The organism is Salinimicrobium catena, from assembly GCF_900102915.1.
Lineage (GTDB): Bacteria > Bacteroidota > Bacteroidia > Flavobacteriales > Flavobacteriaceae > Salinimicrobium > Salinimicrobium catena.
This window is the reverse complement of sequence record NZ_FNGG01000010.1, coordinates 1-55,443: the sequence shown is the minus strand read 5'-3', so window position 1 is coordinate 55,443 and position 55,443 is coordinate 1. Positions and strand designations below refer to the sequence as shown.

61 protein-coding genes, 1 tRNA gene and 2 pseudogenes are annotated in these 55,443 nt (G+C 43.3%); 19 read left to right on the top strand and 45 right to left on the bottom strand.

Going from position 1 to position 55,443, the window contains the following annotated elements; genetic code table 11:
* Positions 1–120: 120 nt before the first annotated feature.
* The 4 genes from BLS64_RS13685 to BLS64_RS13675 form a co-directional block, all read right to left on the bottom strand.
* On the bottom strand, positions 121–645 hold the full coding sequence (locus tag BLS64_RS13685; RefSeq protein WP_317039642.1) for a VOC family protein: 525 nt from the start codon (positions 643–645) through the stop codon (positions 121–123).
* Between the two features lie 88 nt (positions 646–733).
* Entirely contained in the window at positions 734–1,105 is a 372-nt protein-coding gene (locus BLS64_RS13680) for a hypothetical protein (protein WP_093114165.1), read from the bottom strand.
* Between the two features lie 27 nt (positions 1,106–1,132).
* Positions 1,133–1,261 carry a hypothetical protein gene (locus tag BLS64_RS15410; protein ID WP_256325199.1) on the bottom strand — a complete coding sequence of 43 codons (129 nt, stop codon included), beginning with the start codon at positions 1,259–1,261 and terminating at the stop codon, positions 1,133–1,135.
* Complete coding sequence (locus tag BLS64_RS13675) at positions 1,245–1,676, bottom strand: hypothetical protein (RefSeq protein WP_093114166.1); 432 nt, start codon at positions 1,674–1,676, stop codon at positions 1,245–1,247. Before BLS64_RS13675 ends, BLS64_RS15410 begins: the two co-directional genes overlap by 17 nt.
* 339 nt (positions 1,677–2,015) lie before the next feature.
* Here BLS64_RS13675 and BLS64_RS13665 point away from each other — a divergent pair, with 339 nt between their 5' ends.
* Positions 2,016–2,783 carry a TrkA C-terminal domain-containing protein gene (locus BLS64_RS13665; RefSeq protein WP_093114169.1) on the top strand — a complete coding sequence of 256 codons (768 nt, stop codon included), beginning with the start codon at positions 2,016–2,018 and terminating at the stop codon, positions 2,781–2,783.
* Positions 2,784–3,011: 228 nt separating this feature from the next.
* Here the strand turns inward: BLS64_RS13665 and BLS64_RS13660 are convergent.
* A tRNA-Met gene (locus tag BLS64_RS13660) sits at positions 3,012–3,085 on the bottom strand.
* Positions 3,086–3,261: 176 nt separating this feature from the next.
* On the opposite strand from BLS64_RS13660, the gene BLS64_RS13655 reads away from it, so the two are divergent.
* Together BLS64_RS13655 and BLS64_RS13650 are read left to right on the top strand one after the other, a co-directional pair.
* Positions 3,262–3,648 (top strand): START-like domain-containing protein, encoded by a 387-nt coding sequence (locus BLS64_RS13655; RefSeq protein WP_093114170.1) that lies wholly within the window; start codon positions 3,262–3,264, stop codon positions 3,646–3,648.
* Positions 3,649–3,700: 52 nt separating this feature from the next.
* Entirely contained in the window at positions 3,701–4,546 is an 846-nt protein-coding gene (locus BLS64_RS13650) for an aminotransferase class IV (protein WP_093114171.1), read from the top strand.
* On the opposite strand, the gene BLS64_RS13645 is transcribed toward BLS64_RS13650, so the two are convergent.
* From BLS64_RS13645 to BLS64_RS13625, 5 genes are all read right to left on the bottom strand, one after another.
* The gene (locus BLS64_RS13645; protein ID WP_093114242.1) at positions 4,543–5,103 is read right to left on the bottom strand and encodes a YqgE/AlgH family protein; all 561 of its coding nucleotides are present in this window, start codon (positions 5,101–5,103) and stop codon (positions 4,543–4,545) included. The two genes, BLS64_RS13650 and BLS64_RS13645, sit on opposite strands and share 4 nt — an antisense overlap.
* Before the next feature lie 142 nt (positions 5,104–5,245).
* The gene (locus BLS64_RS13640; protein WP_305367226.1) at positions 5,246–5,521 is read right to left on the bottom strand and encodes an HU family DNA-binding protein; all 276 of its coding nucleotides are present in this window, start codon (positions 5,519–5,521) and stop codon (positions 5,246–5,248) included.
* A gap of 181 nt (positions 5,522–5,702) precedes the next feature.
* A complete protein-coding gene (gene fmt, locus BLS64_RS13635) occupies positions 5,703–6,650 on the bottom strand; it encodes a methionyl-tRNA formyltransferase (protein ID WP_093114174.1) in 948 nt (315 codons plus the stop codon).
* Positions 6,647–8,551: a RecQ family ATP-dependent DNA helicase gene (locus tag BLS64_RS13630; protein ID WP_093114176.1), complete on the bottom strand. Its 1,905-nt coding sequence runs from the start codon at positions 8,549–8,551 to the stop codon at positions 6,647–6,649. Before BLS64_RS13630 ends, fmt begins: the two co-directional genes overlap by 4 nt.
* Positions 8,544–9,080 carry an AAA family ATPase gene (locus BLS64_RS13625; RefSeq protein WP_093114244.1) on the bottom strand — a complete coding sequence of 179 codons (537 nt, stop codon included), beginning with the start codon at positions 9,078–9,080 and terminating at the stop codon, positions 8,544–8,546. Before BLS64_RS13625 ends, BLS64_RS13630 begins: the two co-directional genes overlap by 8 nt.
* Positions 9,081–9,162: 82 nt before the next feature.
* Here BLS64_RS13625 and BLS64_RS13620 point away from each other — a divergent pair, with 82 nt between their 5' ends.
* The 3 genes from BLS64_RS13620 to murA all read left to right on the top strand — a co-directional run bounded on the left by BLS64_RS13620 (position 9,163) and on the right by murA (position 11,537).
* Positions 9,163–9,456: a DUF493 family protein gene (locus BLS64_RS13620; RefSeq protein WP_093114177.1), complete on the top strand. Its 294-nt coding sequence runs from the start codon at positions 9,163–9,165 to the stop codon at positions 9,454–9,456.
* Between the two features lie 112 nt (positions 9,457–9,568).
* Positions 9,569–10,207, top strand: a complete 639-nt coding sequence (locus tag BLS64_RS13615) for a DUF4290 domain-containing protein (RefSeq protein WP_093114178.1) — start codon at positions 9,569–9,571, stop codon at positions 10,205–10,207.
* 16 nt (positions 10,208–10,223) lie between these two features.
* Positions 10,224–11,537, top strand: coding sequence for a UDP-N-acetylglucosamine 1-carboxyvinyltransferase (gene murA, locus BLS64_RS13610; protein WP_093114180.1), 1,314 nt, complete (start codon positions 10,224–10,226; stop codon positions 11,535–11,537).
* Between the two features lie 73 nt (positions 11,538–11,610).
* On the opposite strand, the gene BLS64_RS13605 is transcribed toward murA, so the two are convergent.
* The 4 genes from BLS64_RS13605 to xerD form a co-directional block, all read right to left on the bottom strand.
* On the bottom strand, positions 11,611–11,910 hold the full coding sequence (locus BLS64_RS13605; RefSeq protein ID WP_093114245.1) for an HPF/RaiA family ribosome-associated protein: 300 nt from the start codon (positions 11,908–11,910) through the stop codon (positions 11,611–11,613).
* Between the two features lie 112 nt (positions 11,911–12,022).
* Positions 12,023–12,484, bottom strand: a complete 462-nt coding sequence (locus BLS64_RS13600; protein ID WP_143019330.1) for a hypothetical protein — start codon at positions 12,482–12,484, stop codon at positions 12,023–12,025.
* A 10-nt stretch (positions 12,485–12,494) separates the two neighbouring features.
* A complete protein-coding gene (locus BLS64_RS13595; RefSeq protein WP_093114183.1) occupies positions 12,495–13,442 on the bottom strand; it encodes an aldo/keto reductase in 948 nt (315 codons plus the stop codon).
* Between the two features lie 81 nt (positions 13,443–13,523).
* Positions 13,524–14,420 carry a site-specific tyrosine recombinase XerD gene (gene xerD / locus BLS64_RS13590; protein ID WP_093114184.1) on the bottom strand — a complete coding sequence of 299 codons (897 nt, stop codon included), beginning with the start codon at positions 14,418–14,420 and terminating at the stop codon, positions 13,524–13,526.
* Positions 14,421–14,533: 113 nt separating this feature from the next.
* Between xerD and BLS64_RS13585 the strand changes: the two genes are divergently transcribed.
* The 4 genes from BLS64_RS13585 (at position 14,534) to BLS64_RS13570 (ending at position 16,968) form a co-directional block, all read left to right on the top strand.
* Entirely contained in the window at positions 14,534–15,121 is a 588-nt protein-coding gene (locus tag BLS64_RS13585) for a porin family protein (protein WP_093114186.1), read from the top strand.
* A 193-nt stretch (positions 15,122–15,314) separates the two neighbouring features.
* Entirely contained in the window at positions 15,315–15,785 is a 471-nt protein-coding gene (locus BLS64_RS13580) for a hypothetical protein (RefSeq protein WP_093114187.1), read from the top strand.
* Between the two features lie 68 nt (positions 15,786–15,853).
* Positions 15,854–16,267 carry a type II 3-dehydroquinate dehydratase gene (gene aroQ / locus BLS64_RS13575; protein ID WP_093114247.1) on the top strand — a complete coding sequence of 138 codons (414 nt, stop codon included), beginning with the start codon at positions 15,854–15,856 and terminating at the stop codon, positions 16,265–16,267.
* Positions 16,268–16,416: 149 nt separating this feature from the next.
* Complete coding sequence (locus BLS64_RS13570) at positions 16,417–16,968, top strand: porin family protein (protein ID WP_093114249.1); 552 nt, start codon at positions 16,417–16,419, stop codon at positions 16,966–16,968.
* 51 nt (positions 16,969–17,019) lie between these two features.
* Here the strand turns inward: BLS64_RS13570 and BLS64_RS13565 are convergent, their stop codons facing one another.
* The 4 genes from BLS64_RS13565 to BLS64_RS13550 form a co-directional block, all read right to left on the bottom strand.
* A complete protein-coding gene (locus tag BLS64_RS13565) occupies positions 17,020–18,234 on the bottom strand; it encodes a hypothetical protein (RefSeq protein WP_093114188.1) in 1,215 nt (404 codons plus the stop codon).
* A gap of 99 nt (positions 18,235–18,333) precedes the next feature.
* Positions 18,334–20,337: an excinuclease ABC subunit UvrB gene (gene uvrB / locus BLS64_RS13560; RefSeq protein WP_093114190.1), complete on the bottom strand. Its 2,004-nt coding sequence runs from the start codon at positions 20,335–20,337 to the stop codon at positions 18,334–18,336.
* Positions 20,338–20,441: 104 nt separating this feature from the next.
* Positions 20,442–21,278: an ABC transporter permease gene (locus tag BLS64_RS13555; RefSeq protein ID WP_093114191.1), complete on the bottom strand. Its 837-nt coding sequence runs from the start codon at positions 21,276–21,278 to the stop codon at positions 20,442–20,444.
* Entirely contained in the window at positions 21,278–22,180 is a 903-nt protein-coding gene (locus tag BLS64_RS13550; protein ID WP_093114250.1) for an ABC transporter ATP-binding protein, read from the bottom strand. The genes BLS64_RS13555 and BLS64_RS13550 overlap by 1 nt, the downstream gene beginning before the upstream one ends.
* 92 nt (positions 22,181–22,272) lie before the next feature.
* On the opposite strand from BLS64_RS13550, the gene BLS64_RS13545 reads away from it, so the two are divergent.
* On the top strand, positions 22,273–23,334 hold the full coding sequence (locus tag BLS64_RS13545) for a hypothetical protein (protein ID WP_093114193.1): 1,062 nt from the start codon (positions 22,273–22,275) through the stop codon (positions 23,332–23,334).
* Positions 23,335–23,449: 115 nt separating this feature from the next.
* On the opposite strand, the gene BLS64_RS13540 is transcribed toward BLS64_RS13545, so the two are convergent.
* The 9 genes from BLS64_RS13540 to BLS64_RS13500 all read right to left on the bottom strand — a co-directional run bounded on the left by BLS64_RS13540 (position 23,450) and on the right by BLS64_RS13500 (position 31,761).
* Positions 23,450–24,508, bottom strand: coding sequence for a nucleoid-associated protein (locus BLS64_RS13540; protein WP_093114194.1), 1,059 nt, complete (start codon positions 24,506–24,508; stop codon positions 23,450–23,452).
* A gap of 100 nt (positions 24,509–24,608) precedes the next feature.
* The gene (locus BLS64_RS13535) at positions 24,609–25,118 is read right to left on the bottom strand and encodes an IS1096 element passenger TnpR family protein (RefSeq protein ID WP_093114196.1); all 510 of its coding nucleotides are present in this window, start codon (positions 25,116–25,118) and stop codon (positions 24,609–24,611) included.
* A gap of 50 nt (positions 25,119–25,168) precedes the next feature.
* Positions 25,169–26,182 (bottom strand): COX15/CtaA family protein, encoded by a 1,014-nt coding sequence (locus BLS64_RS13530; RefSeq protein ID WP_093114197.1) that lies wholly within the window; start codon positions 26,180–26,182, stop codon positions 25,169–25,171.
* Between the two features lie 45 nt (positions 26,183–26,227).
* Positions 26,228–27,643: a CCA tRNA nucleotidyltransferase gene (locus BLS64_RS13525; RefSeq protein WP_093114199.1), complete on the bottom strand. Its 1,416-nt coding sequence runs from the start codon at positions 27,641–27,643 to the stop codon at positions 26,228–26,230.
* Positions 27,644–27,693: 50 nt separating this feature from the next.
* A complete protein-coding gene (locus BLS64_RS13520; RefSeq protein WP_093114200.1) occupies positions 27,694–28,068 on the bottom strand; it encodes a GxxExxY protein in 375 nt (124 codons plus the stop codon).
* Positions 28,069–28,109: 41 nt separating this feature from the next.
* Positions 28,110–28,676 carry an L-threonylcarbamoyladenylate synthase gene (locus BLS64_RS13515; protein WP_093114201.1) on the bottom strand — a complete coding sequence of 189 codons (567 nt, stop codon included), beginning with the start codon at positions 28,674–28,676 and terminating at the stop codon, positions 28,110–28,112.
* A complete protein-coding gene (locus tag BLS64_RS13510) occupies positions 28,666–29,775 on the bottom strand; it encodes a glycosyltransferase family 4 protein (protein ID WP_093114203.1) in 1,110 nt (369 codons plus the stop codon). The genes BLS64_RS13515 and BLS64_RS13510 overlap by 11 nt, the downstream gene beginning before the upstream one ends.
* On the bottom strand, positions 29,772–30,701 hold the full coding sequence (locus tag BLS64_RS13505) for a glycosyltransferase family 2 protein (RefSeq protein WP_093114204.1): 930 nt from the start codon (positions 30,699–30,701) through the stop codon (positions 29,772–29,774). Before BLS64_RS13505 ends, BLS64_RS13510 begins: the two co-directional genes overlap by 4 nt.
* The gene (locus BLS64_RS13500; RefSeq protein WP_093114206.1) at positions 30,688–31,761 is read right to left on the bottom strand and encodes a glycosyltransferase family 4 protein; all 1,074 of its coding nucleotides are present in this window, start codon (positions 31,759–31,761) and stop codon (positions 30,688–30,690) included. The genes BLS64_RS13505 and BLS64_RS13500 overlap by 14 nt, the downstream gene beginning before the upstream one ends.
* Positions 31,762–31,902: 141 nt before the next feature.
* On the opposite strand from BLS64_RS13500, the gene BLS64_RS13495 reads away from it, so the two are divergent.
* Positions 31,903–32,550, top strand: a complete 648-nt coding sequence (locus BLS64_RS13495; protein WP_093114207.1) for a class I SAM-dependent methyltransferase — start codon at positions 31,903–31,905, stop codon at positions 32,548–32,550.
* Positions 32,551–32,552: 2 nt separating this feature from the next.
* Positions 32,553–33,311 carry a lipopolysaccharide kinase InaA family protein gene (locus BLS64_RS13490; RefSeq protein WP_093114208.1) on the top strand — a complete coding sequence of 253 codons (759 nt, stop codon included), beginning with the start codon at positions 32,553–32,555 and terminating at the stop codon, positions 33,309–33,311.
* Between the two features lie 13 nt (positions 33,312–33,324).
* Here the strand turns inward: BLS64_RS13490 and BLS64_RS13485 are convergent, their stop codons facing one another.
* The 4 genes from BLS64_RS13485 to BLS64_RS13470 all read right to left on the bottom strand — a co-directional run bounded on the left by BLS64_RS13485 (position 33,325) and on the right by BLS64_RS13470 (position 37,042).
* Positions 33,325–34,380 (bottom strand): CDP-glycerol glycerophosphotransferase family protein, encoded by a 1,056-nt coding sequence (locus tag BLS64_RS13485; protein WP_093114210.1) that lies wholly within the window; start codon positions 34,378–34,380, stop codon positions 33,325–33,327.
* 1 nt (position 34,381) lies between these two features.
* Positions 34,382–35,062: a phosphocholine cytidylyltransferase family protein gene (locus tag BLS64_RS13480; RefSeq protein WP_093114211.1), complete on the bottom strand. Its 681-nt coding sequence runs from the start codon at positions 35,060–35,062 to the stop codon at positions 34,382–34,384.
* 4 nt (positions 35,063–35,066) lie between these two features.
* Positions 35,067–36,149 carry a glycosyltransferase family 9 protein gene (locus BLS64_RS13475; protein ID WP_093114213.1) on the bottom strand — a complete coding sequence of 361 codons (1,083 nt, stop codon included), beginning with the start codon at positions 36,147–36,149 and terminating at the stop codon, positions 35,067–35,069.
* Between the two features lie 77 nt (positions 36,150–36,226).
* The gene (locus BLS64_RS13470) at positions 36,227–37,042 is read right to left on the bottom strand and encodes a 2,3,4,5-tetrahydropyridine-2,6-dicarboxylate N-succinyltransferase (protein ID WP_093114214.1); all 816 of its coding nucleotides are present in this window, start codon (positions 37,040–37,042) and stop codon (positions 36,227–36,229) included.
* Positions 37,043–37,127: 85 nt separating this feature from the next.
* Between BLS64_RS13470 and ruvX the strand changes: the two genes are divergently transcribed.
* The 5 genes and pseudogenes from ruvX (at position 37,128) to mazG (ending at position 39,953) form a co-directional block, all read left to right on the top strand.
* Positions 37,128–37,535, top strand: a complete 408-nt coding sequence (gene ruvX / locus BLS64_RS13465; RefSeq protein WP_093114216.1) for a Holliday junction resolvase RuvX — start codon at positions 37,128–37,130, stop codon at positions 37,533–37,535.
* Positions 37,536–37,566: 31 nt separating this feature from the next.
* Positions 37,567–37,919 (top strand): annotated as a pseudogene (locus BLS64_RS15480) (four helix bundle protein).
* Between the two features lie 48 nt (positions 37,920–37,967).
* On the top strand, positions 37,968–38,558 hold the full coding sequence (gene def / locus BLS64_RS13455) for a peptide deformylase (protein ID WP_093114218.1): 591 nt from the start codon (positions 37,968–37,970) through the stop codon (positions 38,556–38,558).
* A gap of 61 nt (positions 38,559–38,619) precedes the next feature.
* Positions 38,620–39,039 (top strand): DUF5606 family protein, encoded by a 420-nt coding sequence (locus BLS64_RS13450; protein WP_093114220.1) that lies wholly within the window; start codon positions 38,620–38,622, stop codon positions 39,037–39,039.
* A 119-nt stretch (positions 39,040–39,158) separates the two neighbouring features.
* Positions 39,159–39,953 carry a nucleoside triphosphate pyrophosphohydrolase gene (gene mazG / locus BLS64_RS13445; RefSeq protein ID WP_093114221.1) on the top strand — a complete coding sequence of 265 codons (795 nt, stop codon included), beginning with the start codon at positions 39,159–39,161 and terminating at the stop codon, positions 39,951–39,953.
* Between the two features lie 59 nt (positions 39,954–40,012).
* On the opposite strand, the gene BLS64_RS13440 is transcribed toward mazG, so the two are convergent.
* From BLS64_RS13440 to BLS64_RS13375, 14 genes and pseudogenes are all read right to left on the bottom strand, one after another.
* Positions 40,013–42,100 (bottom strand): DUF349 domain-containing protein, encoded by a 2,088-nt coding sequence (locus BLS64_RS13440; RefSeq protein ID WP_093114223.1) that lies wholly within the window; start codon positions 42,098–42,100, stop codon positions 40,013–40,015.
* 104 nt (positions 42,101–42,204) lie between these two features.
* The gene (locus BLS64_RS13435) at positions 42,205–42,933 is read right to left on the bottom strand and encodes a shikimate dehydrogenase family protein (RefSeq protein WP_093114224.1); all 729 of its coding nucleotides are present in this window, start codon (positions 42,931–42,933) and stop codon (positions 42,205–42,207) included.
* Positions 42,926–43,948 carry a DUF368 domain-containing protein gene (locus tag BLS64_RS13430; protein WP_093114226.1) on the bottom strand — a complete coding sequence of 341 codons (1,023 nt, stop codon included), beginning with the start codon at positions 43,946–43,948 and terminating at the stop codon, positions 42,926–42,928. The genes BLS64_RS13435 and BLS64_RS13430 overlap by 8 nt, the downstream gene beginning before the upstream one ends.
* The gene (locus BLS64_RS13425; protein ID WP_093114227.1) at positions 43,926–44,876 is read right to left on the bottom strand and encodes a DUF368 domain-containing protein; all 951 of its coding nucleotides are present in this window, start codon (positions 44,874–44,876) and stop codon (positions 43,926–43,928) included. Before BLS64_RS13425 ends, BLS64_RS13430 begins: the two co-directional genes overlap by 23 nt.
* Positions 44,877–44,909: 33 nt before the next feature.
* Positions 44,910–46,310 (bottom strand): tetratricopeptide repeat protein, encoded by a 1,401-nt coding sequence (locus tag BLS64_RS13420; protein WP_093114229.1) that lies wholly within the window; start codon positions 46,308–46,310, stop codon positions 44,910–44,912.
* An 88-nt stretch (positions 46,311–46,398) separates the two neighbouring features.
* Positions 46,399–47,598: an aspartate aminotransferase family protein gene (locus tag BLS64_RS13415; RefSeq protein ID WP_093114231.1), complete on the bottom strand. Its 1,200-nt coding sequence runs from the start codon at positions 47,596–47,598 to the stop codon at positions 46,399–46,401.
* A 3-nt stretch (positions 47,599–47,601) separates the two neighbouring features.
* The gene (locus BLS64_RS13410; protein ID WP_093114232.1) at positions 47,602–49,464 is read right to left on the bottom strand and encodes an OstA-like protein; all 1,863 of its coding nucleotides are present in this window, start codon (positions 49,462–49,464) and stop codon (positions 47,602–47,604) included.
* A 156-nt stretch (positions 49,465–49,620) separates the two neighbouring features.
* Positions 49,621–50,055 (bottom strand): SRPBCC family protein, encoded by a 435-nt coding sequence (locus tag BLS64_RS13405; protein WP_093114234.1) that lies wholly within the window; start codon positions 50,053–50,055, stop codon positions 49,621–49,623.
* 9 nt (positions 50,056–50,064) lie between these two features.
* Positions 50,065–50,607 carry a GNAT family N-acetyltransferase gene (locus BLS64_RS13400; RefSeq protein ID WP_093114236.1) on the bottom strand — a complete coding sequence of 181 codons (543 nt, stop codon included), beginning with the start codon at positions 50,605–50,607 and terminating at the stop codon, positions 50,065–50,067.
* A gap of 110 nt (positions 50,608–50,717) precedes the next feature.
* Positions 50,718–51,167, bottom strand: a complete 450-nt coding sequence (locus BLS64_RS13395; protein WP_093114238.1) for a GNAT family N-acetyltransferase — start codon at positions 51,165–51,167, stop codon at positions 50,718–50,720.
* A gap of 188 nt (positions 51,168–51,355) precedes the next feature.
* On the bottom strand, positions 51,356–51,685 hold the full coding sequence (locus BLS64_RS13390; RefSeq protein ID WP_093114239.1) for a helix-turn-helix domain-containing protein: 330 nt from the start codon (positions 51,683–51,685) through the stop codon (positions 51,356–51,358).
* A 5-nt stretch (positions 51,686–51,690) separates the two neighbouring features.
* Positions 51,691–52,026, bottom strand: a pseudogene (locus BLS64_RS13385) (type II toxin-antitoxin system RelE/ParE family toxin).
* Between the two features lie 318 nt (positions 52,027–52,344).
* Positions 52,345–52,896 carry a dihydrofolate reductase family protein gene (locus BLS64_RS13380; protein ID WP_093114252.1) on the bottom strand — a complete coding sequence of 184 codons (552 nt, stop codon included), beginning with the start codon at positions 52,894–52,896 and terminating at the stop codon, positions 52,345–52,347.
* A 187-nt stretch (positions 52,897–53,083) separates the two neighbouring features.
* Complete coding sequence (locus BLS64_RS13375; protein ID WP_093114253.1) at positions 53,084–54,034, bottom strand: Fic family protein; 951 nt, start codon at positions 54,032–54,034, stop codon at positions 53,084–53,086.
* A 409-nt stretch (positions 54,035–54,443) separates the two neighbouring features.
* Between BLS64_RS13375 and BLS64_RS13370 the strand changes: the two genes are divergently transcribed.
* Positions 54,444–55,409, top strand: coding sequence for an IS110 family RNA-guided transposase (locus tag BLS64_RS13370; RefSeq protein ID WP_093112978.1), 966 nt, complete (start codon positions 54,444–54,446; stop codon positions 55,407–55,409).
* The last annotated feature ends 34 nt before the right edge of the window (positions 55,410–55,443 follow it).

Here is a 55,443-nt window from a genome sequence, read left to right as displayed (position 1 = left end):
ATAGAAGAAGAGAAGGTGGGTCTTGAAAATTCCCATTTTCAGGATAGTTACTCTGGAAAACCTTCAGAAAAGACCAAAAAAAGGCCCCTTCCTGAGGGGCTTTCTTAGTAGCTCTAAAGCTTACTTCGTGGTCTTCCCGCCCATGGCGGTGAAGACACTGTCTACCGGCTCCCAAAGTTCTATCTTGTTGCCTTCGGCATCCATGATGTGGACGAACTTGCCGTAGTCGAATTCCTCGATGCTGTCAAGGATGGTGACTCCGTTCGCCTTCAGCTTTTCAAGAAGGCCTTCAATGTTCTGCACCCGGTAATTGATCATGAATTCCTTTTTTGAAGGGGCGAAGTATTCGCTGCCGTCTTTAAAAGGGCTCCACTGCAGGTAATTTATCTCGTCGGGACGATGCGCGTTCCTGAACTCAAAACTGGAACCCCACTGGTTGGTTTCCAGCCCCAGGTTTTTCGAGTACCATTCCTTAGTTTTCTCAGGGTTCTCTGAGAAAAAAAAGATACCGCCAATCCCTGTCACTTTAGGGGTGGTGTCTTTGGCGGTTTCGGGTGTTTCTTTTTCCTCCATATTGGTTTGATCTGATCTGCAGCTTCCCAGCAGCAGGGCCAGGAAGAGAAGAGAGAAAGTGGTTAGCTTCATCTTATAAGAATTGTGAAAGGTTTTCCTTCCGAAGATTAAAGCTATGAAATTTTCTTTTATAAAAGGAGGGGGTAATTCTGCAGCGAAACTATTCGTCAGCCTCTGCCTCGAGAAGTTCCAGGTATCTTTCGTACTGCGGACCGGTAAGTATGTCTCTCATGTCCCTGGTTTCCTGAAGTTTTAAGGCGACCAGCTGTTTTATTTTTGTCTCCTGCGGAATGTCGGTTTTCAACACTTCTTCCCTTTTCAAGGCGAATTCAATGTATTTACGCTCCATAAGGGCAGCTTGCTTGGCCCTTAAAGAAAGTTCATCTTCCCAGCGGGCTACTTCGCGGCCTACCTGCATTTCCAAATCGCGGGTAGGTTCGGGTTGTCCCACGGCTTGAGAAAAAGCCATTGACCCGGTAAAAAGGGTGAACAAAGTGAAGAATATCAGCTTAAGCTTTTTTGTTGGTTTCATGATCTGTTGGTTTTAGTTGGTTAATAATCAGTTCAAATTTTCCCAGAGCGCTGCCAGGAAATAGGGCAGGCGGGATAGCAAAAAGGCACCCGCCGCAGCCATGATCAATAGAATAAGGATCTGCCTTGCCCAGGTGCTGCTAAGAATTCGGTACATTGTTTCTTTCATCTTCTTTCGTTCCATTTTGTGTGAATTCTAATGATGCCCGGGGGGCATAACCACAAATTCCGTTGTAACAAACCAGGTAAAAATCGCCCATTTTATCAATTTTAAGGACGGGGGTTTCCTTTTGCACTTCAAGCACGATCTTGCTGGTGTGGTTAGGTTCCAGTCTTATCTGCAATTTCTCAAGCGCCAAAAGTTCATTGGGTCCCAATTTGTACTTTTTGACCGGCTCTTTCACGCTTTTTAAGGCTTCCAGCTTTTTGTTCACCTGAGCCACGGAATCTTTAAGCACTGCGATCTGCTGTTCAAGCGAGGCTTTTTTAGCCTCAAGTTTTTGTGTTTCAGTTTCCTGAGAGATCGCCGGAATTGTTCCTAAAAAAATTGCAAATAGTAATAGTTTTCTCATGTATTGGTTTTAATTCTAAATTCAACAAAAACCTTTCCAAATCTGCAGCAAAATGGGCTTTTCCGAAGCAGCAGGAAAACTCTGCCCGAAAATTCCGGGAGTAAAGCGAAGATTTCAAGGCAGGTGAGAGGAAAACTTCCGCAGAAGATCCCTCGGAAAAAGGCTTTCTTAATGGAAGAATTTTTGAGTCGCTTATAAATTTAATCGAGCTGTCTTGCTGCCCTGGTTTTTCATCTGGGATTGGAATGGAGTTTTTAATTTAAGGCAGTTTGCATATGGTTTCTTAAATTTATGGTCAGGTCGACAGGATCTTGTTTTCGTTTAAACCCAATATAAGTCATGGTTTCTGTAATTTCTCTTTTAATAGTGATCGCCCTTTCTATGCTGGTGATAAGAATTGGTGCAGTTGCTTTGCTTATGACAGGGCTTTCAGAAGAGGTGGCCAAATTCCAATCTCTTTCAGCATTTTCAGGAACCGGTTTTACTACTACAGAGTCAGAAAGCATTCTCAATGTGCCTATCAGGCGCAAGATCATAACCCTGCTCATAAGGCTTGGTTCCGTAGGGGTGGTTACCTCTATTTCCACCTTACTGCTTTCTTTCGTAGGGGCGGGACAGGCAACTTCAGAACGGCTGATCGTGCTATTGATCGGGGTGGGGGGACTCTACTTTCTTTCAAGAAACAAAGCATTCAACCGGGTGCTGACACCAATGATAGAGAAAATTCTCTCCCGTTATACTTCTTTAGATCTGCGAGACTATGTTTCTCTTTTACATCTTAAAGAGGATTATCGAATTGCCGAGATCGATATACGCGAACATGCCTGGTTAGCAGATAAGACCATTGAAGAGCTTGACCTGGTGGAGGAAGGGGTTTTGGTGTTAGGGGTGAAGAGAACAGGAGAGGAGTATGTGGGAGTGCCTCCTGCAGATCTTCGTCTGAAGGCAAAAGACCTGTTGATTATTTACGGGAAGAAAAATCGCCTGGACGAGTTGTCCAAAAGAGAGTCAGGTAATGAGGAGGCCCATGATGAGGCAAAGGCACAGAATAAGATCGATCAACAGGGGCAGAGGAGACAAACGGAAAGAATGAACAAGGAGGAGTGATTTACCCAGAGATCCCTTGATTTTTATTTGTTTACCTGCTTCAGGCTCAAAACCTTCCGCAGGTCACTTCAGAAAGGGGCATATAAAAACCTAAAGGGGCTGGAAACTGTAGCGAGAACGAACCCCGATAGCTATCAGGGGAACTCGTGACCTAAAGATCTCATCTTCAACCCGAGGTCACTTATTTTTAGGCATAAAAAAACCCCTTCCAAAAAAGGGGTTTTAGAGTAGCGAGAACGAGATTTGAACTCGTGACCTCCGGGTTATGAATCCGACGCTCTAACCAACTGAGCTACCTCGCCAATTGCGCCTGAAATCGCAGCCTGCACAGCATTTGATTTCTTTTGGCGGGTGCAAATATATAAACATTTTACCTTGTGGCAAACTATCTTTTTTAAAAAAATAATTTTTGATCTTTTGCTGTGGTTTGCAATTAAGTAATTAATAATTATATTGCCCAAAACTAATAAACCAAAGAATGGACGATAAGATAAAGTATGAGATGGAATTCCCTATACAGGCGTCTCCTTCCTTACTGTATAATTATATAGCCACTCCTTCGGGATTGAGCGAATGGTATGCCGATAATGTGAACTCCCGCGGTGAAATGTTCACCTTTATCTGGGAAGGCAGTGAAGAGAAAGCTAAGCTCATAAGTAAAAAGAACGGAGAGCGGGTGAAATTCAGATGGTTGAGCGACGAGGAAACACCTTATTTTTTTGAACTTCGCATACAGGTGGACGATATTACCAAAGACGTTTCCATCATGGTGACCGACTTTGCCGAAGAGGATGAAGTGGAAGAAGGAAAAATGTTGTGGGAGAATATGATCTCAGACCTGAAACAAGTCCTTGGATCGGTTTAAAAATCTTGACAGAAATAGTACCTTTGCCCGTTCTAAACAACGGGCTTTTTTTATGACTAATTTGGACGGAAAGATTGTAGCCTCTCAAGAGGCGTCCCTGTCGGTTTCGAACAGGGGGTACGCTTATGGTGATGCGGTCTTTGAAACGTTGAGGGTGATCAACGGAAAGATCATGTTCTGGGAAGATCATTACTTCAGGCTTATGGCAAGCATGCGTATCATGAGAATGGAAATTCCATCTACTTTTTCCCCCGAATTCCTGGAGCAGGAGATCAAAGATCTGCTGGAGACGAATGAGCAGCTTTCTTCCGCAGCCCGGGTACGCTTCTCTGTCCACAGAAAAGAAGGCGGCTTCTACAGGCCCAATACCAATGATGTGGGCTACGTGATCACTTCAGAAGTTCTTGAAGATCCTTTTTACATCATGAAAGAGGATTTCTATGAAGTGGAGCTCTTTAAAGACCACTACATCAACAGCGGACTATTATCTACGGTAAAGACCAACAACAGGGCGATCAACGTGCTGGGCAGCATCTTTGCAAAGGAGAACGAATATGACAATTGTTTGTTGCTCAACGAGAATAAAAGCGTGGTCGAAGCGCTTAACGGAAACCTGTTCCTGGTGACCGGCAAGACCATCAAGACCCCGCCCGTGAATGATGGCTGTATCAAAGGCATCGTAAGAGGAAAGATCATTGAGATCCTGAAGAAGCTGCCTGAATATACTGTTGTGGAAGAGTCAGTTTCGGCCTTTGAACTTCAAAAAGCCGATGAAATGTTCATCACCAATGTGGTCATGGGAATACGGCCCGTAAGCAAATACAGGAAAAAAGAGTTCAAGATGGAGGTCGCAAAAGAGCTGCTTACCAAACTGAACGTGCAGGCAAGACTAAGCTAGTTGTAGGAAGGATTCTCTGGCGCGTTGGACCAGATCACATAACTTCCTCCTAACTGCATCATCTTGTCTTTCCAAAAGTTGCGCGGGTGCCTGTTGAGAATGTCCTTATGGTCCTTGTTCTCTGTCACCACCCAGGAGTGCGCGTTGAGTTCTTCGTTCAATTGTTCGCAGTCCCAGCCCGAATATCCCAAAAAGAATTTGATCTCGTTCTCGGTGATCAGGTCCTGACTAATGAGGCCTTTGACCACTTCAAAATTGCCACCCCAGTAAATTCCACTGGAGATCTCTATGCTATCGGGTATTAGATCGGGTACTTTATGAATGAAGTAAAGGTTATCTTGTTCTACCGGCCCTCCATTATATACTCTGAAATTGCCATTTAGATCGGGTATCAAATCTTTTAAAGAAAAATCCAGCACCTTGTTCAGGATGAATCCTATTGATCCGCTCTCAGTATGATCGGCCAGTAAGACCACAGATCTGTTGAACGAAAGATCTCCTGTTATGGAAGGTTCTGCAATTAAAAGATGACCTTTGGCGGGTTTAAGTGTCGTCATATCTTTTCTTCCTTGATTTTTCAATTCTTTTCTTTTAAAGCTAAAAAAATTTCTTTCAGCTTGAACCGCCCGTAAACTTTATTTAACAAAAAAACTCTCCCAAAGGGGAGAGTTTAATATTTTATTAGCGTTTAAGTAAGAACTAGTTTACAGCTTTCTGTAAATCTGCTCCAGCTTTGAACTTCACTACGTTCTTAGCAGCGATCTTGATAGTCTTTCCAGTTTGTGGGTTTCTACCTTCTCTGGCTGCTCTTTTAGATACTGCCCAGGATCCAAAACCTACTAAAGATACACGGTCACCTTTTTTAAGAGACTTCTCTACGTTCTCAAGAAAAGATTCTAAAGCTTTCTTTGCTGCAGCTTTTGAAATTCCGGCATTCTCTGCCATTGCATCGATTAAATCTGTCTTGTTCATAATTTGAGTTTTAAAATAGTTGTTGGTTAAACTTTAATTAATTTGCTCTACAAATTTATATGGAAATCTTTGCCATGCAAGTAATGACAAGGGAAATGGCCAATATTGTTAATAACTTCGCCAAATTGTTGATAACCTAAGTTGATTTTTAGCGAAATTCGTTTGTTTCAGTATTTACAGGGGTTTACAGAACTTTGGCATTTGGAAAGAATTGATAGCCATTCAAAAGTTCTTTTACGGTCATTTTTCTCTTACCCGGCAGCTGCACCTCAGTTAAAATTATATACCCTCCTTTTACCGCGATCCTTACTTCTTTATTTTCCTGTACCAACTTTCCCGGTTCCAGGTCATGGGCTGCATTTTCTTTTTCGGCCGCATAGATCTTCAGCATTTGTTCGTTCTGCCCGTTGGTAAGCATGGTCCAGGCTGTAGGGAAGGGGCTAAGGCCCCTGATGAAATTGTAGATCTCCTCCAGGCCTTTGTTCCAATCTATCCTGGTGTTCTCCCTAGTGAGCTTATGCGCTGTCTTTAATTCTCCTGCTTCTTTTTGAGAAGTGGTTTCTACAGGGCCCTCTTCCAGAGCCTTAAGGGTTTTAATTACAAGGTCGGCTCCCGTGGTCATGAGCTTGTCGTGCAGGCTGCCGGCATTCTCGGCGGGGTCTATCCCGACCTTTTCCTGCATGATCATCTCGCCGGTATCGATCTTCTCATCAATAAAAAAGGTTGAAACACCCGTCTCTTTTTCCCCGTTCATCACCGCCCAGTTTATAGGCGCGGCGCCCCTGTACTGCGGAAGCAGGGAAGCGTGCAGGTTAAAGGTGCCGAATTCCGGCATTTTCCACACCGCCTCTGGCAGCATCCTGAAGGCTACTACCACCTGCAGGTTGGCGTCAAGATCTTTTAATTCCTGAAGGAACTGCTCGTCTTTAAGATTTGTGGGTTGCAGTACTTTTAAACCTTGTTCGGTGGCATATTTTTTCACCGCCGATTCGTGGAGCTTTCTTCCCCTTCCGGCGGGTTTGTCGGGAGCGGTAATGACTCCTACCACTTCATAATTGGCTTCCACTATACTTTTAAGGGTATGCACAGCAAAATCGGGCGTACCCATAAAGACGATCCGTAATTTTCTCATAGATGCTTTAATTTATATTTTTTGGCAGGGGTGAGGCTCAAAGCCTCTTTTTCAACCAGGACCCTAAGAACCTCTAAAATGTGTGCTTCGGGAAAATCAAGTTTTTCGGTGATCTCCCGGGAGCTGTGCTCCCCTTCTTCCAGGAGCGCGACGATCCTGAAGTAGATCTTTTTCATTTGTTCGCGACTCAGCTTTTCTTCAGAAGGCTTGCATACCGAACAGATCCCGCAAGGGCCGGCATCGGTCTCTCCGAAATATAACAATAATTGCCGGCTTTTGCACTGGCCGTTATTGGCTACATAGTTCAGCACGGCCTCGATCTTTTCCTTTTTCGTGTTCAGCTGAAGTTTTATATAAGGTATCAGCGGATTTACGGTGGCTTCATCTTCCCGGGGCAGTAAAAAGGTCACGCGGGTGTCGTGCTGGTCGTGTTCAAATTCAGCTATCCCGTCCTTATGCAGTTTTCGCAGGACTGAAATTACTTCAGACTGGCCTGTGCCTGCCTTATTGGCGATCACCTGCAGGTTGATCTCGACCATATCCTCAAACGCTCCGCCATAGGTTCTCAACACTGCTTTTGCCACCGCATCAAACTGCGGATTGGCTTCGAGGTAAAAACTCAATTGTCTTCCGGTAACCTTGAAATGGATCCTGGTCTTTTTCTGAAACTGTTCAGAGAGGCTCAGTACGCTGGTCCTGTCCAGCAGCAAAAGTGCATTATAGGTTTGCAGCACGTTGAGTTCATACTGGCTGCAGAACTCGTAAAAATTGAAATGATGCACAGAGCCTTCCCCTTCGCCATACGCGATCCTGAAATAGGTGACCACCTTTTTATAAACCAGTTTTACAAGTTCTACGGAAGGCAGGGTGCTCAGGAACTGGTTTTTGAGCAGCGGAATGTCGCTTTGGTTGGTAAGGACCACTGCTTTGGCGAATTTGCCGTCCCTGCCGGCCCGGCCTGCTTCCTGGAAGTAACTTTCCAGGCTCTCGGGCAGGTTCATGTGGATCACGCTGCGAACGTTAGGTTTGTCAATCCCCATTCCAAAGGCGCTGGTGGCCACCATCACCCTTTTCTCGTCCTTCAGCCAGCTTTGCAGGCGTTCAGACTTTTCCTTTTTAAGGAGACCGCCGTGGAAAGAGGCGGCTGAAATCCCTTTTTTCTGAAGGAATTCGGCCAGCTCTATTGTTGCCTTTCGGCTTCTTACATAAATAATGGCCGATTCCTCATGCTCCCGAAGGATCTTTTCCAGGTAATAATTCTTATCCTGTACTTCTTTCACCTCATAAGCCAGGTTCTCTCTTTTAAAAGACCGTTTTAAAATAGCTGGATCTTTCATCTCAAGCTGTTCGGCCATATCCTTTACCACCTTTCCTGTGGCGGTAGCGGTGAGGCCTATTACCGGGACTTCCGGTTTGATCTCCCTCAAAAAAGCGATGTTCCTGTATGCCGGTCTAAAGTCATGCCCCCACTGGGAGATACAATGGGCTTCATCTACGGCAATAAGGTTTACCGCCATTTGCCTTATGCGTTCCTGGACGATCTCCTGCTGCAGGCGCTCCGGAGAAAGGTATAGGAATTTATAATTGCCGTAAATGCAATTATCAAGCAGGGTGTCTACTTCAGAAAAGGGAATGCCGCCGGTGAGGGCCATGGCTTTGATGCCTTTGGCCTGCAGGGCATTTACCTGGTCTTCCATAAGGGCTACCAGGGGAGAGATCACAATGCACAGGCCGTCTTTTGCCAAAGCCGGCACCTGAAAGCAAAGCGACTTTCCGCCGCCTGTGGGCAACAGGGTGATCACGTCCTTACCTGAAAGCGCATTTTCGATCACTTCCTTCTGCAGGGGACGAAAGGAGGAGAACCCCCAGTATTTTTGTAGTATTTCCTCGGGCTTAAACAAGCTGGTCCAGGATAAATGAAGCGCGTTCTTCTACAGGTCCGCAGGGAACCTCGATGGGTCGATACCCATGGAATTTATAACTTTCGGCCAGGTGGTCGTGAATGGCCACCGCCTGTTCGTATGATTCGTAACGTTCGCTGTCTTCCGTGTAGATCTGCTTCCACGGGGGCAAAATAAAGATCTCGTCGTATAAATACTCCTTGCAAACACGGTTGAAGACGGGAGGGTATTCATTTCCAAAGTAATTCATATAGGCCACCACATCGGGCACGCCGCGGTCGAGGAAGACCATATTGGCTTCAACGATCTCGGCATCCTTGTGCTGTTGGATGCGGCCCTCGAGCAGCATCTCGCTGAAGAGCAGGGGTTCTTTCAGGAATAACTGGTCAATTCCTTTTTTTTGAGCCTCTTTAATGATCTCCCTTGAAACCTCGTGGAAACAAAAATAACCACTCTCTTCCAGGGCTTCAATAACAGAGGTCTTTCCTGTACCGGGACCGCCGGTGATAACAATTTTCCTGGTCTTCACGCGGCAAATTTCGGCATTTGCATTCAATTTAAAAAATGGATCTTAAAATGTATCTTTGTAATTAAAAGGAAGAAGAAAAATTATGAGCGAAGCAAAAGATCCCGAAGAATTCTACAGGAAATTAAAGGCCCAACTGCACGATACAGACAATTGGCCCACCATATACCTATATAAGTTCATTGTGCCTACCAGCAAGCAAAAGATACAGGAGGTGCATAATATTTTTGACAACCTGGGAGCGGTAATAAAAACCAAAGAATCGAGGAACGGAAAATACACCAGTGTCTCTGTGAACGTGAAAATGCAGGACCCTGATGCGGTGATTGCCAAATACAAGGAGGTAGGCGAGAAGATAGAGGGCGTGATCTCTTTATAATTGCTGCTGAAGGCGTTAAGAATTTAAAATATTTAATGTTGCCTGAATATATTTTCTTATTTTGCAGGCGATAAACTTCTACAGTATATTATCACCCTATATAATTAGCATTTTGACAAACGAACTAGAATATAACTCTGAAAGGAGTAAATTGATCATTCCGGAATATGGCCGACATATTCAGAAGATGGTGGAGTACGCCGTTGAGGTGAAGGATGATGCAGAACGCAACCGCGTAGCCAAGGCTATTATTTCGGTAATGGGCAACATGAACCCGCACCTGCGAGATGTGCCCGATTTCCAGCATAAGCTCTGGGACCAGTTGTTCATCATCAGTGATTTCAAATTGGATGTGGAAAGCCCTTTTCCTAAACCTTCCCGTGAAATGCTTGCTGAAAGACCTGACAGGATGGACTACCCCCAAAACTTTCCGAAGTACAGGTTCTACGGCAACAACATCAAAAGAATGATCGATGAGGCGAACAAATGGGAAGACGGACCCCAAAAAGAAGGGCTTGTCTACACCATCGCCAACCATATGAAGAAGTCTTACCTTAACTGGAACAAAGATACTGTTGACGACAAAGTGATCTTTGACCATCTTAGGGAGCTAAGCGGTGGAAGGATCGATATCAAAGCGACGGAAGAAGATCTTAGTGAGGCGTCTGATCTGCTTAGGGGCAACAAGAAGTATACCCAAAAGAAGTCCTCAAAGAAGACGCACCGCACCAGAAGCCGTAAACGCCATTAAACCTTAATCTACTACCATGGGAACTTTTCGAATTGAAGGAGGACACTCCTTAAAGGGAGAGATCAATCCTCAGGGAGCCAAAAATGAAGCTTTACAGATACTTTGTGCAGTTTTGCTTACTCCCGAAAAAGTAACTATCCATAACATTCCGGATATACTTGATGTCAATAAACTTATCCACCTGCTCAAGCAGCTGGGCGTGAAAATAGAAAAAACAGGAAAAGGCAGTTATACCTTCCAAAGTGATGAACTGGACCTGGATTATTTGACCAGTGAAAAGTTCAAGCAGGAGGGAAGCGGCCTTCGCGGCTCCATCATGCTGGTGGGACCATTGCTGGGAAGATTTGGAAAAGGTTATATCCCAAGGCCGGGAGGAGATAAGATAGGTCGCCGCCGCCTTGACACCCACTTTGAAGGATTCATCAAGCTGGGAGCCGATTTTAGATACAATAAAGAAGAACGTTTTTACGGTGTAGAGGCCAAAAATGGTTTGACCGGGACCTATATGTTGCTGGAGGAAGCTTCGGTAACAGGTACGGCAAACATCATCATGGCCGCTGTTTTTGCCAGGGGTAAGACCACTATTTATAACGCTGCCTGTGAACCTTACCTGCAGCAGTTGTGCAACATGCTCATCCGTATGGGCGCCAGCATCAAAGGAGTAGGATCCAACCTTTTGGAAATAGAAGGAGTGGAAGAACTTTCCGGCTGTACCCACACCATCCTGCCCGATATGATCGAGATAGGATCGTGGATAGGACTGGCAGCAATGACCAAAAGTGAGATCACCATTAAGAACGTCTCCTGGGACCATTTAGGTCTCATCCCAACTAATTTCAGAAAGCTGGGGATCAATATAGAAAAGCGGGGAGACGACATCTTTATTCCTGCCCATAAGGACGGGTATGAGGTGCAAAGCTTCATTGACGGTTCCATCATGAACATCAGTGACGCGCCATGGCCGGGATTCACGCCCGATCTTTTGAGCATCATCCTGGTGGTCGCCACCCAGGCAAGAGGTAGTGTGCTTATTCACCAGAAGATGTTCGAAAGCCGACTTTTCTTCGTGGATAAGTTGATCGATATGGGGGCGAAGATCATTTTGTGTGATCCGCACAGGGCTACGGTGATAGGGCATGATTTCCAGTCGCAGCTGAAAGCCACTACCATGGTTTCGCCTGACATACGGGCCGGAATCTCGTTGCTGATCGCCGCGCTTTCTGCGAAAGGAACTTCTATTATCCACAATATCGAGCAGATAGACCGCGGATATGAAAATATAGATGAGAGACTCAAAGCCATCGGTGCGAGGATCGAAAGGATAGCTTAACTCCTTCAATTAAGAGGTAAAATAGAAAAGGCTGCCATTTGGCAGCCTTTCTTGATTTTAGAGATCCTCTTTTTTAGTGGCTCTGCATTTCCGCTTTTCGTTTCTTGAGCTGTTTTTCAATATCCTTTACACTCTCGGCAGCGGCAGCTTCAAAGCTGTCTTCATTTGAAGAAGCATGTATCTTTGGTCCCGGAAGGCTAAGCTCAATAGCGCACACCTTGCCTTTACCGTTAGTAGATTTCTCTTCTTTAAACATCACGTCAGCCGAAATGATCCAGTCAAATTTATTCTCGAGTTTATCCAATTTTCGCTGAACAAGTTGTTCTGCAGAAATTTTGGTGTCTGAATGTACAAATTGGATGTTCGTCTTCATAGTCATCTGAGTTTTTGCTTAATATTTATTGCTTTGAAGTTACCAAAAATGACCTAAAAGTCCCGGAGTTTATCATAAATATAACGTTCTCCACAGGCCCTTTCGGGTTTGGTCATTCTTGGGGTTCGGCAGAGGTAACGTGTTCAAATTCCAGTCTGCCGTTGGGTTGTAATTTGTATCGGTAGATCGATTTTCCCTGAATATGGCCATCATCGTAGATCCCCAGTACCCAGTCGTTGGTCAATACCTTTACCTCACGGAACTGCATGCTGCCTCCCACAACAGGGTCAAGCGGAATTATTTCGGGATGCTTTTTAAGAGCGGTTTTTATCATTTCCTTTGGATCTTCGATAGAATCGAATTCCTTTCCGAAGTAGATGGGATAATTGGCCGCGATATCTCCTTTTTCGATTAGCGCCTTGAGGGAATCGGCAGTTTTTTTATATCTGGACAGTTCCTGTGAAAGCGAATCCAGTTGTTGCTCGGTGTCTTGCAGCTCCCGCTCGTTATCCTGGCAGCCTGTAAAAAGGGCAAGGAAAAAAGTGAGGGCAAAAGCGGTTTTCATAAATGCCATATATTTGGGTTTATTCATCATAGATGTTCTCATAAGGGTTTTGTTTGGTTACAAAAAATTCTCCGTTCACATACCGGAAATGGCGATCAAGCTCTGCGATCTCTTTCATGTCGGCTTCATCAAGTTCGATCTTATCACTTTCCAGGTTGGCAATAATATGTCCTTTTGAAGTAGATTTGGGGATCACTGCCGTTCCCCTCGCCACGGCCCATTGTATAAGGATCTGACCGGGAGAGGCACTGTGTTTTTCAGCTATCTTCAGGATCACAGGCTCTTCGAGGAGAGAAGGTTCGTTCTCTGCCTTCATTTCTTTATTGCGGTCACCGCTGCCCAGCGGGGAATAAGCGGTGAGATGGATGTTATTTTCCTTGCAGAACTCCAGCAGCTCATGTTGCTGTAAAAAAGGATGAAGCTCAACCTGATTCATTTCCGGGAACTCCTGGGTTTGCGCCATGAGATCCTTCAGTTTTTTAACACTGAAATTAGAAACGCCAACATGTTTTACCAGCCCCTGCTTTTTCGCCTCGAGCATGGCGTTCCAGGTCTCAATAATAGGCACTTCTTCCAGGGAGAGATAATCTTCATTTTTCGTAGGAAAACCTACTCCGTGTCGAAAAGCTACCGGCCAGTGAATGAGATACAGGTCAAGATACTTCAGCTGTAGATCTTTTAGAGTTTGCCTTAGTGCCGGGATCACATCTTCCTTTTTATGAGAGTCGTTCCAAAGTTTGGAAGTAATCCACACATCTTCTCTTCTTATTTTTCCCTGTGAGAATACTTCGGAAAGCGCGTTGCCAATTTCGGCTTCATTGTCATAGATAGCGGCACAATCAATATGCCTGTATCCTTCATTAAGAGCTATTTTTACCGCTTCCTGTACCTTTCCTTTTTCAGACTTCCAGGTACCCAGGCCTATGGCGGGTATTTCGTCATTATTGCTGAATTTCAGTGTTTTCATTTTTACTGTGTTTTAAAATAAAATAAGCAGGAAAAGGCGGGGGAGGCAAGGAATTCACCAGATTTAGCAGAAATTTAATAATTATCTGCGAGGGTGATACTGCTCCATGACGTTTTTGAGATGGGAGCGGTCCATGTGTACATAGATCTCGGTAGTAGTAATGCTTTCATGCCCCAGCATCTGCTGTATCGCCCTGAGATCGGCGCCATTTTCCAGTAAATGGGTGGCAAAGGAATGCCTTAAGGTGTGCGGACTGATCTTTTTGTGGATACCGGCAGCTTCAGCAAGCCTTCTGATGATGGTAAAGATCATGGCACGGGTAAGTCCTTTTCCTCTCCTGTTCAGGAATACTGTGTCTTCATAGTCTTTTTGAACAGGAACATGGGGCCTTACATGGTCGCAGTAAAGATCAATGTATTTTCGGGTTTCTTCGGCTATGGGAACAAAGCGCTGTTTATCACCTTTCCCGGTCACCTTGATGAAACCTTCCTCAAAGAACAGGTCAGATAATTGCAGGTTGATCACCTCAGAAACCCGAAGTCCGCAGCTATAAAGGGTTTCCAAAATGGCCCTGTTGCGCTCTCCCTCGGGTCGGGAAAGGTCAATGGCTGCGATAAGCTTGTCTATTTCTTCAATGGAAAGGGTATCGGGTAGTTTTCGGCCAATGCGCGGAGACTCGATGAGCTCCATGGGATTCTGTTTTCGGTAATCTTCAAACACGAGAAAGTTAAAAAAACCCTTCAAGCCTGAAATGATCCTTGATTGGGAACGCGCATTTACCTTTTTCGCAATGGTGTAGATGAACTGCTGCAGTTCTTCTTCAGTGATCTTTATCGGTGAAACATGTATTTCATGCTCCTCAAGATAAGAGATGAGCTTCTCTACATCAAAGCTGTAATTGGTGATGGTATTGGCAGAGAGACCTCGCTCAATGCGCAGGTATTGCTGGTAATCAACAAGAGCATTCTTCCAGTTCACAGGCTAAATATACAGCAGATTTACGGGAATACCTTAGCAATACTTTAATACCGGCTTAGATTTTCTTAACAACTCGACTCCTACATTTGTCGGGAACTAAAAACCTAATAGTTATGAAAAAGTCAATCTTATTTGTTGCGGCAATGGTTTTAAGTACCACATTTGCAGCCGCACAGGAGTATGTTTATTTCGGAATAAAAGGAGGGGTTAACTTTTCCACCATTTCAGGAGACGGCTTCTCAGATTTCAATGATGAAAGCGCAAGAACCGCATATCATCTTGGTTTACTCGCTGAGGTTCCTGTTTCTGACAGGTTTTCCATTCAACCCGAGGTGCTTTATTCCGCACAGGGATTTGATATCATCAGAAGGGAAGATAATGCCGATATCGAACACCAGTTAGATTTTATCACTGTGCCTGTACTGGCAAAGCTTTATGTGACCAACGGCTGGAGTTTTGAGGCCGGACCGCAGGTAGGATTTGTGGTCAATGAACAGATCGGGGACGGCGACAATGACATCGATTTCTATGACGAAGATCGTAAGGAACTTGACATGAGCCTTGGTCTGGGTACATCTTTCAAGTTCAACAATTTCTTTCTCTACGGAAGGTATAATGCCGGGCTAACCAACATCTATGATAATACTGCAGCCGATGCGAAAAACTCTGTCATCCAGGCAGGGATCGGGCTGTTGTTCTAAATGCAATTCATCTAACCAACCAGCTTATTGAGCGGAAGTTTTCACTTCCGCTCTTTTTTTGAATTAGGTTTTCCAAAAGGATGTTGAATAGTTGGTCTTCAATGTTTTATCATGACAAATATCATTAGGTGTAATGAGTTGTGTGCCAACTATTTAGAGTAAATTTAATCTTTACTAACTAAAAAAGCTGTGAATGATGAAAAAATTACTCTTTCTGGGGCTGCTGGTATTTGGCCTGAGCCCCGTTTTCGGACAAACCAATTTCAATATTGGTGTACATGCGGGAATTCCCATGGGAGATATTGAAGACATCTCCAGTTTTGAAGGCGGCGTTGATCTTGCGTACCGGTTTACCTTTGTGGATATCGTAGAGGTGGGGCCGCTCTTAGGTTATACTCACTTCTTCGGACAGGATGAATTCGATGACTTTAACTACCTGCCAATTGCGGCCTCCGGACGGCTTGGCTTGCCACAGTCCTTTTTTGCCGGTTTTGATATTGGATATGCCATCGCGCTGGAAGAAGACGCAGATGGCGGCCTGTACTACCGTCCTCAGGTAGGATACCAATTCTTAAGATTTGCGCTGGTGCTGTCATACGCAGGGATTGCTGATGATGTGATCGACATTGGAGCCCTCACTTTTGGAGTGGAATTTAAATTGTAGTAAGGGATTTAAATGTTTAACAGCGGAAGTACATGCTTCCGCTTTTTTTATTTTTTTACTTTTACTACATGAAACTACTCATTATTAACGGCCCCAATCTAAACCTGCTGGGGAAACGAGAACCCGGCACTTACGGTAATCAGGATTTTCAATCTTATTACGAAGAACTTCAGGAAAAATTTCCGGCAGTTGAGCTGGATCATTACCAGTCTAACATTGAAGGAGAGATCATTGATAAGTTGCAGCAGGCTGAGGGAAACTATGAAGGAATTATCTTGAACGCTGCCGCCTACACCCACACTTCAGTTGGAATAGGGGACGCCGTAAAAGCCATCGCAACTCCCGTGATTGAGGTGCATATTTCCAATACTGCCGCACGCGAAGAGTTCAGGCACAGGTCATATATAGCGCCAAACGCAAGAGGGGTTATCCTTGGGTTCGGGCTTCAGAGCTATGAGCTGGCCATTCAAAGTTTCCTTTAACCACTTACTAATTCAAAAATCTGATCTTTAGTAAGTTGTTCTTTTATCGATAAACTGGACTCATTGGTCCTGTTTTCCATGATCATTTGTTGGTTTAACAGTTTTATTTTATAGATTAGTTGTTATTAACAAAACTTAAACAACTAATTATGAAAAAATTATTACTTGTTGCAGCTTTCTTTTTTGCTGTTTCTGCGAGTCAGGCTCAGGAAATGGGATTCGGAATTAAAGGGGGTGTGAATTTTGCAAATCTATCCGGAGATGATGTTGATGATATCGATGGACGAACGGGATTTCATTTAGGTCTTTTAGCGGAATTTGGGCTGACTGAAAGTTTCAGTATTCAGCCTGAAGTATTGTATTCAGCTCAGGGAGCTAAAGATGACGAAATGAACTGGAACCTTGATTATTTGACCATTCCAGTGATGGCGAAGTACTATGCAGTTCCAGGTTTTTCAATAGAAGCAGGGCCTTATGTAGGATTCAATGTCAAGTCAGAAGTTGAGATGGACGGAGTTAGCGTAGACGTGGAAGACGAGACAGAGTCAACTGATTTTGGTGTGGGATTCGGATTGGGTTATGAACTGCCAATGGGAGTTTTCTTCCAGGCCCGATATAATATGGGCTTAAGCGATATTGCTTCAGATGCCGATGCTAAAAACAGTGTCTTCCAACTTTCAGTTGGTTACAAGTTGTTTTAAAATTTCTTCAACAGAATTTTTAAGCGGAAGATCTCTCTTCCGCTTTTTTTATCACTTGTCCAAAAGGATCCAGCGATTGCCCGCACTTTGGAGCATCATTTTCTGGCCGCCATTGATCGCGGAAACTGTGCTGTTCGTGGTAATGTCAAAAAGGTCGTTTCCGTTTAGAAAAACGAACGGCTTTTGACCATTTCCGGGCCAGTTGATGAGGTAAAGGATCCTTCCCTTATGAGTAGCGGCATCTGGTAAGGTAATGCTGCTTACCTGGTTGTTGATACGCAAAGTAAAGGTTTCGTCAGGGATGATATAGCTGCCGGTCGCCGAGGTCGTTGAAGTGTAAGTCCTATAATTATTGTGTTTCCAGGTCACTAATCCGGCGGCATCGGTCACCAGGACCTGGTCCTGACTGCCGCGGATATCGGGAAGTATGTATTCTTCCGCCGGGGTGGCACCAATTCCCACCCTGCCTGCAAAATATCCTGCGAAGAGCTTCTTAGGGTCATTTCCGAAAGCCGCGCTGTAGATCCCGTAGACCATTCCCGTTCCCTGAACTGTCCCGATTTTGTTGTAGATGCCATAATGGTTTTTGGTCGCGCCAAACGTCTTGCCCACGTCATTATAAATGCCGTAGATCTCTTCATTGGTGTTTTGATTGGTCTCATTGTAAATGCCATAATGCACTCCAATTCCGTCTGCCGAGACAGTGTTCTTGATCCCGTATTTCCTATCGGCGGTAGCGGTTTTATTAGTGCTTACAATCCCGTAGGTGACATTTGCGGGAGTGCCGCTTGCATTCTCTACTTCTAAACCGGTCTTGGTGATGAAATTTTCGGTAGGATTGATCATCACCTTGAGCTTCACGTTTTCAGATTGTCCGCCTATATTCACATTTCCGGTCCTAAAGATCGCATCCTGCTGACTGCCTGCCGCAGCTGTAGTGCCTACTTTATAGAAGTCTGAAGTTGCTTTTCCGGCAACACCTTCCCAGGTGTTGCCGGTACCATTCCAGAAATAGAAACCGGCAGGGAATCCTGTGGTTGCCGTCTTCAGGAAGATCAGCATTCCATGCTGTTCTGCGGAAGGGTTCATCGCAGGGAACTTTTCCAGCCTCGGGATCAATATTCCGTCTGTACTGCCCGGAGAAGCAGGATCGGCTATTGTTATATCTAACTGTGCTTTAGGATCTGTGGTGTTGATCCCAACCTGTGCCTGAGCAGAAAAAAGGCACATAAGAAGTACTGCTCCCAAAAAGAAGTTTTTTGTCATTTGTCCTTAAAGTTAAAAGGGAGGCAGTAATTGGTTAAAAAAAAGAATGGGATAAATATACATATTTATCCCATTGATTTACAGGTTGATAAAAATATTTTAAGAAGCTTCCTGTACTCGTTCCTGGAGCATTTTGATCTCGTCGCGAAGCTTTGCCGCAGTCATGAAATCCAGCTCCTTGGCCGCTGCTTCCATGGCTTTTCTTTTCTCCCTGATCCTTTTCTCAAGCTGAGGTTTGCTGAAGTATTCCGTCTCTGCTTCCGCAGCCTTAAGATCGGGAGCGACTTCGTATTTATAAGGCTCCGGCTTGCTCTTCACAAGCAAGTTTTCAAAGGATTTTTTCAGGGCAGTAGGAGTGATGTTGTTGTCCTCGTTGTACTTGAGCTGTTTCTCCCTTCTGTAATTTGTTTCGTCGATCGTCTTTTGCATACTCTCCGTGATCTTGTCCGCATACATTATGGCTTTACCTTCCAAATGCCTTGCAGCACGGCCAATGGTCTGGGTAAGGGAACGGTTGCTTCTCAGGAAACCTTCTTTATCGGCATCCAAAATAGCGACTAGCGAAACTTCCGGAAGGTCCAGGCCTTCCCTTAACAGGTTCACCCCTACGAGCACATCAAAAAGCCCTTTCCGCAGGTCCTGCATGATCTCCACCCTTTCCAGCGTATCCACGTCGGAATGTATGTAACGGCAGCGAATGTCGATGCGGGTAAGGTATTTAGTGAGTTCCTCTGCCATTCTTTTGGTAAGGGTGGTCACGAGGATCCGTTGATCTTTTTCTATTCTCTGCTGAATTTCCTCGATAAGATCATCGATCTGGTTCAGGCTGGGTTTAACTTCTATGACGGGATCCAATAATCCTGTCGGGCGGATCACCTGTTCGATATACAATCCTTCGGTCTTCTGAAGTTCGTAATCTGCCGGGGTCGCGCTCACATAGATCACCTGGTTCTGCAGCATTTCGAATTCCTCGAACTTCAACGGACGGTTGTCCATAGCGGCCGGTAACCTGAACCCGTAATCCACCAGCGTTTCTTTCCTGGACCTGTCCCCGCCGTACATCGCGTGCACCTGCGGAATGGTCACGTGGCTTTCATCTACCACCATAAGGTAATCATCGGGGAAATAATCGAGCAGGCAGAAAGGCCTGGTTCCGGGTGGTCTTCCGTCAAGGTATCTCGAGTAATTCTCAATTCCCGAACAATATCCAAGCTCCCTGATCATCTCCAGGTCAAAATTCGTTCTTTCATCAAGGCGCTTGGCTTCCAGGTGCTTCCCGATCTCTTCGAAATAGCCCACCTGTTTTACCAGGTCATCCTGGATCTCGCGGATAGCTCCCTGCAGTACATCGGGCGAGGTGACGAACATGTTCGCAGGGTAAATGTTCAGCCGGTCATATTTTTCTATGATCTGGTTCGTAGCGGGGTCAAAAGCTTCGATCTCTTCGATCTCATCCCCGAAAAAGTGAATTCTGAAGGCATTATCGGCGTAACTCGGAAAAATATCCACAGTGTCACCTTTGATCCTGAAGTTCCCGTGGGTGAATTCAGCTTCGGTCCTGGAGTACAGACTTTGCACCAGTTTATGCAGCAGCTGTGTTCGGGAGATGACCATGTCGCGTTCAATGGAGATGACGTTCTTCTTGAACTCCACCGGGTTCCCGATACCATAAAGACAGGAAACCGAAGCAACAACAATGACATCCCTTCTTCCCGAAAGCAGGGAAGAAGTGGTGCTCAGTCGCAGTTTTTCGATCTCTTCATTAATGGAAAGATCCTTCTCTATATAGGTTCCCGAAGTGGGAATAAAAGCTTCGGGCTGGTAATAATCATAGTAGCTTACGAAATATTCCACCGCATTATCCGGAAAGAATTGCTTGAACTCTGAATAGAGCTGAGCTGCAAGGGTCTTGTTGTGCGCCAGCACCAGGGTAGGCTTCTGTACCTCCTGGATCACATTAGCCACGGTAAAGGTCTTTCCCGACCCCGTAACCCCCAGAAGGGTCTGATATCTTTCGTTGCTATCTATTCCTTTGACCAGTTGGTCTATCGCCTGTGGCTGGTCTCCGGTAGGTTTAAAATCTGATTTTACTTTGAACTTCATGTAGCTGAATTGTGGCCTGCAAAAATAGCCTTTTTGCATAGCTTATCAAAAAGGAGACCACTCCTAACTCTTTTGAAATCAGATTTTTTCCGAAGCAAAAGAGATTACAGATCCCTTCTTTTAAGCAGAAAATAGGAAAAGTAAACAAAAAGGGTTATCCAGATGCACACGATCAATAACTGGTACCAGTGAATGCCATAGTCCTTAGATATCTCAGACCCAAGCTGCGTGGCTGCGGATTGGATGACATTAAGCCGGGAAAAAGGCTCCTTTACCAGCATGCTCATGGATTCCAGCGGGAAGAACTGGGCGATGTTATCGGCAATTTCGGAACCTCTGAACAATTTGTACTTCATTACGGCATAACCAATATTCTCAATGATCCACCAGATGAACAGGAAGCCCAGGGCAAAAGCCGATCTTTTCACCAGCATTCCCAGGAACATACAAAAGGCGAAGAAGCCGGTGAGTTTTATAAAGTAGGCGAGCAGGTATTCCAGGTCTGAAAAAATGATGGAAAATTCAGTATAATCCGAGAAGGAAAGCCCCAGGATCATCGAGACGATGAACAGGAACACCGTTGATAAAAGTGAGAAAGAGAGCACCGTTAAAAATTTCGACAGGATGAACTCCTTTTTGCTCAGGCCATCTATCAAATTCTGTTTCAGCGTTCGGTTGGTGTATTCGTTCGACATCATCGAAACGATCACGATGGCCAGGAACAGCTTTAAAGTAGCAGCGATATAGCTGTTGAAGTGCCAGATGTACGGGAAATTAAAGATTCCCTGGTCGGCTACCCTGAATTCGACTCCGCCAAACTTGAATTCGATCGAAGCGATGAGCGCAATGAAAGTGATCAGGATGAAATAAGTGGTCACCAGCAGCCTTGCCGATTTGCTGTAACGCAGTTTGTGGTATTCTATAGTGAGTAATCGTAACATCAGGCAGAGATTTGGTTGGTTAATTGCAGGAACTGTTCTTCAAGACTTTCTTTTCGCTTGACAAGCTGTGAAAGCACCAGTCCGTTCTCAAAAAGGTATTTGTTGAGGGCTTCGGCTTCCAAAGGTTCGTTCAGAAAAGCCACTAAGATTTCCCCTTTTTGGGTGATCTTGCCAAAAGACGGATGCTCATCCAAGAGCCTGTGCAGTTTTTCAGTTTCGGCTGCCTTCAGTTCAAAGAACCCGAAGCTGGCATTCATCTGGTCTACCGGTCCACTGTATAGTTTTTCGCCTTTTCGAATGATCACCACATGAGTACAAACCTTTTCTACCTCATCGAGTAAATGCGAGGCCAGCAAAATTGTAGTTCCGTCTTGCGCGATCTTAGTGATGATCTCCCGTATCTGGTGGATTCCCTGCGGATCGAGTCCGTTTGTAGGTTCGTCAAGAATAAGGATCTCGGGATCGTTCAGCAGGGCAGAGGCGATCGCTAACCGCTGCTTCATTCCCAATGAAAAAGTGCGGAATTTACTGTCCTTTCGGTCCAGCAGCCCTACCAGCTCAAGCTTCTCATCGATCTTATCTGGAGCCACGTTCTTTATCTTACAAACCAGATCCAGGTTCTGGGCAGCGGTCATGTACGGGTAGAAGTTGGGCCGCTCAATGATGGCGCCTACTTTTTTGAGGGCATCATGAGTGCTTTCCCTTCCGTCGAACCATTTGAAGTCGCCGCTGGTCTTGTTCACCACGTTCAGCACCACGCCGAGGGTAGTGGATTTACCACTTCCATTGGGACCTAAAATGCCATAAACATTTCCTTTTTCTATGGTAAAAGACAGGTCCTTGACAGCGGTCACAGGTCCATACTTTTTTGTGAGGTTGTTGATCTGTAATATCTTGTTCAAAATACTATAGGCTTTTAACATTCGACGTTCAAGTTAACGTTTTGTTACATGGCTAAACCAAAAGAAGTCTTATTTTTGAGGAAAACCAAGGAATGGAAGAAAAACTGATGTCAAAAAAGAAGCCGTCTTTTCCCGTAAATGAACGGTTTCATAAATATTTGGCAAAGTATAACCGCAATATCAAGATCCCTGTGTTCTATGATGATCTGCTGCGGTTCTCCGGTTCCATTGTGGTCTATGACCAGCACGAGGAAGACACCTTCTGGGTGCGCTGTTATTACGCCGATCATGAGCGAAATGACATTGATAACAGCCTCAAACAGGTTTATACCATCCTGCATTCAGACGGTAGTGACGATTCGCTGGAATTCCTAAACGTGGACGCGATAGATTACTGCACCTTTGGAAATTCAAAGCCCTTCCGGATTAAGATCAGGAATGTACTTAATGACAGTTTTACCTATTTCTATGTAAAAAAGGCCGATGCTTCCCGCATCTACGGGCTTGAATTTGAACATATACTTTCCCCGCACCGTATCAACTTCCTTGTGTACCGGGACACTTTGATCGAAGAACACATAGCCGGCATCCCGGGAGATGTGTTCATAGACGATGAGTTGCCACACTGTGATGAACGGGCCAAGACCCAGATCGCAAAACAGTTCGTAAAGTTCAATGAGCGATGTACCATTCGTTTGCTGGGAGATATGAGATCGTACAATTATGTGATCATTCCTACTCACGACTTTGACCACGTGGAGTACCAGATACGGGCCATAGATTTTGATCAGCAGAGCTTTGAAGGTAGTTTGAAAGTTTACCGGCCGCAGTTCTTCAAGGAGAACTTCAAGATGGTACAGCTGGTATCGGATAAACTTCAGGATTCTTCCATAGAGCAATATAGGCGGGAAGAGCGTTCCTTGCTAGCCAAGAGGATCATCAATGCGCAGACGCGGTACAAAGAGCTCATGAGGTGTATTCTTAACGACCAGATCTCGAACGATGATAATGTAAGGCAGTTAAGAAAAGAGCTCTATGAATTTTCAAATGACATGAAATTCAAAAGAGCCCGTTCTATGGGGCAGATCCTGAGAACCGCCCTTGATTTCGTAAAAAGGAATTATGAAGACATTAATATGAAGAGACTGGTTTAAAGGTTGAAGGATTAAGGGCTAAGGAATAATAAGAAGAGGAGGCTCAAAAATAGCATTTTTGAGCCTCCTCTTTATTTTGATATATTTAATTTTGAACCCGGAATCTAAAATAGGTTTAGCTTTTGTTTTCTTTATTAAAATAAACCAGGTAGTAATACATTTGCCTTTCTTCATCCCAACCTTTTTCCACGAACTTTTCAGCCGATTCCGGATTTATGAAATCCATTTTGATCTGGATGTTCGTATCCAGGTTGATGGTATTTTTTATGGATTTCCTGGCAGCTGAAACCGCGGTGTTGGAAATTGGGAAATTAGTAAGGTCCTCGATCTTGTATTTTGGAGCCTTTTCTGTTTTGTAATTTTGGAATTCCGGAACGAGTGCCGGGTTATCAATAACTGAGTTTAGAAATGCTGTTTCCTCGAACTCATCATTCTTTGCAAAATAATCCACGCTTCGGTTCATGAACATGACCTCTTCCTTTTTATCTTCCGCAGGAAGGACCACGTCCTTAGCGAAATTCTGGCAAAACTTCAGGTATTTCTTGGTGTTGAAATTCTCATCGGCCAAAACATCCACTCCCAGGAAATTTTCCAGCCAGTATTTAGTGTCGTACTTGTTAGAATCAACCGAAAGGATCTTGTAACCCTCTTCGCGGTTCCTGTTGAAGATGAGTGCTCCTTTATCGAGTTTGTTCAGGTTGATCCCCTGCTGAATGATCATCTCCAGGATGCTTTCCTTTTCCTGGAACTGAAGAAAATCGTGCTTCAATTCAGATTTAAAGATCCCAATGGCATTGGTCTTTTCATTGTCGAGCATCACGTTATCGAAGAAAACCACGTAAACTTCCCCGCTTTTGATATGCGGGTGTGCCGATTGCTCAAAAAGCAAAGTGGTTATTTTCTTGGACTCTTCGTGTATCCCCTGCGGGTTGTCAAAGATCCTGTTGCAGATCTCATATAACGGATTGAACTCTATATCCACTTCATTTGAAAACTGGAAGTAATTTTCCTCTTTTTCACGGAAAGATTTCAGAAAATACTCCTTAATGAGCGGGGTGATCTCATCGTTGAGCTGAAAAGGTTGCGCAGAAAGAAAGATGTTCTCGTTGCGGCTTTTATTTCCCACGCGGTGAATAGATAACGAGTCAATGTGAGCGTTATATAAGTTGATCATATACGGTTATTTTTTTGCTTTTTTGACACAGGAATTTCCCGGCCGGTCGGCAAGATATTAAAAAAGAAAAAAAGATTTTTAGCTAAAATTTACCTGTCTCCTAATTCCAGTTTTCGTCAAAGGAAAGATCGTCGTATCCGTCAATATCAAAATCGTCGTCCATGTCGAGGCCCAGGTCATCTTCCTCTGCCTGGAATTCCTTTTCGGGGGCTGCTGTGGGTAACTGCCCGTGAACGAACATAAGGTTAGGATAATCCATTTGTGGATCGGGTTCCGCGATCTCGGCAAGTTCTACCAAAAACGTCCACATGCTCAGGAAATCGTATACATAAATGAGTTTTGTCTGTGACTCATCAACCACATCGTCAAGGGTGGTTTCGTTCATCAACCTGATAGAGCTTCCTCCTTCGGCCATATCGAACTGCGAAATTTCTTCGCCCTGGTTCCAGTCGTCGTCGCTGATGTAAAATGAAGCCATCTCGGTTCCGTCGAAGCCAAATGACTGTAAAATAGTGTTATGCAGATCCTCCAAAGTGTTGTCGGCCATAATTTCTATATCCCGAAACACATCCTCTTCCGCATCTAAAATAACTCTGAATCTGTATAGCATAAATCAAAAAATTGGTGTGCAAAGATACGTTTTTAGATAAGAAATCCCACCTATCGGCTAAATCTGTGCAGGGTAAAGGTCATGGCGGTCAACAGGAAAAATGCGCCTACCTGATGGGCCACTCCCAGCCACACCGGAACAGCATAGATCAAGGTGAGCACACCCAGCAAAAACTGGAAGAAAACAAGTCCTACCAGCCAATTGATTCCTCTTTTCTGCGGAAGGGTTAGCGTCATATTTCTTGATCTGTACCAGATGTATAGAATTACTGCGACCACTATGTATGCCAGGTAACGGTGCACGAACTGAACCCCGCTTTTACCTTCGATGAAATTCTTCCACACCGGATTTTGCTCTATAAATACCGTTTCATGGATCCATTCCCCGCCGGTCATTTTTGGCCAGGTGTTGTGGATCCATCCCGCGTCCAATCCGGCCACGAACGCTCCCCAAACTATCTGGAGCAGAAGAATGATCATTCCCACCCATAAAAGATTTCTGAAGCCTTTGTTCACAGCTTTTTTCTTCGGGTATAAAAGATCCATGGCTACCCAGAAAGCATAAGCAAAAGTGATAAAGGCGGTCATTAAGTGCGCGGCCAGCCTGTAGTGGCTAACTGCGGGAATGTCCACCAGTCCGCTCTTTACCATATACCAGCCCATGAAGCCCTGGAAGGCTCCCAAAGCCAGAAGGATCAGGGATTTCTTGAAAGTAGAGCTTGTAAGTTGTTTGGTGAATACGAAGTAGAGGAAAGGGATGATGAATACCAGCCCGATCACACGGCCAATCAGCCGGTGCAGCCATTCCCAGAAGTAGATCCCTTTAAAATCTTCAAGAGTGAAATGATAATGCAGCTTTTGGTATTCCGGGTACTGCTTGTAAAGCTCAAAAGCTTCGTTCCATTCCTGCTCGGTCATAGGCGGAATGGTGCCCGTAATAAGCTTATAATCTGAGATGGATAATCCTGAATTGGTAAGGCGGGTGATACCGCCAACGATGACCATGATGAAGATGAGGAAACAGCCGGTAAACAGCCAGTAAACCACTTTTTTATTGTCTTTCATTGCTGTAAAAAATAAGATAATTCATAGGGAGGGCTTTTAAACCCGTTATTGGGGTGTTAATCCAATTTCTTTACCTTTTTTAAGCATATATTCTCTGGCAGCTTCATATTCATTCGGGATCTCCCCTTCAAGTATAGCTTCTTTGATAGCGTCTTTTATGATCCCGATCTCCCGGGAAGGTTTGATGTTGAAGGTTTCCATGATCTCTTCTCCGGATACCGGCGGCTGGAAATTCCGCACATGATCGCGTTCTTCAACTTCCTTTATTTTTTTTCTGACCAGTTTGAAGTTATTGTGATACCTCCTGTAACGTCTCGGATTTTTGGTGGTGATATCAGCCTCGCACAGGGTCATCAGGTCTTCGATATAGTCTCCCGCATCAAAGATCAGCCTGCGTACGGCAGAATCTGTTACGTCCTGGGCCAGGACGATAGGGCGGGAGCTCATGAGAACCATTTTTTGAACGAACTTCATTTTCTCGTTCAATGGCATTTTGAGGCGTTTGAACAGCTTATACACCATTTTTGAACCTACGAACTCATGACCGTGGAAGGTCCAACCAAGGTTGTCATCGAACTTTTTTGTAGGCGCTTTCCCAATGTCGTGAAGCAGGGCGGCCCATCGCAGCCAAAGATCATCAGTGTTTCCAGAAATATTGTCAACCACCTCTAAAGTGTGCCAAAAGTTATCCTTGTGGCGCTGTCCTTCTATTTCATCAATACCTTCAAGAGCAGTTAGCTCAGGAAGAATGAACCTTAGAAGTCCGGTCTTGTGCAAATGGCTGAATCCTACCGAAGGTTTTTCTGAAAGCAGGATCTTATGCAGTTCCTCAACGATGCGTTCCTTGGAAATGATCTTTATCCTGTTCTTGTTGCGGGTAATGGCCTGTAAGGACTCTTTTTCTATTCTGAAGCCAAGTTGCGATGCGAACCTGATTGCCCGCAGCATACGTAATGGATCGTCCGAATAGGTGATATCAGGATCTAGCGGAGTGCGAATTACTCCCGCACCCAGGTCTTTAAGTCCGTCAAAAGGATCAAGCAGGTCGCCGAAAGTTTCCTCATTCAGGCTTAGGGCAAGGGCATTAATGGTGAAATCCCTGCGGTTCTGGTCATCTTCAAGCGTTCCGCTTTCTACTTCGGGATTACGGCTTTCTTCGGAATAACTCTCTTTTCGGGCACCCACGAATTCCACTTCCAGGTCATAGGCGCGCAACATGGCAGTGCCGTAATTTTTGAAGATCTGCACTTTGGGCTTATGCGGAAGCAGTTCTGAAACCTTTTTGGCCAGCTCAATTCCGCTTCCCACGGCCACCACATCAATATCTTTGTGCTCACCGCGTTGTAAGATATAATCGCGAACAAATCCGCCTATCACATAGCTTTCCAGCTGAAGTTCATGGGCTGCACGAGAAATTACTTTAAAAATATTGTTGGTTAATGCCTGTTTGTAATTGTTCACTTATTTTGTTTTTACCCTGCTATTTTTTTGCCACGAATTCACGAATGCTATTATAAAATGATCCTTCGATGGTCAAGCAGATCTTTGTGAAAATTCGCTAAAATAGCCAGTCGACAGCTTGATACTTTCAGATAATTCAGGCATTGAGAAATATGTTTGTCATGTAAATTATCTACAGATTTTACTTCAAGAATGATTTTGTCGTAAACCACAAAATCAGCATAGAACTTATGTGGGAGAATATGATCTTTATACTGAACAGCATATTCCTTTTCCCGATTGTACTTTATGTTCCTTGATCGGAACTCATACTCTAAAGCATCCTTGTAAACTATTTCTGAAAAACCACTTCCTATATGATTATACACTTCAAACAGAGCCCCTACAACAGCGTAACTTTCGTCTTTGTACAGGATGTTGGCCATATTATTCGTGTATTCGTGGCGTTTTTAAAATCTATAGACCTTTACTTCCTTATGACCTGCACCTTTCCGTCATTGCTCAGCTTGATGATAGCCGAGGGTTTAGCGGTCTTTTTTGACTGCTGCAAATTTACTACATAGTCCACACCTTTTAAAATTTCAGGAGAGATTTCATGGAAGGATTCCGGGGTGGGTTCCCCGCTGATATTTGCAGAGGTAGAAACCAGCGGCCGTTTCATTTTCCTGATGAGTTTTTGACAAAATTCATCCTTGGTCACCCGAATGCCCAGGGTGTTATCTTCACCTACTAAATTCTCTGCAACCCTTATAGGCTTGTCGTAAATGATAGTAGTGGGTTTAGCCGCATATTTTAGAATGTCATAAGCTACCTCTGGCACTTCTTCAACGAACTGGTTGAGCATCTTAAAGTCTGAAACCAGGCAGATCATCGCCTTTGTCTCACTTCTCTTTTTCAACCGGTATATCTTATCTATCGCGTCTGCATTTGTCGAATCACATCCAATTCCCCATACAGTATCTGTAGGGTAGAGGATGATGCCACCTCTTTTTATAACTTTTAGTGCGTTATTGATCTCTTCATTAAAGTCCATAGACGATCTTTTTATATTCGGCCAGTGTTTTTTGGGCCATTTTTGTAGTGGTGTAATTTTCCAGTAAAGCTTTACGCGATCTTTCGGTGATCGCTTTCATTTCTTCCGGATTGTTCTTCACGTGCAAAATTAAGTCACTCAGTTTTAAAAAGTCGAATTTATCTGCCAGAAAACCGGTTTCTCCATTTTTGACAATTTCTGGAATTCCAGCCACGCTGGTGCTAACTACGGGTGCTTTATGGTAAAAGGATTCATAGATCACCTGGGGCATCCCTTCATTAGAGGAGGTGATGAGGGTAATGTCAAATTGTGGCAAAAAATTGGAAGCTCTGGGAGTGTAGCCTAAAAAATGCACATTCTGCTCAAGATTCAGCTCTTTTACCTTTTCCTGCAGGGCAGCAGTACGTTCAGTAAAAGTACCGATCTGTATAAAGTGAAAATCTTTAAGTCCCTTCTTGTTGATCAGATGATCTGCGACCTGAATAAAGGTTTCCAGACTTTTAGCCCTGTGATGATTGGCGATATTTCCAATGATGGTATCCTGAGGAGCTAAATCGAATTGTTCTCTCAACAGGAAAGAGGTTTTATCGCTTTTATTGTCAATGCGGGTGCCGTGATAAATGGTTTTTAGTTTCTCCTTATCTTTTACAGCCTCTGCCATAATGTCTTTTGTATGATTGGAAACACACAGGTACTTCTTGATCTTGGGGTAGTTGTACTTATAAAGGGTTTGCTTTCTCTTTTTGACCGGAAAGGAAATCTTTTTACTGAAAACAAAAGGGGGCAGGTCAAAGAATTTATCCGCAAAAACGGCAAGGGCCATTGCCCGCGGATCATGTAGATGAATAAGATCGATTTTTCGGGATTTACACAGGCTTCCAATTTTATAAATAAAGCGCGGATCGAAATTCACTTTTAAGGGCGCAGTCTCATGATCAAGTTCGGAAACTGTTAATCTCTGATGAAATTTTTTGCCCCGGGTACACAAGATGAGATTAGTTACCTCGGGATTGGACCTTTGAAGTTCCAGGCAAAGATTTTCGATATGATTTTCACCTCCACCCCAATTTTTGACTGCCGAAATGTGTAGAATGTTCATGGTTTGATTGGCTGTTTATTCTTAATCGATTCGGAAATATTAGCTCCTCTTAACAACACTTTCCATAAAGGAAAATAGTGAGGTTTTACAATAGAAGTGAAGAAATATCTGATTTGTAGGTGAGTCAAAAGGATCTTATAAGCCCAAAAACCATAATGCTTCCGAATGTTGTACAGCAAGGAGAGCTTTAATTCTGTCTTCATGACCACATTTTTTTTGGTGCTGGCTCCTTTAAAGTGAATATACTGTACATCTGGTATTAAGTAAGTGTTTTTATTCCTTTCTTTCAGTAATCTTCGACAAAGGTCAGATTCTTCATAGTAAAGGAACAAATTAGTATCAAATCCTCCAATTGCATTAAAATCTTCTGTTCTTGTAAACATGAAAGAACCCTGAACGTAGTCTGCTCTTGTTGGTTTATCGTAAAAGACCTTTCGGTTAAGGAATTTCTTTGGAAATAAAAACTCAAGTATCGGCCTTCTAAGAATTTCCCTGGGAACAGAAGAAAAATGATCAATCGTCATCCTAAATTTATGATCCTCGTCAAGCATTTGGGGAGAACATACTCCTACATACTCATGTTCTTCCATGAATTTGAATAGCTTGCCAAAGGTGTCCTCTTCAGGCAATAAAGTGTCATTGTTGATAAAGGCGTAGTACCTGCAAGGGGAACAATGCTGCACTCCCATCATATTTCCTCCTCCAAACCCAACATTTTGTTTACTTTTTACTAAATGTAAATTCGAAGTATTAAGATCTTTGATCCCCTTTTCCAGTTTGAAGTAGTCTTCTTTTTCAGAAGCATTGTCAACTACTATTATCTCATAAGATATTTTACCTTTATGAGTGGCTAGAATGGAACGAATACAATTTAAGGTGTATTCAGAAGTGTTATAGTTTATGATTATGCAGCTAATATCTATCATGAGGGGGAAGAATTAATACAGCTTTCCAGTTGTGTGCGAGGATCTCTGGGAAGTACTCATGTGATTTTACAATACAATTCTTAGATCTCTCCTCCTTATTTACTGAATTGTGCAGTAGGTAGTCCACCATTTCAGAAACTTTTCCTTCTTCAAAAAGATATCCGGTATCGTTGGAAATAATTTCACAAGGACCGGTGTGCTGTGAAGCTACAGGAATTGTTCCCTGAGACATCGCTTCAATTATTACCATACCAAATAATTCTTCCCAGTTCTTCTTTTTTTTACTGTTAAGCAGAAGGAATTGGTGAGATGCAAACTCTTTTTTTAGCTCAGTTTTATTTTCTACAAATTCCCTGTAGAAAATATTTCGATTTTCTAAAGCAAATTTTTTCACCAGTTCACTAAGCTCTCCTTTCCCTATAACAGTGAATATCGCATCTTCATGATGGGAAAAATATTTTAGAGCTTCCTCAAGTCCCTTCTGAGGTACCAGACGACCTACAAAAATAAAACTGTTCTTTTTTCTTTCTAAAACGGGAATTTCCTTGAATTGAGGTGCTAAGGAGTGTGCTACAACAGTTATTTTGTCAGCTGGTAGATCATAATTTTTTAGCATGCGCTCTTTTCCTGTTTGGGTAACAGAAAAAATATGAAGACTTTTTTTCTCGAGAAAAAAAGTCCAGGCTTCGAATACTTTCTGTGAGTTCTTTTTGGTTTTTGGGTGAAATGTTTTGTCCCAATGAGCCCAGGATGTATGGTAATAAACACAATGGTTCTTTAGTAATTTAAGCAGAAACAGAAGTTTGTGATCAAAAGGAGCTATTCCCAGTACTATTTTTTTATTCCTGCTAAAAAAAAGATCCAGCAGGAAAATAAAATTAATGACCTGTTTTTTTAAGGTAGGTAGATCAAAAGATCTTAAAGCTTTAAATATCTTGGTGAAAATGGAGAATTCACGATATTTTACTACCCCCGAATTTTGCTTCAACAGTTGATCAAGAGCAGTATAATGATTGTTTGCTCCCTGTTTATGCAGGACGTAAATAGTATCGTGCTTCATAAAATCCAAATTTCGGTGGCAAATATACCCTTTATATTGATCACTTTATAATAGCGAATCCTTGCTGTAGAAATAAGGATTCGGTAATATTATAAACTATAATGTTTGTTTAGGAGGCAATTCTCCTATATTTGTTGAGAAATGGATTACCAAAACAAATCTGAAAGATATTATTCCAAAGTTCGTCAGGAGATGAAAAAATATCTGCCTGAAAATGCGGAAAGAATAATTGATGTAGGATGTGGTAATGGTTCTTTTGCAAGTGGCATTAGGAAAGAATCGGGAGCCGAGGTCTGGGGTGTGGAATATACTCAAGAAGGAGCACAGGAAGCTGAAAAGGTGCTTGACAAGGTTTTTTCAGGTTCTTGTGAAGAAAATCTGAAATCCTTACCAGATCATTATTTTGATGTGGCATTTTTCAATGATGTTTTGGAGCATATGCCTGATCCGGCAAAATTACTCAGTGAATTCAAATTAAAAATGGCTCCTGGAGGCATTGTTATTAGTTCCATCCCTAATATTAGATATCACAATGCTCTTCTTCCCATTTTATTTAAGAAAGACTTTAGGTATAAAAGTTCGGGGGTAATGGATTATACTCATTTGCGCTTCTTTACCAGTAAAAGCATTACAAGATTGTTTGAGGAGCAGGGGTATGAGGTAATTGTGCACGAAGGCATTAATAGGAGTAAATCTCTGAAACCTGTGCTTTATAATATTCCACTTCTATTTACGCAAATGGATATTTTTTATCCGCAGTTTGCGACTGTCGCAAAAGTTGTTAAGTAAGCATGAATTTTATTGTTTCCAATAAGCATACTTCTAAAGAGCGAGAAATTCTTGCCCTGCTGCAGAATTTCGAAAACCAGGGAAAGCTCTTCGGAAATGGGGCACGTAATAAGATCAAGATCTTTAACCTTGATGGGCAGGAAGTGAACATTAAATCCTTTAAAGTTCCAAACCTGGTAAATAAAATAGCTTATCGCTTCTTTCGAAAATCCAAGGCGCAACGCTCATTTGAATATGCTCACCAACTGCTTGATCGCGGAATTGGAACTCCATATCCCGTTGCTTACGCCGAAGAAAAGGATGGCTTGCTTTTTAAAAAGAGCTTCTACGTAAGCGAGCATTTGCAAAGCGACCTTACTTACCGCACTCTTGTGCAACAACCCGATTATCCCGAAAAGGAAAGGATCCTGCGGGCTTTTACCCGGTTTACCTATGAGCTGCATGAAAAGGGAATTCAGTTCCTGGATCATTCGCCGGGGAATACGCTGATCAAGTTGAATGGAGGAGATTACCAGTTCTTCCTGGTAGACCTTAACCGAATGAACTTCAAAACCCTCTCTTTCGAGGAGCGGATGAAGAATTTCTCCCGGCTTACTCCCGAAAAGGGGATGGTAGCCATTATGGCTTCAGAATATGCTGAATTGAGCAATAGGCCCGAAGCTGAGGTATTTGAAAAGATGTGGGGATATACAGAGGAATTTCAGCAAAAATTCCTGAAGAAAAAGCGGTTAAAGAAAAAACTGAAGTTCTGGAAAAAATAAACGGTTGAAAAGGTTATTTCCTGAACCTTTTCTTTTTTCTCTTGAACATCCGGTTCATTTTTCTCCTTCTTAAGAAAGGCAGTCTTCTTCTTTCGGGAACACCATTCTCTGCAATGTATCCTTCTATGGCTTCGACCATTCTTTCGGCAGATCTGCCGTCATTATAAGGATGGTATTCTTCGATCACCGTTTGCCTCTCCTGTCTAAACTCGTCTTTTTCCAGGTTTGCGGCGACTCTTTCGGTTAAGCCTGAATATTCTTTTTGATCGTCCCACAAGATCTTTTCTGAATTGTTCCGGAAAGTGATAACAGGTTTATCCAGCAGAAGGAATTCGTATACCACAGAAGAAGTATCGCTGATCAAAAGATCCGCCATCAGCAGGTATTTGATGATGTTAGGCTCCTCTTCGAACAAAATGTTTTCTTTCGTGGCAGCAAGCTCTTTGTATTGTGTGATGGTTTCAGCGGCCATCAGGTCGTGAAACTTGATCACCACGAGGTATTCCTTGTTTTCTGCCAGCCTCTCCATTTCCTTCAGAAGGAACGGGGCAGAAGTGAGGGATGGGGAAAAAGTAGGTGCGTAAAGCAGCACTTTTGAAGCTGCATGAGATTCTAGAAGTTGTTGTTTTTCTTCCCTGTACTTATCAGCGTCTTTTCCGTAGATATCCAGTTTCGGCCACCCGGTCTCTATTACCTCAAAATTGCGGTGTCTTCTTTTCAGGCGGTTGAACCTTCGGGTAAAATACGGGCCCTGGGTTAGGTACAGGTCAAAGTAATGACGGATCCTGAAATGTCCTTTTTTCTCTCCGGCCAGCCCATGGAAGATCTGCACTTTTACTCCCCGCAAATAATGCGGCACTTCGTTGCCCGGACAAATAATGGCATCGCTTTCAAAGGCGGTGAGTTCTTCCAGGTCGAAAGTGTGCGGTTCCTTTGCAAAAGGAAATTTTCCCGAAAGGTTAGGAGTCAGGAACCACAAATACTCGTAATTCTTTTCCTTTAGAACCTGCATGATGGGTTCCATGATCCCGAAGGCGTAAGGATTCTGGCAAAAGAAAGTGAACTTCATATTAGAACAAATTATTGGCGGCTTCGAGATCTTCCTTGAAATCGACCTCCATGCATCTGAATTCAGAAATATCCACAGCCTTAACTTTTAGGTCATTTTCGGCAATAGCCATTTCTATTCCTCTTTCAAAATAATCGTTATCATCGCAATTTTCAAGCTGCTCAATGAACACCGGCATATCTTCGCGTGAAATGAAATTTATTCCCACCGCTTCGCCAAGGCCGTTCTGCACCTGCTTGGAAAGTTCGTCAATAAAGCCATTTTTAAGGGTGTATTTTACCTCTTCCTCTGCCACCCTGGAGGTGTTCACAGAGACAAAGGAGTTCTTTTGTTCGATCTCTTTATTTAAAACCGAAAAAAGTTCGGCGTCAAAGATCACGTCGCCGTTGATCCACAAAACATCCTCATTTCGGTATTTTTTCAAGGCTTTCAGTAGACTTTTCGAGGTGTTGGTGGCGTCAAAGAACTGGTTGTAGATGTAGGTAAGGTCAGGGAAACGTTCCATGATCAGGTCCTTTTTAAACCCCACCACTACAGAAATATCATGCTCATTGAAATTTTGCGACAAATTTTCCACCTGGCGCTCCATGATGCTTTTTCCTCCTTTTAGCGGAGTAAGTGGCTTCGGAAAAGGGTTTCCAAGGCGGGAGCCAATACCTGCAGCTAAAATAATGATCTTCATAATGTTATTTTTGCTCAGCTTTTTTCGCCGAGGTTATCTGGTTCAAAAACTTTTCAAGAGAGGCGAAGATAAGGTTTGGTTCCAGCAGTTCATAAAAACGGCTGCTGTTTTTTGCGATCTCCTTTTTATCAAGCCCTTTTAGAGCGTTACTGTGATCGTTAAGGTGTACCGAAACATTTCGGGTGCCGTCTTCATAGATGCTCCAGTTCTCTTTCTTGATCTGCGGAGAAAAAATGGAAAATGTAGGAACATCAAGGGCTTTGGCGATGTTCACCGCGCCGCCTTCGTTCCCTATCAAGGCATCGCAGTGGTAAGTGATGGCCATGAATTCCCTGAGGCTGCTGCCAAAAACCTCAAAAAAGATGTTCTTTCTGGTTTCCGGTTTACACAGGTTAAAGATCTCTTTTGCTTCTTCTGCCTGCTTCGGAATGTAATTGAACAGCAATTGTGAATCGGTTTTCTGAACGATGAAATCCAGTACCTGTGCCATGTATTGGTGCGGATAGGTCTTCGCAGCCGAACTGCCCAGAATCCCGGACATGATCAAAGGTCTGCTGAAGGAAATGCCTTCCCGTTCAAGCATATTTTTCGCTGCTTCTTTTTCAGCAGCTGTCAGGTAGATCTTTGGCTTTATCTCTGCCGGAAAGCCTTTTTCGAGCCCGGTCAAAAGATGCATTCTGTTCTCAATGGCATATCCGGCGTTGGTTTCCAGGTGGCTTTTAGGCCTGAAAGTATCCGTATATGCTCGGCGGGTATACCATTTGTGATAGGAGATCTTTTTTTCAGCTTTTGAAAAAACATTGAAAAGCGCCGTGTTGATCTTGGAATAAACATCTATCACGACGTCATATTCGTTGTACCTGATCTTTTTCAGGAAAGAAATGAACCCTTTCAGTTTCTGGTCCTTTTCGGGATCAAAAAGCAGGAACTTATCTACGTATGGATTGTTCTCTACTACCGGGAGCGTGTGTTTGTAGATGAGATAATGCAATTCAGCGCCCGGAAATTTCTTACGCAGGGCTTCAAAAAGAATAGAGGAGGTGAGCACATCCCCGATCATTTTCTGCTGAATTACCAGTATTTTCATCTTAGCTTTAAATAAAAACTTCCGGGGAAAAGCTATTTTCAAGCCTTTTCTCCGGAAGCTTCAGTTCTTATTAGGTTTTATACAGCCACATTGTACTCTCTCAAGGCATCGTTAAGCGACGTCTTTTTGTTGGTGCTCTCCTTGCGTTTTCCGATGATAAGGGCGCAGGGCACCTGGTATTCCCCTGCAGGGAATTTTTTGGTGTAGCTTCCCGGGATCACTACAGATCGTGCAGGAACCAGTCCTTTCATTTCAACAGGTTCCTCGCCGGTAACGTCAATGATCTTTGTGGAGGCCGTAAGCACCACATTGGCACCCAACACGGCTTCTTTTTCCACTTTTACACCCTCTACCACAATGCTTCGGGAGCCTAAAAAGGCATTGTCCTCAATGATCACCGGCGCAGCCTGAAGCGGCTCTAAAACTCCGCCAATTCCAACACCACCGCTAAGGTGTACGTTCTTGCCAATCTGCGCACAGCTTCCTACAGTGGCCCAGGTATCTACCATAGTGCCTTCATCTACATAAGCGCCAATGTTCACATAGCTCGGCATCATGATCACGCCAGATGATATATAGGCTCCATGCCTTGCCACGGCGTTAGGAACCACACGTATCCCTTTTTCCTTGTATCCGTTTTTCAACGGGATCTTGTCATGGTATTCAAAAATTCCGGCCTCCAAAGTTTCCATTTTCTGAATCGGAAAATACAGCACCACGGCCTTTTTAACCCATTCGTTCACCTGCCAGCCGTCGGCAGTTGGTTCAGCTACCCGTAGCTCTCCGGAATCCAAAAGGTCGATCACCTTGCGTATCGCTTCGGTGGTTTCGGTTTCTTTAAGAAGTTCCCGGTTATCCCAGGCTTTGTTTATGATAGTTTCTAATGATGTCATTTCAGTGTAATTTTGGGCAAAGATAATAGCTTCAGGGCAATTATTGGACTCATCCCGATTTAAACCTTATCTTTGCGAAAAAATTATGGCAAGGATCCTGGCACTGGATTTTGGAACCAAACGCACCGGCATCGCGGTCACCGATGAGCTGCAGATCATAGCCTCGGGCCTTACCACTGTGCCTACTTCGGAATTGCTACAGTTCCTTGAAAAGTACTTTTCCGAAGAAGATGTCGAGCTGGTACTAATGGGTGAGCCCAAGCAAATGAACAATACGGCTTCAGAAAGTGAAGTGAATATTTCAGAATTCCTGAAGAAGTTTACCGAAAAATTTCCGCAGAAAAAGGTGGAAAGGGTAGATGAGCGGTTCACTTCCAAAATGGCATTCCAGACCATGATCGACAGCGGCCTCAAGAAGAAACAGCGAAAGAACAAGGCGCTTGTAGACGAGATTAGTGCGACGATCATATTGCAATCCTATCTTTATAAATGATTATTTTATATTGAATATTTAATATTAGATCATGAAGGAAGTAATAAAACAACGATCAAATTCTTTCACACATAAATGTGTAAAGCTTGCAATAGAGTTGCCCAAGAGTAAGCTGGGCAACCATATTGAGGGGCAATTAATAAGAAGCTCTACTTCTGTTGCGGCAAATTACAGAGCGGCATGCCTGGGACAATCTAAAAGGGCATTTATTTCTAAATTAGAATAGTAATTGAGGAAGCAGATGAGTGTATCTTTTGGCTTGAATTTTTAAGAGATGAAGGTATGGCAAAACACGAAGATTTTAACGAGGCCCTGAAGGAAGCCAAAGAGCTAACTTCAATTTTTATTGCCTCCCGAATAACTGCCTTAAAAAACATTAAATAGGCTTCAGAAAAAGTCAATATAAAATATTCAATATACAATAATCAATTAATGATACTACCTATAATCGCATACGGAGATCCGGTTTTAAGAAAGAAAGCTAAAGAGATTCCGCAGGATTACCCAAAATTAAAAGAACTTATCGAGAACATGTGGGAGACCATGTATGGTGCCTACGGGGTTGGTTTAGCGGCCCCACAGGTGGGACTTCCCATTCGTTTGTTCATGATAGATACCTCACCTTTCGCTGAAGATGAAGATCTGAGCGAAGCCGAAAGAAAGGAGCTTGAGGGCCTTAAAAAGGTATTCATTAACCCCACTATTCTTGAGGAAACGGGAGACGAATGGGCTTTTAGCGAAGGCTGTCTTAGCATCCCCGACATTCGGGAAGACGTTTTTAGAAAACCCGATATCGCCATTGAATATTACGACGAGGATTTCAACAAGCATACAGAAAATTATACCGGCCTTGCCGCACGCGTAATTCAGCACGAGTATGATCATATTGAAGGGATCCTATTCACCGATAAGCTGAGCAGTCTTAAAAAGAGACTTATAAAAGGAAAACTGGCCAACATTTCAAAAGGAAAGATCAATGTGGATTACCGCATGCGCTTCCCGGCGGTAAAAAAAGCACGCTGATTCGTTTTGTTTTTTAGCGCCTACGTGTGATATTTGCTGTCCTTAAAACTTAAAAAAACCTATGAAATTAGATAAAGTGATGTCTATCTCGGGAAAACCGGGATTATATGAATTAAAAGCCCAGACCCGTGGCGGATTTGTTGCAGAATCAATGCTTGACGGAAGAAAACTTACCGTGAACCTGCGTCACAACGTGAGCCTGTTGAGCGAGATTGCCATTTACACTTATACTGAAGAAGTGCCTTTAAGAGAGGTTTTTCAAAAGATAAAGGAAAAAGAGAACGGGGGAGAGGCTATTAACCACAAGGAATCCAAAGCCAAACTGGAAGAATACTTCAGCGAAGTTTTGCCCGAGTATGATGAGGACAGGGTCTATGCCAGCGACATCAAAAAGATCGTGCAGTGGTACAATCTTTTGATCAGCAAAGGCTATGATGATTTCAGCGCACCTGAAAAAGATTCAGCAGACGAAGAAGAATAAGATCTTTTCTTATAGTATACAGACCGGCTGAAATATGTTTATAATACCTTCAGCCGGTTTTTTATTTCCGGAAGGTTCCAAAAAAGCTCCTTAAATTGCCATTTTTAAAATCAATGTCCATGAATTCACGTGAAGATAAACTCAAAGCCTTTGACCGACTGCTAACCATAATGGATGAACTGCGGGAGCAATGCCCGTGGGACCGGAAGCAGACCATGCAGTCTTTGCGGCACCTCACCATTGAGGAGACCTATGAACTGGGAGATGCCATTCTTGATAACGACCTGCAGGAGGTGAAGAAAGAACTGGGAGACCTCTTGCTGCACATTGTCTTTTATTCAAAAATAGGAAGCGAGACCAAAGATTTTGATATAGCCGATGTGGCCAATGAGATCTGTGAGAAATTGATCAGCAGGCACCCTCACATTTATGGTGATGTTTCTGTAGAGAATGAAGAGGATGTGAAGAAGAATTGGGAACAGTTAAAGCTGAAGGAAGGTAAAAAAAGCGTCCTGGAAGGTGTGCCTAATTCCCTGCCGGCCCTGGTCAAAGCGAGCCGCATTCAGGATAAGGTGGCAGGAGTGGGTTTTGACTGGGAAGAGCCGCAACAGGTTTTTGAAAAACTGAAGGAAGAGCTGGAAGAACTGCAGCATGAAGTAGAGGAGGAGAACCGGGAAAAGATCGAAGCAGAATTCGGCGACGTGCTTTTTAGCATGATCAATTATGCCCGCTTCTTAAAAGTGAATCCTGAAGATGCCCTGGAAAGAACGAATAAGAAATTCATCAAACGTTTCCAGTACCTGGAGCAGAAGGCAAAGGAACAGAATAAGAACCTGAAGGATATGACCCTGGCCGAAATGGATGTTTTCTGGGAGGAAGCAAAAATGCCTTTAAGACGAAATTCATCTCAATAAAAAACCCTGCATCTTTACATGCAGGGTTTTTCTTTGTTTGAACTTAACCACTATAAAAACTAGTAAAGGTTTTTAACCTTTTCCAGTTTTTCTTTCCAGATCTTGAGTTGTTCCTTATGGTCCTCGATGTTCTTGTGAACTTCCTGTACCAGCGGATTGCTGTCATCAACATGCGCGAAGAACTGCAGGTTGTTTTCCAGCTGTATGATCTCTGCCTTGGTTTCCTCGATCTTCTTACTTAAGAAATAATGTTCATTGTTGATCTTGCGGGTATCGTCAGAATCCTCCAGGGCCTGCACCTTGTTCTCGTACTTCAGCATCTCTGTCTGCTTCTTGTCCATGTCCAGTTTATCAAAGGCATGATCAAGGGCTTTGTTGAACTTTCCTTCAATATAGCGCTTGTTATAAGGCACTCTTCCCAAATGCTTCCACTCCTCAATGAATTGCTTGATGGTTGGAAGGTCTTTTTTACGTTCTCCGGTAAGCTCCGTATTTTTAAGTTTATCGAGAAGGGCTTTTTTCTGCTCAAATGCCTCGCTTTCTTCCTTGTTCTCTTCGCTGCGGGTAGCGTGAAGCCTATCAAAGTAATGATTACAGGCAGCCTTAAAGCGTTTCCAGATCTTGTCGCTGTCTTTTCTTGGTACGTGCCCTATTTTCTTCCAGTCGCTCTGAATCTTTTTCATAAGGGCGGTGGTAGCCTTGAAATCTTCACTGTCCTTATTCTCCTCAGCGATCTTTACCAGCTCCAGCTTCTTCTCCAGGTTATGGTATTGCTCTTTTTTCTGGTTCTTATAAAAAGCGTTCTTATTGCGGTTAAAGGTGCGAACCGTTTCCTTGAACTTTTGCCAGGTCTGCTCATTCACATGACGCGGAACTTTCCCTGCATTGAAGAACTGTTCCCGAAGGGCTTCCACCTCTTTGATCTTTTGCTGCCATTGGCTGTGACTGTTGTAATTCACATCAGCGATCTCTTTGATCTTTCCAATGATCTCCTCCTTTTTCTCCAGGTTCTTTTCATACTGCTGTTCCAGCTGCGCAAAATGTTCCTGCCTTTTATCGTGGATCTTTTTGGTGGCATCACTGAACTTTTGCCAGATATCTTCGCGGAATTCTTTTTCCACCGGCCCCAGGTCTTCTTTCCACATCTTGTGCAGCATCTGCAGTTCACGGAAAGCACGATTGGTATCGGGCTCCTGAGTAAGTTCCTCGGCGCGGGAAATGATCTTTAATTTTTGTTCCAGGTTGTGCTTGAAATCCAGGTCGCGGAACTCCCTGTTGAGATGCAGAAAATCATAGAAATTCTCCACATGGTGGTGGTAGGTGTTCCAAACCGTATTGTACTTATCTCGTGGAATGGCTCCCGCGGTCTTCCAGCGGTCCTGCAGATCTTTGAAGTGCTTGTAAGTGGTGTTAATGTTCTCTTCAACATCAATAAGACTCTTCAGTTCCTCTATGATCTCAAGGCGTTTTTCCAGGTTCTGGTTGAGGTCCTGCTTGAGCTGGCGGTAGTAATTGTTTCTTTTCTCTTTGTAGTCGAAATAGATCGAATTGAACCTCTTTTTTAGAGGAGTAGAGTAGTGGAAATCTATGATGTTCCCGCCCTCGTGCAGGAACTCTTCTTTTTTCTCTTCCACTTCTTCATCGAACTTCGCATTGAATTCAGCGCGAATCTCATCCACGTGTTCTTTTATGGCCTGGACCTTTTCTTTCTTCACCAGTTTTTCAAGCTCATCAACAAGGGCTTCCTTGCTCATGGCGTGGTAATCTTTTTTCTCTATTCCGTGACGTTCCCCTGCGCTTTCATCTTCGCTGTCTTCGGCAACGGCATCATCCACCTCGCTTTGCGCATCTTTTGGTCTGTCCTGAGAAGTCGGTTTTTCTTCGTCCTCTTCCTCTTCATCATCACTCTCCAGCGCGGCTTCGGGCGTGGTCGCCGGTTCGGCGTTCTTTTTGTCTTCAGTAGCTTTTGCCTCGTCTACCATGGCATTTTCTATGGTATCCTCAGGTTTTTTTTCTTCTGAAGTTTGTTCCACTATATGTTCTGCCGGCTGGCTAACTTCCTTTTGCTCTTTTTCAGCCTTCTGCTCAAGGTTTTGATCCTCATTCTTCGGAAGCTTTTCTTCGGATGGTTTTTCTTTCTCAGACATATGTTTCAATGTTAGGGGTTCATCATACTTTATAATTCTGAAAGATAATAACTCCCGTAATACCTAACAAGGGTTTGCGCCTATAAAATTCAAATAGAAACGGATCAGGAATTCCAGATCTCCCAGGCTTTTTCTGCCTGAAATTCCAGCATTTTCTGCCCGTTAACAGCTGTAGCCCCTTTTTTTCGGGCAAGTTCCATCAATTTTGTTTGCGGCGGATTGTAAATGAGGTCAAAAACAAGATGTTGGGAGGTGAATAATTGCACGGGAACGGGTGGGTATTGGTCAGTATTAGGAAAAGTTCCTAACGGGGTGCAATTGACGATCACCGTATGCTCTGAAAAGAGAGTTTTTCCAAGGTCTTCATAGCTGAAGTTTTTACCGGCAGATCGAGAGACAAAGTGCACATTTATGTCCAGGGTTTTTAGGGCGTAATGAACTGCCTTTGAAGCTCCGCCTGTTCCCAGAATGAGCGCTTTCTTATGATGCGGCTTCAGGTGTGGCCGAATGGCTTCAGCAAAACCGAAATGATCGGTATTGAACCCTACCAGCTTGTGGTCTTCAGTGAATTTAATGGTGTTGACCGCTCCAATTTCCGCAGCAACGGGATCCAGTTCATCCAAAAAGGGAATTATTTGCTCTTTATACGGAATGGTCACATTGAGGCCTTTAAGATCTGGGTTCTTCTTCAGCACTTCAGAAAATTGGGAAAGCTCCTGCAGGTCAAAATTCTCATAGGTGGCAGAAATGCCTTCCCTGCTGAATTTTTCAGAAAAATATCCCCGGGAAAAGGAATAAGAAATATTTCTTCCCAAAAGTCCGAATCTAAGCATATTCTACCTTATTTCTATTTTCAAGCCAGGCCAGCCAAAGGACTATTGCGGCGCCCAAGATGATAAAAGCAATGGCAAGCCAGGTCTGGAGATCGCCGACATCGGGAAGGTACCGGTCGTAATTATCGATGATCTTATTGCCATTCTTGTCAAACACAAAAACCCCTTCGCTGTCTTTCCTGAATTCAGCTTCCTTCCAGGGCCACACCACTCCTAAAGAGCCGGTGATGAAACCAATGATCACGGCGAAAGTTGCATTTTTATAATGCTTCAGAAGGTACCCTAACAGATGTGACAGACTTACCAGCCCCGCAACAGATCCTGCGGTAAAGACCAGCAACACCTGAAGCAGGCGCATGCGCTCCTCATTTTCCAGGAAGGAGAAATCCCAAACCGCCACCTGGGCCAGGGTATCATAAAGGGCATTTACGGCATCTACCAGTAGCAGCACATAATTACCCAATAATATTAGAATAAAAGATCCCGATAACCCGGGCAGGGTCATGCCGGACACCCCGATTATTCCGCAGAAAAAAACGAACCAAAGATTGTCATTTTCGGCAGCCGGTTCCAGCCAGCTGATGCTGATTCCGGCGAGCACTCCTAAAATGGCCAGGGCAAGGTTCTTTTTGTTCCAGGCCTCAAAATCTTTACTGATGTAGTAAATGGAGCCCAGGATCATTCCGAAGAAAGAGGCCCAGACGTATAGCTCGTAGTGTTCCAGCAGGTAATCGAGCAGTTTGGAAACGCTGAAATAGCTGATCACCATACCCAGAATGAGCAGGAGCAAAAATTTGGAATTAGTGTAATAATATAGGCTGCGGAACCTTCCGTTGACCAGCAACTTTAGGGAATTGAGGTTGATCCTTTTCAGCGAAAAAATGAACTCCTCATAAAATCCGGCCACAAAAGCGATCACGCCACCCGATACTCCGGGGACTTTATTGGCAGCGCCCATGGCGAGTCCTTTGAGAACGAGGAGGATCTTGTCGCTAAACTTCCGGGTTTTCTGCATGTTCACGCACAGGTTTCTTTACTGCCAGGCCTTCTAAGATAAGAATTACCAGGAACCCGGCAAGCATCAGGAAAAAAGCCTGCAACATGTGAGGTTCTGCGTCAAAGTTCCACGGCATGACAGATTCTTCCCTTATCACCATAGATTTATCCCCGTAAGTGGCGGTTTCCAGCACCTGCTTCCACGGCCAGATCTTGTTGAGGGAACCGGCGATGAATCCGGTCAAAGTGGCAAGGGTGAGGGTGCTGTAATTGAGAAAAAGCCATTTTAAAAGCCGTGAGAAAGATAGGAGGCCAAAAATGGCTCCCACGGCTACTATTCCCAGGGTCTTAAAGTCAAATTCGTGTGTGGCTTCGCTGATGGTCTTATACGCACCGAGCAACACCAGGATGAAGGCTCCCGAAATTCCCGGTAGGATCATCGCGCAAACCGCAATAGCGCCTGCAAAGAAAAGGTACAGGTCTCCCGACGCGGCCGCAGCCAAAGGCGGAAGCGTAGTAAGATAAAAGGCGACCGAAGCCCCGATGACGAGAAATAAAAAAACATTGAAACTCCATTTCGGGATCTGCCTGGCCACGTAATAAATACTGGCAAGTACCAGCCCAAAGAAGAAGGCCCAAATGAGAATGGGATGATTTTCCAGAAGGTAGTTAGCCAGGCGCATTACGGTAAAGATGCTCACCAGGATACCCGCTAAGAGGGCAACGATAAAGTTCCCGTTGAGATCTTTCCACATGGCCTTAAAACCATCTTGTCTCCAGGTTCTTAAGAGGCCTACATTCACACCGCTAATGGTGCTGATCAATTCTTCGTATATACCCGATATGAAGGCGATGGTGCCACCGGAGACGCCGGGAACCACATCTGCGGCTCCCATTGCCATTCCTTTTATGGATATAATGAGATAATCTCGGAAACTTCGTCGCATTGTCTTTGTTTAGAAGTGCGCAAAGTTACTGAATTAACTGCATGAATTCAGGTGGGTCTTGATTTTATCTTTTACCGATTTGCGGGCGAAGATAGAAGGGAACAACTCCTCAATGATGATATAGTACTCAAAGTCGAGCTTTAAGCCGTTGTTGAGGTGGTAATATCCCTGTTCCGCTTTTTGCAGCATAAAATACAATCCTGCCATGCGGTATTCCACTTCGGCTGTTTCAGGATAGAATTCCACTGCCTGCAACAGGTTCTGCAAAGCGGCTTCATGTTCGCCAAGATCTATGAGGATGTCGCATCTCTTGATCCAGGTATCCAGTTCATAGTTCCCCAGTTCCAGGCTTTTCCTGTAACCTCTTTCGGCTTCCTCCAGTTGCTGCAGTTTGTTGTTGATGCGCGCATACCTTTTCCAGTAAAGCACGTTCTCACCGTCTATATTGATAGCCTTGTTGATGTAATACAAAGCCTTGCGGTAATTTCCTTTTTTATAGAAAAAGTCGGTGATGGCGATCCAACCCTTGTCCAGCAACGGGTCTTCATGAACTGTTTGGCGGTAATTCTTAAGGGCAAGTTCTTCCAGGCCTAACTTCTCATAGCACTTCCCAATTCTAAGGTAAGCGAAAGAAGTAGGGTCATCAAGGTCAAGCGTGATCTTATAGTTCTCTATCGCCTCGTTGTACCGCCCCATCTTCTCGAGCACTTTCCCTTTTTCAAGGTAGGCACCTATGAAATAATCATCACTGATGATGGCAAAATCGAACGCGGCAAGAGCCTTTTTATAGTTCCGCAGATCAAAATACTGTTTTCCAAGCTGGTGCCAGCCCACTTCTGAATATGGGTTGCGGTCCAGGAAAGAATTCAGGTAATCTATGGCCTCCTGGGTTTGCTCCAGGAAATCAAAGCAATACATGATGTTGTACAAAGCAGAATAATCTTCTTCATCTGCTTCAAGACATTTCATGAAATTCTTCTTCGCGTTCTCAAAATCTTCCAGGAACAGGTATTCCATTCCTATGAGGGAATAAACATCTGCCTCATCCATTGTGATGTCAAGCGCCAGTTTGAGCATGGCAATGGCATCTGAATGCTGATCTTTCTTTGAAAGTATATTGGCTTTTTGAATATAGATCTCTTCGTTCGAGGTTTCCAGGTCGAAAATTTCGTCCAGGAGGTTCTCGGCAAGGTCCAGTTTATCTTCAAAAACCAGTATCTCTACCTTAAGTAGCCTAAGATTTATGGAGCTTGGGTGTTGGGAAAGTCCCAACTTAACCGCTTTTTTGGCCAGTGCTATCTTCCCGTTCTCCAGATAATAATGAACAATGTTCTCGAACTCAGAAGAGTCAAAGAACAGCACATCATTGGTCTTTAGCATCGATTCAAAACGAGTAAGGGAGAAACTATTTTCTTCGTTATGGCTTAAATGCATAAGCAGTTTTTGTTACTGATTTCTACAGTATTAAAGTTAAAAATGTTATAAAGCTTCCGGACAGAAATCTAAATTTGTTGTTAACAATTTAATTAACAGCCTGTCCTGCTCTTTTAATAGCGTCAAGTATTTCAAGAATTATGCCGCAACCCTCTTTTATTTCTTCTTTTGAAATGGTCAGGGGAGGGGTCATACGTACGGCCCGGGTCTCGAACAATAGCCAGAAGAGGATCAATCCCCTGTCCTGTGCCTGTAATACCAACTCATTTGCCATTTCTGCGGAAGGGAGGATAAGGGCCAGCATAAGGCCTTTTCCGCGGATTTCTGAAATTAGCGGGTGAACCAGTAATCGTCTTATGAGCTGCTCTTTTTCAAGGGTTTCAGCCATTAAATTGCTTTCGGTGATCTCCCGAAGCGTTGCCAGCGCAGCGGCCGCTATCACAGGATTTCCGCCGAAAGTTGTGATATGTCCCATCTTCGGGTTTTCGCTCAGGCTATCCATCATGGCTGCGGAAGCTGTAAAAGCACCAATGGGTAAACCTCCGCCCATGCCTTTTCCCATGACCACTACATCGGGTACCATGTTAAAGTTTTCAAAACCGAACAATTTTCCGGTACGGCCAAATCCGGGCTGAATTTCATCCAGGATCAGCAAAGCTCCAACCTCCTCACAGCGTTTTTTTACCTTTTTCAGGTAATCGTTCTTTGGCAGAATGAATCCGGCGCCGCCCTGTATGGTCTCTAAAATGACAGCTGCGGTTCGTTCTGTGATGTTCTGCAGGTCTTCCTCTTCATTGAACCTGATGAAATCCACATCACCGATAAGCGGCCTGAAAGGTTTCTGCCGTTCCTCATAGGTCATCAGGCTTAGTGAGCCCATGGTATTGCCGTGGTATGCGTTCCTGGCAGCCAGGATCTGGCTCCTGCCGGTAAAGCGGCGGGCAAGCTTGAGGGCTCCTTCTATGGCTTCGGTTCCCGAATTGGTGAGGTAGGTCTTTTCCAATGGTGCCGGCAAATTTTCAGCCAGCAACCTGCAGAGTTCCATAGCCGGACCCTGGGCATACTCCCCGTAGACCATGACGTGCAGGTATCTGTCAAGCTGCTGCTTGATGGCCACTACGACCTTAGGGTGGCGGTGCCCCAGGCTGGAAGCCGAGACCCCGGCTACAAAATCCAGGTATTTCTTTCCTTCTGTGGTATAGATATAAGAACCCGTGGCATGGTCAATTTCCAGTGCCAGAGGATGTGGCGAAGTTTGCGCCTGATATTTAAAAAAGTCGTTTTTCAAATGTTATTGCTGTTTGGTCAAAAGCTCCTCTCTCCTGGAAGGAGAATCCTGTTTCTTTGAGAGTGTATCCTTTACCGTATTACTGTTTATGGTGTCCTGCAGTTCTCTGAATTCCGCAGGAATACTGTCACTGCCCGTGCGGGTGGTGTCTCGTGGTTTTTCTATCACCTGCCTCAGGCTGTCATGTTGTGCCCTGGGTAGGGTATCCTGTGCCCGTTCCTGCAGGTCTTCGGGGCGCAACCTGGATTTCTCGTTCAGCAGGGGCGCTTCTCCATCTGTACGTTCCTCAAAGAATTCTTCGTCTTCTTCAGGCAGAGGTATTCCCTTTATCTTCACCAGGTCGTAAGGCGGTTCTCCGGCAAAAAGATCATCAACCGAATTCAGCTTTTCATCGCCCCGCCAATTGAAGCCCTTTAGTTCCCGCGCGTTTGGCGGCAGGTCCTGTTCTGGGTAGAGGGTGCCGTCTATCTGTTTCAGGTAATAGATCTCCTGTACCTCCTGGTCTTCCAGCAGGATTTGTATGGAGCTGGAAAGCGTTTTATTGATCCCGATGAGTTCGCCGGGATCATTCCGCATGTAATAGAGGGTCTCGGTATTTTTGATCAGGTTCACCTCATAGAGTTCATTATCGGCAAAGAGGCCGTACATCTCCTTTCCTTTGATCTGGTTATATCCGCCAATACTATCTTTCTGGATCATAAAAGCATTGTCAAAAACCTTTAGAGAATCCAGCTCTTCAGAATTAGGTTTATTGATAAGGTGAATGGTGTCCCCCGTGAGCTGGTTTTCCCCCGACCAGATCACCGGATTTCCCAGCATTTGAGTAAGGCCGGTGCTTTCCCTCACGTGAATGGAATCGCTCTTCCCGCTCATATTGCTTTTGTAGAGCCTTACGTCATAGAAACCGCGAATGATCCTGTTATCGATCTTTCCAGTGACCATTAAAGTGTCACTGTGAATGTACACCGAGTCCTTCTCCTGAAGGGCTATGGCCACCGCCCTTTTGGTGATGAAAACCGAATCCTTCTCCCTGAAAACCTCGGCATAATGCCCCCTTATCACACTTTTGTTGATAGTGTCGGTAACCTTGATGTTGTTGGTGGCCGAAGCAAAATTGGTATTTCGGTTGAAGTATAGGCTGTCGCCTTCCAAAATGCGGTTTTTGTAATCAATTCTTGAGTTTTTTACGAAGTAACCGGTGTCTCCCCGGGTGTCGTAAAATCCCCTTTCGGCATAGATCACAGATTCTTCACTGGTGATGGTCGAAGGACCGTACATGTAAGCGTGTCCGGTCTCGGAATAAAAATCCAGTTGCGAAGAAGTGAGGACATATTCGGGATTGGTGATCACCACTTCAGACGCGAAGGAGTATTTTTCATCATTCAAATAGTAGCGGCCAATCCGGCTCTTCAATACACTGGCTGAATCTCTTACGGTTCCACCGCTGCGATAATAAGCCTGCTGTTTTTGTCGGTCAAAAAAGAGGGTGTCGGTCTGGAGGCTCGTCTGCGGATTACGCATATTCACATTTCCGCTGGCAAAGGCGAACTGGGTGGTACCATTATACTCGGCATATTTGCTGGTCATGGAAATGGTATCGCCCTGTTCCATACGCACGTTTCCGTAGGCCTTAAAGAAATTTTCCTGGGCATAATGAATGGCCTGATCACACCACACTTCTATACCTTCATGGGTGAAATGTACCTGGTCCTGTACCTTGCTCAAAATCAAAGCTCCCGGATATTTTTCCTCGTTCTTAATGGTGCGGTCACTCTCGTATTCGATCTTTTTAGTGGTTTGGCCAAAAGAAGGAAAGCCCCAGGCGAAGAGGCAAATGAAGAGGATAAGAAACCGGACCTTTCTCAAAGTGGAAAATTTTGCTCAAAAATAGTGAATTCTGAAGGAATTGAGCCTTACACCACAATCTTTTAGGAATTGCGCCACCAGCCACATTAATTGCTGTAAGTTCCCTTGTTCCTCATCTGGAACCGTCCTATATTCTGGCAGCTTTCTTCGGAAGACCTAGCTTTCTAAATTCCTTTTCAGTTTTTTGAAGTCCTTATTATTTGCTTTTCGCATGAGGATAGCCATAAACGGAGCAAAGAATTTAGAAAATCCCGTGGGCTTGCCTCTGTTCTGTAAGGTCATTTTAGTGGTATGATTGTCAACTGCCGTCCAGGTATAGGTGGTTTCCATGGGAAAGGGACCCTCTGCCGTTCTCATGACCAGTTTTTCACGGGGGACAAATTCGAAGATTTCATAGGTGTACACCAGTTTCTTACCAAGAAAATGGGCGATAAAGGCGATTTTTGAACCAACTTTTAGAGGTTCTGGGGATTTCCATTCCACGGATTTAATGTTTTCATACCATTCCACAGCATTGTCCGGGTTACTGGCATAACCGGCAACGATATCAATAGGCTTGTTGATGATGATCTCCGTTCGTGTGTCTACCATGAATGAATTTTACTGCAAAAGTAGTCTAAACCCGAAAACCGGAAGTTCGCCCTGCATGAAATCAAGATCTTCAGAGCGGCGAAAGCCCATTCTTTCGTACATTTCCCAGGCAACTTTCATGAATTCGGTGGAATGGATGATCAGCTGTTCATTCTTGTCTTCCCGGGCCTTGGAAATGCAGGCGTCGGTCAGCAGCCTGCCAATGCCCTTGCCTCTTGCTTCGGGAGCTACCGCCAGCAGTCGGAAGCCGGAAGCGTTTTTTTCAGCAGTAGCGCTTCCGCCGGAACCATAGGAGCTCATATCGCTGAAATAGACCACGGCCCCGTCGATGTTACCTTCCGCAGAAACGGCTACAATAAGCTCGGTATGGAGCTTTTTTGTGACCTCCCCGATGTTTTCGAGCATCGCGAAATACTCAGGTTGCTGCGGAAATCCTTCAAGCCGGGAGTAAACATCAACCATTAAACGGCCAATAGCACGGAATTCCTGCGACCGTGCATTTCTTACAAAGGATGAGGTGTTTTGCACTTTTTTCAGTCTATCTTTTGTCATAGATGCATCCCTTATAAAGGTTAAGTTATAATAAAGGTAGCCAAAAATGCTAATTTTGAATGGAATGGCGAAGACTGTTTAACCAACCTTGAATGTTCTTTTTATTAAATTTATATTTCTTTCCTGAAGCATACGCTAGTTTCAATATTTACATACTGACCATAATTAGGAATCACTTTGTAGTTGCTTTTCTTATATAATCTAATGGCCTCTAGCATTTTATCTCCAGTTTCTAATACGCATTTACTATAATTCATTTCTTTTGCCCATTTTTCTAAATTATCTAAAATTTCAACAGCTATTCCTTTTCCTCTCATTTCAATGGGAACAAACATTCTTTTTATTTCCATTGTTTCCATATCATATTCTTTCATTGCTCCACATCCAACAGGTTTGTCGTCAATGAACGCAACAATCACATTTTTTATAAGATCGATTTTATTATATTGGGCAAAGAATTCATTTGCTTCTCCATTTCGTACAGCTAAATCTTTATCAAGTTCTGAAACTAAAAATTGAAAGTCCACATCGGTTGAATTAGATCGTTTTATTTTAATCATCTTGTTTTTGCTCTTTCTTGAGGTTCAGTTTTTAAAGTATAGCCAATGTTTCGGAAATGCCAGTGAACGCAAATTAGCACGCGGAGTTGTCGGCTTGTTGTTTTGTTTCTTTGGAGTTCTAAGTTATTCTTTCTCCCTGAAAAGGCATATTGGCTCTCTACTCGCTGTTAGCTGCTGTATTTCTTGTTCTAAGCAACCTTGAAATCCCCATCAGCCATTTCTATGCTGAACTTTATATTTGCTTTTAATGCTTTGAAAACCTTTAAAATTGTTTCAATAGTTACGTTTTTAGCATTCCTCTCTAATTTTGAAATTTGAGATTTTTGAACACCAATTAATTCTCCGAGTTGTTCTTGAGTCAGATGCCTTTCTTTTCTAACCGATTTTATCATTTCTCCAAGCACATCCAATCTTAAATCAAATTCATATTTTTCTCTTTCTTCAGAACCAATTTCTCCAATATGCTTATCCTTCATTTGGTCTAAAGTCATTCTTCTCTTTTTCTTCTTTGTTTCCATAACTTTTACTTTTCTTTTAAATAATCAGTCCTGATTTTTTCTGCTTTATCAATTTCAGCCTTTGGAACTTTACTCACTTTCTTCACAATTCCGTGTGTGGAAATCACTTAAGTTTCTTTATTGTTAGTTTTGTCCCAAAACGCAAATAATCTATATTGAATTCCACTGAATTTTGTTCTGATCTCCCAAATATTATCTGTCAGTTTTTTAAATAACTTTGGATCAGTTACATATTTAGCTTTGTCAATATTGTAGATTATTTTCTTTCTGGATTTCGGATCCAAACTTTCTATAAAGTCTATTGCCTGGTCCAAAAAGAGAACATCAAATTTTTCTTTCATCCAATTTCTATCAAATTAACTTGATTCAAAATTAAACAAAAGTTTCAATATATGGAAACTTTATTTTTTGTTGAAATATTGCAGCCAACGGTCTCGGCTATCGCAAGTTGCGGTAGCTTTTTTACTTCCCGGAGGAACGACTTTAGCCGATCAAAACGGGCCGTTGCCTCAAATGTTGGGCAACGTCCCCGGTTAACGCAAGTTGCGGATTTGGAGACGCGAATTTGTCGGTTTAATTCTATTTTTAAAGGTAGTAAAAAATGTTATTTTGAGAGGATTGAGCAATTTGTGTTATTCATTGTTGGCGGTTCGTTTTTTTCACTCCCTTTTTGGTTGATAATACAAGATTATAGACCCATTGCTAAAGGTTTTAGTTTTGATGAGCTTAAAAATAATCCTATCGTTGATGCCTTCAAAAATTTCTAATCCTTTCCCTTCCAACATTGGATATATGCAGAGTTGAAATTCATCAATAAGGTTTAGTTTTAGAAGCTGAATAATTAAGCTACGACTACCAATAAAAATGTCTTTTCCCGATTGTTTCTTGAGTACTAAAACTTCATCTTTTAAGCTCTGTTTTGCTATTCTTGCACTTTCCCAATCTACATTTTTGAGCGTATGAGAGAAAACAATCTTTGGAATTCTGTCGATAGCTACGGCAAAGTCGTTCATTGATTTTTGTTCGGAAGGATTTTCTAATATGGATCGCCAAAATTCCATAAGTCCGTAAGTTATCCTGCCATATAGAATTGCGTCTCCTTGTCCTAATAATTCTGTGTAATGTTGATGTATTTCTGAATCCGGAATTCCTGCCGTGTGGTCGCAAATTCCATCAACTGTCATATTTAATGCTGCAACTACTTTTCTCATATTTTTTCGTATAGTCAACTTCTGGATTGTGAAACGGTTTTCTCAAATGACCGCCAACGTCCCGGCTATCAAAAGTGGCGTGTAGGGAAGATTGCACTTTCAGTTGAACCGGCTGTTTCTTATGAAAATAAATGTAAAAAAATAGTTTTCAAAAAAGCCATTTTTGGATAGCCATTGTTGTGGCCAGTTATAACTTGTACAGAGTTTTGTTTTTATCTCCTATCTTTTTAAATAGATTCAGTTCAACACCTTTCTTTAGATCTCTACTTGCAGTTGCCCCAGAGATATCTTTAAAAATTTCCATATAATCTTTCCTGGTAAACTCTCTCTTATTTAGAGATAAGAAGTAATCGAGGCGGTCTTTTTCAGTTAGAGTTCTATTGGTAAAATTGAGCAATTCTTCTAATGATTTATCAATTACTCCGAGCATATATTCTATAAATGCTGTCGAATTTCCAGCCTTATCGCTATCTGATAATGCAGAATAATATTTTTCCTGGTCATTACTAATCAAAGTCTCGAAGGGCAAATATTCAAATACTGGATATTTTTGCATTAAAATTAATGTTTGCCATAATCTGCCCATTCTCCCATTTCCATCTAAAAATGGGTGAATGAATTCCATCTCATAATGAAATACGCAGCTTTTAACCAATTCAATTTCTTCTGAAGTCTGTAAATACTCGAATAAATCTTTCATTAAGTAAGGCACATTGTCATATGGCGGAGCATAGTGTTCTACTGCAGAGCCTTTCATTATTCCAACACCTTGTTTTCGGTATTTTCCTGCATCATCTATTAGGTTTTGCATTAGGTCTTTATGACATTTCAAAAATGATTTTTCATTAAATGGATCATATTTTTCTAGGTGTTCATAAATCTCAATTGCATTTAAAACCTCTTTTACATCTTTCTTTGGACCGATAATTCTCTTGTTTTCTAAAAGTGCAGTTATCTGTTCTTCAGTCAGTGTATTACCTTCAATCTTTAATGACGAATGAATCGTTTTAATTTTATTTTCCTTTCTTAATTTTGGAGAAGGTTTGTTCAGATAAGTTGCATTAATAGCTCCTAATTTCTCAGAAATTGAAGTTATAATTCTTAAGATTTTTGGAGTAATCTCGTATGGAGGTTTCATTTTGATAGTATCATTTGATATTATCAAAGGTAAAGTCAATTTATTTCAATTGAAAGAAAAATCACGATTATAATTGGCCACAACGGTCTCGGTTATCGCCAGTTGGCGGAGTAGGGGACGCGGATGTGTCGGCTTAGGATTGGTTTGTTGGTCAAGTTAATTACTTTCTTTCTAACGCTGCCGGCTATTGGTGATTAACCGTCTTAAGTTTGATTTCCTAACTTTTACCCACTAACCAGAAAGAACAAAAGAGAGGAGTAAGGTTAAATTAACCGTGGGAACTATAGATTCCGTCAACATTGATAATCCCCTCTCTTTTCTACTTCAATTTCGTTTAGTTCTATGAGACCTGGATCTCGTTTTTAAGTCGATGAAAATAAAGTAGGTGTCCTTTCCTAATCAATTTCTAATGAATAAATGTAACCAAATTTACGGAGTAGACATCAGCAAAGATGTGTTTGATGTTGCTGACTCTGCCGGAAAACATTACCAATTTTCTAATGACAGCAACGGCTTTAAAAGCTTTCTTAAGTCTCTTTCTGATCAAGATTTGGTGGTTATGGAAGCTACCGGTTACTATCATTACAGGCTGGCACAGTTCCTTTACGAACAGGGTGTAAAGGTGTCTGTAGTGAATCCCTTGTCAGTAAAGCGTTTTATCCAGATGAAACTCTCAAAGATTAAAACTGATAAATCTGATGCCCGGGCGATCTGTGAATACGCCACAGTTAATGAAGTTCCATTGTATACAGCCAAAGATGAGAACCAGGCTGAGTCACTTCAGTTGTTGCGTTTGATTGAGATCTACACCAAACAAAGTACCGCCCTAAAGAATAAATTGCATGGTGAAAAGGTTCTTGGAAAGCCTTCCAAAGCTGTTTATCATTCTTTGAACAGATCTCTTAAAGCAATTCAGAGAGAAATTAAGGTCCTGGAGGATCGACTCACTGTAATGGTAAAGGAGGAACAGCAAAACCAACTAAGCCTTCTTAAAAGCATTCCCGGAATGGGTAATAAAACAGCTATCATGTTATTGGTGCTGACAGATGGATTTTCCAATTTCGAAAACGCCAGGCAGCTGTGCTGTTATGCCGGTATTACACCCACTATCAGGGAATCTGGTGCCAGTGTAAGAGGCAGAAGCCGGATTAGTAAAATGGGCAATGCAAAGCTCCGAAACCTGCTGTTCATGTGTAGTTTTACTGCCTGTAAACATAACAAAGCCTGCAGAGAGATCTATGAGCGCATAATAGCCAAGGGCAAAAGCAAGAAGTTAGCTTTGATTGCAGTTTGTAATAAACTTCTTAAACAAGCCTTTGCTGTGGCAAAATCGGGATTGCCTTACGATGAAAATTACGTGTCGAAATTGGGGTGAAAATCCTTGGAAGTTAGCTTAGTTCTTTGTTGTG

Bases quoted from the DNA above. Each gene is read 5' to 3' on its own strand.
- BLS64_RS13470 (WP_093114214.1), bottom strand. From the start codon at position 37,042: ATGACATCATTAGAAACTATCATAAACAAAGCCTGGGATAACCGGGAA.
- BLS64_RS13500 (WP_093114206.1), bottom strand. From the start codon at position 31,761: ATGAAGCACGATACTATTTACGTCCTGCATAAACAGGGAGCAAACAAT.
- murA (WP_093114180.1), top strand. From the start codon at position 10,224: ATGGGAACTTTTCGAATTGAAGGAGGACACTCCTTAAAGGGAGAGATC.
- mazG (WP_093114221.1), top strand. From the start codon at position 39,159: ATGAATTCACGTGAAGATAAACTCAAAGCCTTTGACCGACTGCTAACC.
- BLS64_RS13495 (WP_093114207.1), top strand. From the start codon at position 31,903: ATGGATTACCAAAACAAATCTGAAAGATATTATTCCAAAGTTCGTCAG.
- BLS64_RS13435 (WP_093114224.1), bottom strand. From the start codon at position 42,933: ATGCTTAGATTCGGACTTTTGGGAAGAAATATTTCTTATTCCTTTTCC.
- BLS64_RS13605 (WP_093114245.1), bottom strand. From the start codon at position 11,910: ATGAAGACGAACATCCAATTTGTACATTCAGACACCAAAATTTCTGCA.
- BLS64_RS13510 (WP_093114203.1), bottom strand. From the start codon at position 29,775: ATGAACATTCTACACATTTCGGCAGTCAAAAATTGGGGTGGAGGTGAA.
- BLS64_RS13490 (WP_093114208.1), top strand. From the start codon at position 32,553: ATGAATTTTATTGTTTCCAATAAGCATACTTCTAAAGAGCGAGAAATT.
- BLS64_RS13370 (WP_093112978.1), top strand. From the start codon at position 54,444: ATGAATAAATGTAACCAAATTTACGGAGTAGACATCAGCAAAGATGTG.
- BLS64_RS15410 (WP_256325199.1), bottom strand. From the start codon at position 1,261: ATGTACCGAATTCTTAGCAGCACCTGGGCAAGGCAGATCCTTATTCTA.
- BLS64_RS13475 (WP_093114213.1), bottom strand. From the start codon at position 36,149: ATGAAAATACTGGTAATTCAGCAGAAAATGATCGGGGATGTGCTCACC.
- aroQ (WP_093114247.1), top strand. From the start codon at position 15,854: ATGAAACTACTCATTATTAACGGCCCCAATCTAAACCTGCTGGGGAAA.
- BLS64_RS13585 (WP_093114186.1), top strand. From the start codon at position 14,534: ATGAAAAAGTCAATCTTATTTGTTGCGGCAATGGTTTTAAGTACCACA.
- BLS64_RS13480 (WP_093114211.1), bottom strand. From the start codon at position 35,062: ATGAAGATCATTATTTTAGCTGCAGGTATTGGCTCCCGCCTTGGAAAC.
- BLS64_RS13565 (WP_093114188.1), bottom strand. From the start codon at position 18,234: ATGACAAAAAACTTCTTTTTGGGAGCAGTACTTCTTATGTGCCTTTTT.
- BLS64_RS13440 (WP_093114223.1), bottom strand. From the start codon at position 42,100: ATGTCTGAGAAAGAAAAACCATCCGAAGAAAAGCTTCCGAAGAATGAG.
- BLS64_RS13620 (WP_093114177.1), top strand. From the start codon at position 9,163: ATGAGCGAAGCAAAAGATCCCGAAGAATTCTACAGGAAATTAAAGGCC.
- ruvX (WP_093114216.1), top strand. From the start codon at position 37,128: ATGGCAAGGATCCTGGCACTGGATTTTGGAACCAAACGCACCGGCATC.
- BLS64_RS13515 (WP_093114201.1), bottom strand. From the start codon at position 28,676: ATGGACTTTAATGAAGAGATCAATAACGCACTAAAAGTTATAAAAAGA.
- def (WP_093114218.1), top strand. From the start codon at position 37,968: ATGATACTACCTATAATCGCATACGGAGATCCGGTTTTAAGAAAGAAA.
- BLS64_RS13400 (WP_093114236.1), bottom strand. From the start codon at position 50,607: ATGACAAAAGATAGACTGAAAAAAGTGCAAAACACCTCATCCTTTGTA.
- BLS64_RS13425 (WP_093114227.1), bottom strand. From the start codon at position 44,876: ATGCGACGAAGTTTCCGAGATTATCTCATTATATCCATAAAAGGAATG.
- BLS64_RS13390 (WP_093114239.1), bottom strand. From the start codon at position 51,685: ATGGAAACAAAGAAGAAAAAGAGAAGAATGACTTTAGACCAAATGAAG.
- BLS64_RS13675 (WP_093114166.1), bottom strand. From the start codon at position 1,676: ATGAGAAAACTATTACTATTTGCAATTTTTTTAGGAACAATTCCGGCG.
- BLS64_RS13540 (WP_093114194.1), bottom strand. From the start codon at position 24,508: ATGATCAACTTATATAACGCTCACATTGACTCGTTATCTATTCACCGC.
- BLS64_RS13570 (WP_093114249.1), top strand. From the start codon at position 16,417: ATGAAAAAATTATTACTTGTTGCAGCTTTCTTTTTTGCTGTTTCTGCG.
- BLS64_RS13420 (WP_093114229.1), bottom strand. From the start codon at position 46,310: ATGCATTTAAGCCATAACGAAGAAAATAGTTTCTCCCTTACTCGTTTT.
- BLS64_RS13485 (WP_093114210.1), bottom strand. From the start codon at position 34,380: ATGAAGTTCACTTTCTTTTGCCAGAATCCTTACGCCTTCGGGATCATG.
- uvrB (WP_093114190.1), bottom strand. From the start codon at position 20,337: ATGAAGTTCAAAGTAAAATCAGATTTTAAACCTACCGGAGACCAGCCA.
- BLS64_RS13580 (WP_093114187.1), top strand. From the start codon at position 15,315: ATGATGAAAAAATTACTCTTTCTGGGGCTGCTGGTATTTGGCCTGAGC.
- BLS64_RS13405 (WP_093114234.1), bottom strand. From the start codon at position 50,055: ATGGTAGACACACGAACGGAGATCATCATCAACAAGCCTATTGATATC.
- BLS64_RS13685 (WP_317039642.1), bottom strand. From the start codon at position 645: ATGAAGCTAACCACTTTCTCTCTTCTCTTCCTGGCCCTGCTGCTGGGA.
- BLS64_RS13645 (WP_093114242.1), bottom strand. From the start codon at position 5,103: ATGACGACACTTAAACCCGCCAAAGGTCATCTTTTAATTGCAGAACCT.
- BLS64_RS13505 (WP_093114204.1), bottom strand. From the start codon at position 30,701: ATGATAGATATTAGCTGCATAATCATAAACTATAACACTTCTGAATAC.
- BLS64_RS13530 (WP_093114197.1), bottom strand. From the start codon at position 26,182: ATGAAAGACAATAAAAAAGTGGTTTACTGGCTGTTTACCGGCTGTTTC.
- BLS64_RS13545 (WP_093114193.1), top strand. From the start codon at position 22,273: ATGGAAGAAAAACTGATGTCAAAAAAGAAGCCGTCTTTTCCCGTAAAT.
- BLS64_RS13535 (WP_093114196.1), bottom strand. From the start codon at position 25,118: ATGCTATACAGATTCAGAGTTATTTTAGATGCGGAAGAGGATGTGTTT.
- BLS64_RS13395 (WP_093114238.1), bottom strand. From the start codon at position 51,167: ATGATTAAAATAAAACGATCTAATTCAACCGATGTGGACTTTCAATTT.
- BLS64_RS13380 (WP_093114252.1), bottom strand. From the start codon at position 52,896: ATGAGAAAAGTAGTTGCAGCATTAAATATGACAGTTGATGGAATTTGC.
- BLS64_RS13555 (WP_093114191.1), bottom strand. From the start codon at position 21,278: ATGTTACGATTACTCACTATAGAATACCACAAACTGCGTTACAGCAAA.
- BLS64_RS13655 (WP_093114170.1), top strand. From the start codon at position 3,262: ATGGACGATAAGATAAAGTATGAGATGGAATTCCCTATACAGGCGTCT.
- BLS64_RS13520 (WP_093114200.1), bottom strand. From the start codon at position 28,068: ATGGCCAACATCCTGTACAAAGACGAAAGTTACGCTGTTGTAGGGGCT.
- BLS64_RS13600 (WP_143019330.1), bottom strand. From the start codon at position 12,484: ATGGCATTTATGAAAACCGCTTTTGCCCTCACTTTTTTCCTTGCCCTT.
- BLS64_RS13680 (WP_093114165.1), bottom strand. From the start codon at position 1,105: ATGAAACCAACAAAAAAGCTTAAGCTGATATTCTTCACTTTGTTCACC.
- BLS64_RS13430 (WP_093114226.1), bottom strand. From the start codon at position 43,948: ATGCAGAAAACCCGGAAGTTTAGCGACAAGATCCTCCTCGTTCTCAAA.
- BLS64_RS13665 (WP_093114169.1), top strand. From the start codon at position 2,016: ATGGTTTCTGTAATTTCTCTTTTAATAGTGATCGCCCTTTCTATGCTG.
- BLS64_RS13595 (WP_093114183.1), bottom strand. From the start codon at position 13,442: ATGAAAACACTGAAATTCAGCAATAATGACGAAATACCCGCCATAGGC.
- BLS64_RS13450 (WP_093114220.1), top strand. From the start codon at position 38,620: ATGAAATTAGATAAAGTGATGTCTATCTCGGGAAAACCGGGATTATAT.
- BLS64_RS13375 (WP_093114253.1), bottom strand. From the start codon at position 54,034: ATGAAACCTCCATACGAGATTACTCCAAAAATCTTAAGAATTATAACT.
- BLS64_RS13650 (WP_093114171.1), top strand. From the start codon at position 3,701: ATGACTAATTTGGACGGAAAGATTGTAGCCTCTCAAGAGGCGTCCCTG.
- fmt (WP_093114174.1), bottom strand. From the start codon at position 6,650: ATGAGAAAATTACGGATCGTCTTTATGGGTACGCCCGATTTTGCTGTG.